At 68.8% G+C, this 54,906-nt stretch carries 45 protein-coding genes, 1 tRNA gene and 2 pseudogenes (1 of these 48 running past the window's edge); 27 read left to right on the forward strand and 21 right to left on the reverse strand.

Translation table 11 applies throughout. The features are described from left to right. The 3 genes from rpsR to rpsF all read right to left on the reverse strand — a co-directional run. Window positions 1-188, reverse strand: the 5' portion of a protein-coding gene (gene rpsR / locus ABZS54_RS05095; RefSeq protein ID WP_020557174.1) for a 30S ribosomal protein S18. The gene continues 49 nt to the left of window position 1, outside the view; the window shows 188 of its 237 coding nt (coding positions 1-188); the start codon lies at window positions 186-188; its stop codon lies beyond the left edge, outside the window. 66 nt (window positions 189-254) lie between these two features. Continuing rightward, window positions 255-863: a single-stranded DNA-binding protein gene (locus tag ABZS54_RS05100; protein WP_020557173.1), complete on the reverse strand. Its 609-nt coding sequence runs from the start codon at window positions 861-863 to the stop codon at window positions 255-257. Between the two features lie 76 nt (window positions 864-939). Continuing rightward, window positions 940-1,230, reverse strand: a complete 291-nt coding sequence (rpsF, locus tag ABZS54_RS05105) for a 30S ribosomal protein S6 (protein ID WP_020557172.1) — start codon at window positions 1,228-1,230, stop codon at window positions 940-942. Between the two features lie 245 nt (window positions 1,231-1,475). Between rpsF and ABZS54_RS05110 the strand changes: the two genes are divergently transcribed. From ABZS54_RS05110 to ABZS54_RS05120, 3 genes are all read left to right on the forward strand, one after another. Beyond that, complete coding sequence (locus tag ABZS54_RS05110; RefSeq protein ID WP_355531179.1) at window positions 1,476-1,802, forward strand: hypothetical protein; 327 nt, start codon at window positions 1,476-1,478, stop codon at window positions 1,800-1,802. Window positions 1,803-2,023: 221 nt separating this feature from the next. Next, a complete protein-coding gene (locus ABZS54_RS05115; RefSeq protein WP_355531181.1) occupies window positions 2,024-3,142 on the forward strand; it encodes a peptidoglycan bridge formation glycyltransferase FemA/FemB family protein in 1,119 nt (372 codons plus the stop codon). A gap of 132 nt (window positions 3,143-3,274) precedes the next feature. Then, entirely contained in the window at window positions 3,275-4,306 is a 1,032-nt protein-coding gene (locus tag ABZS54_RS05120) for an alanine racemase (protein WP_355531183.1), read from the forward strand. Between the two features lie 67 nt (window positions 4,307-4,373). Here the strand turns inward: ABZS54_RS05120 and ABZS54_RS05125 are convergent, their stop codons facing one another. Both ABZS54_RS05125 and ABZS54_RS05130 read right to left on the reverse strand, forming a co-directional pair. Continuing rightward, window positions 4,374-5,813, reverse strand: a complete 1,440-nt coding sequence (locus ABZS54_RS05125) for a glycosyltransferase 87 family protein (protein WP_355531185.1) — start codon at window positions 5,811-5,813, stop codon at window positions 4,374-4,376. Window positions 5,814-5,927: 114 nt separating this feature from the next. Then, the gene (locus tag ABZS54_RS05130) at window positions 5,928-8,306 is read right to left on the reverse strand and encodes a transglycosylase domain-containing protein (RefSeq protein WP_355531187.1); all 2,379 of its coding nucleotides are present in this window, start codon (window positions 8,304-8,306) and stop codon (window positions 5,928-5,930) included. Window positions 8,307-8,837: 531 nt separating this feature from the next. Between ABZS54_RS05130 and ABZS54_RS05135 the strand changes: the two genes are divergently transcribed. The 5 genes from ABZS54_RS05135 to ABZS54_RS05155 all read left to right on the forward strand — a co-directional run bounded on the left by ABZS54_RS05135 (window position 8,838) and on the right by ABZS54_RS05155 (window position 13,534). Further along, complete coding sequence (locus ABZS54_RS05135; protein ID WP_355531189.1) at window positions 8,838-9,497, forward strand: PadR family transcriptional regulator; 660 nt, start codon at window positions 8,838-8,840, stop codon at window positions 9,495-9,497. Between the two features lie 48 nt (window positions 9,498-9,545). Continuing rightward, window positions 9,546-10,625, forward strand: coding sequence for an inositol-3-phosphate synthase (locus tag ABZS54_RS05140; protein WP_355531191.1), 1,080 nt, complete (start codon window positions 9,546-9,548; stop codon window positions 10,623-10,625). A gap of 144 nt (window positions 10,626-10,769) precedes the next feature. Further along, on the forward strand, window positions 10,770-12,089 hold the full coding sequence (locus tag ABZS54_RS05145) for an MFS transporter (protein ID WP_355531193.1): 1,320 nt from the start codon (window positions 10,770-10,772) through the stop codon (window positions 12,087-12,089). A 134-nt stretch (window positions 12,090-12,223) separates the two neighbouring features. Further along, window positions 12,224-12,733: a hypothetical protein gene (locus tag ABZS54_RS05150; protein ID WP_355531195.1), complete on the forward strand. Its 510-nt coding sequence runs from the start codon at window positions 12,224-12,226 to the stop codon at window positions 12,731-12,733. A gap of 144 nt (window positions 12,734-12,877) precedes the next feature. Then, a complete protein-coding gene (locus ABZS54_RS05155; protein ID WP_355531197.1) occupies window positions 12,878-13,534 on the forward strand; it encodes a hypothetical protein in 657 nt (218 codons plus the stop codon). A 60-nt stretch (window positions 13,535-13,594) separates the two neighbouring features. Here the strand turns inward: ABZS54_RS05155 and ABZS54_RS05160 are convergent, their stop codons facing one another. Next, window positions 13,595-15,079, reverse strand: a complete 1,485-nt coding sequence (locus tag ABZS54_RS05160; RefSeq protein WP_355531199.1) for a CCA tRNA nucleotidyltransferase — start codon at window positions 15,077-15,079, stop codon at window positions 13,595-13,597. A 129-nt stretch (window positions 15,080-15,208) separates the two neighbouring features. On the opposite strand from ABZS54_RS05160, the gene ABZS54_RS05165 reads away from it, so the two are divergent. The 9 genes from ABZS54_RS05165 to ABZS54_RS05205 all read left to right on the forward strand — a co-directional run bounded on the left by ABZS54_RS05165 (window position 15,209) and on the right by ABZS54_RS05205 (window position 27,862). Continuing rightward, on the forward strand, window positions 15,209-15,670 hold the full coding sequence (locus ABZS54_RS05165; protein WP_355531201.1) for an NUDIX hydrolase: 462 nt from the start codon (window positions 15,209-15,211) through the stop codon (window positions 15,668-15,670). Continuing rightward, the gene (locus ABZS54_RS05170; RefSeq protein WP_355531203.1) at window positions 15,667-18,087 is read left to right on the forward strand and encodes a DUF6049 family protein; all 2,421 of its coding nucleotides are present in this window, start codon (window positions 15,667-15,669) and stop codon (window positions 18,085-18,087) included. The genes ABZS54_RS05165 and ABZS54_RS05170 overlap by 4 nt, the downstream gene beginning before the upstream one ends. A gap of 52 nt (window positions 18,088-18,139) precedes the next feature. Beyond that, window positions 18,140-20,797: a murein biosynthesis integral membrane protein MurJ gene (murJ, locus tag ABZS54_RS05175; RefSeq protein ID WP_355531205.1), complete on the forward strand. Its 2,658-nt coding sequence runs from the start codon at window positions 18,140-18,142 to the stop codon at window positions 20,795-20,797. A gap of 535 nt (window positions 20,798-21,332) precedes the next feature. Further along, a complete protein-coding gene (locus ABZS54_RS05180) occupies window positions 21,333-23,252 on the forward strand; it encodes a protein kinase family protein (protein ID WP_355531207.1) in 1,920 nt (639 codons plus the stop codon). An 84-nt stretch (window positions 23,253-23,336) separates the two neighbouring features. Then, entirely contained in the window at window positions 23,337-24,050 is a 714-nt protein-coding gene (gene sigM, locus ABZS54_RS05185) for an RNA polymerase sigma factor SigM (RefSeq protein ID WP_355531209.1), read from the forward strand. Next, entirely contained in the window at window positions 24,047-24,964 is a 918-nt protein-coding gene (locus ABZS54_RS05190) for an anti-sigma factor (RefSeq protein ID WP_355531211.1), read from the forward strand. Before sigM ends, ABZS54_RS05190 begins: the two co-directional genes overlap by 4 nt. Window positions 24,965-25,130: 166 nt before the next feature. After that, window positions 25,131-26,078, forward strand: a complete 948-nt coding sequence (gene trxB / locus ABZS54_RS05195) for a thioredoxin-disulfide reductase (protein ID WP_355531213.1) — start codon at window positions 25,131-25,133, stop codon at window positions 26,076-26,078. Between the two features lie 49 nt (window positions 26,079-26,127). After that, complete coding sequence (gene trxA, locus ABZS54_RS05200) at window positions 26,128-26,454, forward strand: thioredoxin (protein WP_355531215.1); 327 nt, start codon at window positions 26,128-26,130, stop codon at window positions 26,452-26,454. A gap of 229 nt (window positions 26,455-26,683) precedes the next feature. Beyond that, window positions 26,684-27,862, forward strand: a complete 1,179-nt coding sequence (locus ABZS54_RS05205) for an N-acetylmuramoyl-L-alanine amidase (RefSeq protein ID WP_355531217.1) — start codon at window positions 26,684-26,686, stop codon at window positions 27,860-27,862. Here the strand turns inward: ABZS54_RS05205 and ABZS54_RS05210 are convergent. The 9 genes and pseudogenes from ABZS54_RS05210 to rpmH form a co-directional block, all read right to left on the reverse strand. Next, complete coding sequence (locus tag ABZS54_RS05210) at window positions 27,855-28,088, reverse strand: hypothetical protein (protein ID WP_355531219.1); 234 nt, start codon at window positions 28,086-28,088, stop codon at window positions 27,855-27,857. The genes ABZS54_RS05205 and ABZS54_RS05210 overlap by 8 nt on opposite strands. A 145-nt stretch (window positions 28,089-28,233) precedes the next feature. Continuing rightward, window positions 28,234-29,352, reverse strand: coding sequence for a ParB/RepB/Spo0J family partition protein (locus ABZS54_RS05215; protein ID WP_355531221.1), 1,119 nt, complete (start codon window positions 29,350-29,352; stop codon window positions 28,234-28,236). Window positions 29,353-29,372: 20 nt separating this feature from the next. Then, a pseudogene (locus ABZS54_RS05220) lies at window positions 29,373-30,281 on the reverse strand (ParA family protein); the annotation flags it as partial. Between the two features lie 268 nt (window positions 30,282-30,549). Next, entirely contained in the window at window positions 30,550-31,302 is a 753-nt protein-coding gene (gene rsmG / locus ABZS54_RS05225) for a 16S rRNA (guanine(527)-N(7))-methyltransferase RsmG (RefSeq protein ID WP_355531269.1), read from the reverse strand. An 82-nt stretch (window positions 31,303-31,384) separates the two neighbouring features. After that, window positions 31,385-31,885, reverse strand: coding sequence for a R3H domain-containing nucleic acid-binding protein (locus ABZS54_RS05230; RefSeq protein WP_355531271.1), 501 nt, complete (start codon window positions 31,883-31,885; stop codon window positions 31,385-31,387). Between the two features lie 116 nt (window positions 31,886-32,001). Then, window positions 32,002-33,168, reverse strand: a complete 1,167-nt coding sequence (gene yidC, locus ABZS54_RS05235) for a membrane protein insertase YidC (protein WP_355531223.1) — start codon at window positions 33,166-33,168, stop codon at window positions 32,002-32,004. Window positions 33,169-33,170: 2 nt separating this feature from the next. Next, window positions 33,171-33,515 (reverse strand): membrane protein insertion efficiency factor YidD, encoded by a 345-nt coding sequence (gene yidD, locus ABZS54_RS05240; protein WP_355531225.1) that lies wholly within the window; start codon window positions 33,513-33,515, stop codon window positions 33,171-33,173. Next, on the reverse strand, window positions 33,512-34,015 hold the full coding sequence (rnpA, locus tag ABZS54_RS05245; protein ID WP_355531227.1) for a ribonuclease P protein component: 504 nt from the start codon (window positions 34,013-34,015) through the stop codon (window positions 33,512-33,514). Before rnpA ends, yidD begins: the two co-directional genes overlap by 4 nt. A gap of 16 nt (window positions 34,016-34,031) precedes the next feature. Continuing rightward, window positions 34,032-34,169, reverse strand: a complete 138-nt coding sequence (gene rpmH, locus ABZS54_RS05250) for a 50S ribosomal protein L34 (RefSeq protein ID WP_010849920.1) — start codon at window positions 34,167-34,169, stop codon at window positions 34,032-34,034. Between the two features lie 350 nt (window positions 34,170-34,519). Here rpmH and dnaA point away from each other — a divergent pair, with 350 nt between their 5' ends. The 9 genes from dnaA (at window position 34,520) to ABZS54_RS05295 (ending at window position 47,399) form a co-directional block, all read left to right on the forward strand. Then, window positions 34,520-36,511 carry a chromosomal replication initiator protein DnaA gene (gene dnaA / locus ABZS54_RS05255; protein WP_355531229.1) on the forward strand — a complete coding sequence of 664 codons (1,992 nt, stop codon included), beginning with the start codon at window positions 34,520-34,522 and terminating at the stop codon, window positions 36,509-36,511. Window positions 36,512-37,354: 843 nt separating this feature from the next. Then, complete coding sequence (gene dnaN, locus ABZS54_RS05260; protein WP_355531231.1) at window positions 37,355-38,488, forward strand: DNA polymerase III subunit beta; 1,134 nt, start codon at window positions 37,355-37,357, stop codon at window positions 38,486-38,488. A gap of 191 nt (window positions 38,489-38,679) precedes the next feature. Next, window positions 38,680-39,621, forward strand: coding sequence for a phosphogluconate dehydrogenase (NAD(+)-dependent, decarboxylating) (gene gnd / locus ABZS54_RS05265; protein ID WP_355531233.1), 942 nt, complete (start codon window positions 38,680-38,682; stop codon window positions 39,619-39,621). Between the two features lie 19 nt (window positions 39,622-39,640). Continuing rightward, window positions 39,641-40,783, forward strand: coding sequence for a DNA replication/repair protein RecF (recF, locus tag ABZS54_RS05270; protein WP_355531235.1), 1,143 nt, complete (start codon window positions 39,641-39,643; stop codon window positions 40,781-40,783). Continuing rightward, entirely contained in the window at window positions 40,776-41,303 is a 528-nt protein-coding gene (locus ABZS54_RS05275) for a DciA family protein (RefSeq protein ID WP_355531237.1), read from the forward strand. The genes recF and ABZS54_RS05275 overlap by 8 nt, the downstream gene beginning before the upstream one ends. Before the next feature lie 403 nt (window positions 41,304-41,706). After that, on the forward strand, window positions 41,707-43,743 hold the full coding sequence (gene gyrB, locus ABZS54_RS05280; protein ID WP_355531239.1) for a DNA topoisomerase (ATP-hydrolyzing) subunit B: 2,037 nt from the start codon (window positions 41,707-41,709) through the stop codon (window positions 43,741-43,743). Window positions 43,744-43,825: 82 nt separating this feature from the next. Next, window positions 43,826-46,450: a DNA gyrase subunit A gene (gene gyrA / locus ABZS54_RS05285; RefSeq protein WP_355531241.1), complete on the forward strand. Its 2,625-nt coding sequence runs from the start codon at window positions 43,826-43,828 to the stop codon at window positions 46,448-46,450. Window positions 46,451-46,849: 399 nt separating this feature from the next. Beyond that, window positions 46,850-47,275 (forward strand): DUF3566 domain-containing protein, encoded by a 426-nt coding sequence (locus tag ABZS54_RS05290; protein ID WP_355531243.1) that lies wholly within the window; start codon window positions 46,850-46,852, stop codon window positions 47,273-47,275. A 50-nt stretch (window positions 47,276-47,325) separates the two neighbouring features. Further along, window positions 47,326-47,399, forward strand: a tRNA-Ile gene (locus ABZS54_RS05295). A gap of 86 nt (window positions 47,400-47,485) precedes the next feature. On the opposite strand, the gene ABZS54_RS05300 is transcribed toward ABZS54_RS05295, so the two are convergent. The 6 genes and pseudogenes from ABZS54_RS05300 to ABZS54_RS05325 all read right to left on the reverse strand — a co-directional run bounded on the left by ABZS54_RS05300 (window position 47,486) and on the right by ABZS54_RS05325 (window position 53,592). Continuing rightward, window positions 47,486-47,947, reverse strand: coding sequence for a hypothetical protein (locus ABZS54_RS05300; protein ID WP_355531245.1), 462 nt, complete (start codon window positions 47,945-47,947; stop codon window positions 47,486-47,488). Window positions 47,948-48,329: 382 nt separating this feature from the next. Continuing rightward, window positions 48,330-49,444, reverse strand: a pseudogene (locus ABZS54_RS05305) (replication initiator). 422 nt (window positions 49,445-49,866) lie between these two features. Further along, window positions 49,867-50,079 (reverse strand): hypothetical protein, encoded by a 213-nt coding sequence (locus tag ABZS54_RS05310; protein WP_355531247.1) that lies wholly within the window; start codon window positions 50,077-50,079, stop codon window positions 49,867-49,869. Between the two features lie 408 nt (window positions 50,080-50,487). Further along, window positions 50,488-51,165 (reverse strand): hypothetical protein, encoded by a 678-nt coding sequence (locus tag ABZS54_RS05315; protein ID WP_355531249.1) that lies wholly within the window; start codon window positions 51,163-51,165, stop codon window positions 50,488-50,490. A gap of 790 nt (window positions 51,166-51,955) precedes the next feature. Next, entirely contained in the window at window positions 51,956-52,321 is a 366-nt protein-coding gene (locus tag ABZS54_RS05320) for a hypothetical protein (RefSeq protein WP_355531251.1), read from the reverse strand. 14 nt (window positions 52,322-52,335) lie between these two features. Then, window positions 52,336-53,592: a helix-turn-helix transcriptional regulator gene (locus ABZS54_RS05325; protein ID WP_355531253.1), complete on the reverse strand. Its 1,257-nt coding sequence runs from the start codon at window positions 53,590-53,592 to the stop codon at window positions 52,336-52,338. Window positions 53,593-54,252: 660 nt separating this feature from the next. Between ABZS54_RS05325 and ABZS54_RS05330 the strand changes: the two genes are divergently transcribed. Continuing rightward, window positions 54,253-54,894 (forward strand): phosphotransferase, encoded by a 642-nt coding sequence (locus ABZS54_RS05330; RefSeq protein ID WP_355531255.1) that lies wholly within the window; start codon window positions 54,253-54,255, stop codon window positions 54,892-54,894. Window positions 54,895-54,906 lie beyond the last annotated feature (12 nt).

The raw sequence follows: 54,906 nt of genomic DNA on the forward strand, positions 1-54,906 counted from the left end.
TTGACAGCCACGGCGACGTCACGCTGGTGCTGCGTGCAGTTACCGGTCACGCGACGAGCGCGGATCTTCCCGCGGTCGGAGATGAACTTCCGCAGCAGGTTGGTGTCCTTGTAGTCCACATAGGAGATCTTCTCCTTGCAGAACACGCAGACCTTCTTCTTAGGCTTGCGCGCAGGCGCCTTCGCCATTGTGCTCTCCAGATCGTTTCAGAAGTCTTCAGCTCGGGGTGCGAACCGTTCCCTCGGCCTTGCGGCCTAGAAGGGGGGTTCGTCCGAGTAGCCGCCCGGCGGGGGACCCCAGCCCCCCGCGCCGCCGCCGCCCTGCTGCTGGCCGCCCCCCGCGGGAGTGGCCCACGGGTCGTCGGCGGGTGCGCCACCGCCCTGCTGGGGACGGCCGCCGTAGCCACCGCCACCCTGCTGTCCGCCGCCCTGTTGGCCGCCGTAACCGCCACCGCCCTGCTGCTGACCGCCGCCGTACCCACCCTGACCGCCGCCTCCGCGGCTGGTCTTGGTGATCTTGGCGGTGGCCCACTTCAGGGTCGGGCCGATCTCGTCGACCTCGAGCTCCACGACGGTGCGCTTCTCGCCCTCTTTGGTCTCGTAGGACCGCTGCTTCAGCCGACCCTGGACGATGACGCCCGTGCCGCGCTGGAGGGATTCCGCGACGTTCTCCGCCAGTTGCTTCCAGGCCGAACACCGGAGGAACAGCGCTTCGCCGTCCTTCCATTCGTTCGTCTGACGGTCGAACGTGCGCGGCGTGGACGCCACGGTGAAGTTCGCGACAGCGGCACCGCTGGGCGTGAAGCGCAGTTCCGGGTCGGCAGTCAGGTTCCCGACAACAGTGATGATGGTCTCGCCTGCCATGCTGACCCCTTCGCTGATTTCAGCGCAGTGCTGCGTTTCGACGTGCGGTGCGGTTGGTGGTGCGCGCGAGCTCGGACTAGCGCTGGTCGGGGCGCAGGACCTTGGTCCGCAGCACCGACTCGTTGAGGTTCATCTGACGGTCGAGTTCCTTGACGGTCGCGGGCTCCGCGGCCAGGTCCACGACGGCGTAGATGCCCTCGGACTTCTTCTTGATCTCGTACGAGAGCCGGCGACGGCCCCACGTGTCGATCTTCTCGACCTTGCCACCGTCGTTGCGGATGACATTGAGGAACTGCTCGAGCAGCGGCGTGACCGCGCGCTCTTCGAGGTCCGCGTCGAGGATGACCATGAGTTCGTAGCTACGCATGTGAACACCCACCTCCTGTGGACTGATCGGCCACGGAATCTCCGTGGCAGGAGGGCTTGCGTAATGCCGCCACGCCAAGGCGGCCCCCGATATGTGAACACACGGGGGTGCCGAGAGTGCAGCGGACGGTACAGCCTACCCGGACCCGGTCACAGTCTTGAAATCCGAGCATGAGGCCGGTCACCCTGGGGGATGGGATATACGGACAAAACGTCCGCCCCGTAGTCACTCGCCGGAGGTGCGCGATGGCACATACGATCCGCCGTACGGGAACCGTGGCAACCGCGGAAGCGCATCGACCACGCCTGACCCTCAACTCCGACGGCCGTGCCCATCCGCGCGAGAACGCGCTGGTGGCCACGGTGGTGCTGTTCGCGCTGGTGGGGGGCATCTGCGCGTTCTTCGAGGGCATGCACATCCTGGGCGCGTGGACCGCGCTCGCGGGCGTGGTGACCGGTCTGGTCAGTCAGATGTTCTCCGCGACCACGGGGGAACGGGTCATCACCGTGCTCGCGCTCGGCGTGTCCGCCGTCTCCCTGTTCATGAACATGTTCCACGGCGGACTGTACTGACCCGCGCACTCACCCCGACCGACTCGGCCCGCCGGACAAGAATCCGGCGGGCCGAGTCGGGTACGGACCGGGTCGGATGCGGGCCGGAAAGAGCACCCGTTTCGACAGGTGAGTTCCGCCTCGTCCTCGTACGGTGCGACTCGGGCCACCAGGCACGATCCATAGCGCCCAAAGGCGCAGTAACCTCTGTCACGGCCGAACCGATCCCGAGGAGCTCTTACATGTCTTTGCGCCTGAGGACGCTCACCGCCGAGGAACATCTCGCCTTCATCAAGGGCAGGCCCTCCGTGAGCTTTCTTCAGTGCCCTTCGTGGGGCGCGGTGAAGAGTGAGTGGCGATCCGAGAGCATCGGTTGGATCGACGAGTCGGGCGCCGTCGTGGGCGCGGCACTCGTGCTGTACCGGCAACTGCCGAAGATAAAGCGCTATCTCGCGTACATGCCGGAGGGCCCGGTCATCGACTGGTTCGACGGCGACCTGCGCAAGTGGCTCGACCCGATGCTCGCGCACCTCAAGAGCCGCGGCTCGTTCTCGGTCAAGATGGGCCCGCCGGTGGTGATCGCCCGCTGGGAGGCGGACACGATCAAGAAGGCGATCGCGGCCAAGTCGGCGAACCGGCTGCGCGATCTGACCCCGGACTGGACCGACGACCGGGGTGCCGAGCTGGAGCAGCAGTTGCGCGGCCTGGGTTGGCAGCAGGACGCGTCGGGCGGGGCCGGCTTCGGCGACGTGCAGCCGCGCTACGTGTTCCAGGTGCCGCTGGTCCGGCGCAGCCTGGACGACGTGCACGCCGGCTTCAACCAGCTGTGGCGACGCAACATCAAGAAGGCCACGAAGGCCGGCGTGGACGTGGTCCAGGGCGGCTACGACGACCTGCCCGTCTTCCACGAGGTCTACAAGGTCACCGCGGTTCGCGACCACTTCACCCCGCGGCCGCTGGCCTACTTCCAGGGCATGTGGAAGGCGCTCAACGCCGAGGACCCCGAGCGCATGCGGCTGTATCTGGCCAAGCACGAGGGCGAGGTGCTCGCCTCCACCACGATGGTCACCGTGGGCGACCACGTCTGGTACTCGTACGGCGCGTCCGCCAACCACAAGCGTGAGGTCCGCCCCTCGAACGCGATCCAGTGGCGGATGTTGCGGGACGCGTACGCACTCGGCGCCTCCGCCTACGACCTGCGCGGCATCAGCGACACCCTGGACGAGAACGACCACCTCTTCGGGCTCATCCAGTTCAAGCTCGGCACCGGCGGCCAGGCCGTCGAGTATCTGGGCGAGTGGGACTTCCCGCTCAACAAGATGCTGCACAAGGCACTGGACATGTACATGTCACGCCGCTGACGCAACGCCGGCGACACCTGTGTCGTCGGCTTGTCACGTGATCACCGCGACGCAGCCGCCGTCGCGTGTTCCCCGCCTCCGCCCTGCGTTCCCCAAGGGCAAGTCCCGCACACGGAAGGCCCCGAAACGCCCATGTCGCTCACGCTCTACGTCGATGCCGCCCGCTGGCGCAAGCACCAGGACGGGGTACGCGACAGGTTCCCCGGTCTCGTACCGGTGATGAAGGGCAACGGGTACGGATTCACCAACCCCAGGCTGGCCGCGGAGGCCGCCCGGATGTGCGTGGACACCGTGGCCGTGGGGACCACGTACGAGGCCGCGGTGGTCAAGGACCACTTCGACGGCAAGGTCCTGGTGCTCACCCCGTACCTGCGCGGCGAGGAGGCGGTCCCGCTGCCGGATCGCACCATCCGTACCGTCTCCTCGGTGCAGGCCGCCCGGGATCTGGTGGGCTGCCGGGTGGTGGTCGCGTGCATGACCACGATGAAGCGCGACGGGGTCACCGAGGAGGAGCTGGTCAAGCTCCGCACCGGGATGGACGACGTGCGGTTGGAGGGCTTCTCGCTGCACCTGCCGCTCGACCACCCGGACGGGTACGACCCGGTGGCCGAGGTGGTGGGCTGGGTCGAGCGGCTGCGCGCGGCCCGGCTGCCGGTGCGCACGATGTACGTCAGCCATCTCACCGCGTCCGAGCTCGCGGTGCTGCGCGAGCGGCACCCGGACACCGAGTTCCGGCCGCGAATCGGCACCGACCTGTGGCTGGGCGACCACGACGCGCTGGCCAGCCGGGGCACCGTGCTGGACGTGGTGCGAATCGCGCGCGGCGAGCGGTTCGGCTACCGCCAGCGCAAGGCGCCCAGTGACGGGCACCTGGTGGTGGTCAGCGGCGGCACCGCCCAGGGTGTGGGCCTGGAGGCGCCCAAGACCGTGCGCGGGGTGATGCCGCGCGCCAAGGGCGTCGCTCGGGCCGGCCTGGCCACCGTCAACCGCTCGTTGTCCCCGTTCACCTGGGCGGGCAAGCAGCGCTGGTTCGCCGAGCCGCCGCACATGCAGGTCAGCCTGCTGTTCCTGGCCAACGACGTGGCCCCGCCCAAGCCCGGCGACGAGTTGGAGGCCGCGCTGCGGCACACCACGACGCACTTCGACCGGATCGCCATTCGCTGACCCGGACGACGCAAGCGGCCTCGGCCGCGGCGGGCGAACCGCCGTGACCGAGGCCGCTTTCGCGTGTTCAGCCCTGCGCGCGGGCCAGGACCGAGTTCGGCACGAATACGTCCGGCGCCCGGTCGAGCACGCCGCCCGAAGGGTCGTCGCCACCGTCCGCGCGCACCGGGTCCCGGTCCGGGCGCAGGATGTCGCGCACCACCACCAGGCAGATGTACGCGGTACCGAGCAGGTGCAGCAGGATCACCACGTGGTACGCGTTCTGCGACAGGCCCTTGCCGGAGAACGAGGCAATGTACATCCACACGCCGATGAAGTACGTCACCTCGCACGCCTGCCAGATCAGGAAGTCCCGCCAGCGCGGCCGGGCCAGCACCGCCAGCGGGATCAACCACAGCACGTACTGCGGCGAGTAGACCTTGTTGGTCAGGATGAAGGCCGCCACGATCAGGAACACCAGTTGGGCGAACCGCGGTCGGCGCGGCGCGTACATGCTCAGCGCGGCGATCGCCAGGCAGCACAGCACCAGGCCGAGCGTGACGTAGGTGTTCAGGTGCTCCAGGGGTCGGCCGTCGCGCTGCTGGATGATCAACCAGATCGACCCGTAGTCGGCGGGCCGGTCCTGGCTGAACGTGTAGAAGAGTTTCCAGCCCTCGCGGATGTGCAATCCGCCGTCGAAGTCCAGCATCACCGGCAGGTTCACCACCAGCCAGGACGCCGTCGCCGCCGCCGCGGTCTTGGCGAACGCCACCATCCGGCCCGAGCGCAGACACAGCAGGAACAGCGGTGCCAGCAACAGCACCGGATACAGCTTGGCCGCGGTCGCCAGGCCGATCAGCACGCCGGCGACCACCACGTTGCGCCGCGCCCACGACCACATCGCCACCGCCGTCAGCGCGACCGCGACCAGGTCCCAGTTGATCAGCCCGTTCAGCGCCAACGCGGGTGCACAGGCCACCATCGCGGCATCCCAGGGACGTCGCCCGGACGTGCCCTTGACCGCGATCACGGTCACCACGGCACAGGCCATCATGATCAACGCGTTGATCATCACGAACCACAACTGCTCGTCCTGCAGATCACCCCCGGTGATGTCCCCGGCCGCCCGCGACAGGGTCGCGGCGAAGGTCATCACCCCGCCGGTGATGACCGGGTACTCCAGGAACTTCATGTCCTTGTCGCCGGTCTCCTGGAAGTACGGGATCTTCCCGTCCGCGAGACCACGATTGATGTACAGGTGCGGCATGTCGCTGTAGCACGCGTGCGAGTACTGCGTGGTGCCGGAGAACCAACCGCCGTCGTAGCAGGGCTTCTTCTGCATGATGCCGAGCGCGAAGCAGACCACCGCGAGCAGCACGAGCACCCGGACGGGGGTCCACCACCGGTTCGGCACGAACCGGATCCGGCGGCCGGCCGGTCCGCCGACGAGCTCGCTGCCCGCCCGGACCACGGGGTCGTCCCGAGTGGGCAGGACGGGTTCGGTCGATGTCGGCGTCATGGCGCCCATCCTCTCGCGCTCCCCGAGGAGGCTGCCCTCGCCGGCCGGATACGACAACGCGTGCCCCACCGCCGAGGCGATGGGGCACGCGTAAGGCTAGTGCGGGTGCGGCCCCGCCACCGGTCAGCCGCCCCGGCCGCCGATGATGAAGCCGTTCGCTCCGCCACCGCCTCGGGGGCCGCCCTGTGAGCCTCCGGGCGGATCCGAGCTCGGTGGCCTGCTGCTGCTCGGCGGCTTGGTGCTGTGCCCGCCGCCGGGGTCACCGGTGCCGCCCTGCGGGCCGCCCCCGGGCGTGGTGGACGTCGGCGGCGCCGACGTGGTCGGCGGCGCACTGGACGTCGGCGGCGGCGACGGCGCGCGCGACGTCGGCGGCGCGCTCGACGGCGGGAGCGTCGCGTTGTCCTTCTTGTCGTACTTCTCGCCCGGCTGGGCGAAGTCCGTGGTCGGCAGGCCGTCCATGGCCTTCTTCATGTACTCGGTCCACACCATCGTCGGCATCGCACCACCGTGCACCGATCCACCGCCGCCCAGACCTTCCAGCGACAACCGGACGTGCGTGTTGGGATCCTCCCGGAACAGCGCGACCGAGGTCGCCAGTTGCGGTGTGTAACCCACGAACCACGCCGACTTGTTCTCGTCGGTGGTACCGGTCTTGCCGGCCACCGGGCGGTTCAGCTTCTTCGCTTCCCGGCCGGTGCCGTCATTCAGCGGCGGGTTGTCCACGACCCGCATCATGACCTGGTTGACAGTGTCCGCAACGTTCTTCTCGAAGAGCGGCTTGGGCTCGTGCTTGGGCAGATCCCGCTTCGAGCCGTTGTAGGTGACTTCCTTGATGTAGTACGGATCGGCGTGTATACCCCGGGCCGCGAAGGTGGCGTAGGCCTCGGCCATGTCCAGCGCGCTGGGCGGGGCCACACCGAGGGCTATCACCGGCTCGGGAGCGAAGTCGCCGAGGTTCTCCGGCAGACCCGCGTCGATCGCGGCCTTCTTCACCTTGTCCGCGCCGACGTTGGCGGCGAGTTGGAGGAAGACGGTGTTGACCGATTTCTCCATGGCTCTGGTGATGGTGACCGGACCGTAGTCCTGGTCGCCCTCGTTCGGCGCCAGATAATCGCCGCCGGTCTTGTTGTTCTTGTAGGTCGAACCGTTCGGCAGCCTGATCGGGATCTTGCTGTCGCCGTTGTAGATGCTCTCCGGACCGATCGGTTTCCCGTCCTGTCCGCCGCTGCGCAATGCCGCGGCGAGCACAAACAGCTTGAACGTCGAACCGGCCTGGATATCTCGCCTTATCGCGTCGTTGAACTCCTGCTGGACGAAGTCCTTGCCGCCGTACAACGCGACCACCGCGCCATCGCCGGGGACCACCGAGGCCAGGCCCGTACGCACGTACTTGTCCGCGCTGTTCTTCTCGGGCTTGAGGGTGTCCGTCAGCTGGCTCTGCACCGCCGCGACCGCCGCGTCCTGCTTGGCCTTGTCGAACGTCGTGACGATCTTGAAGCCGCCGCGCGCGAGTTCGGCCTCCGGGATCACGTTGTTGGCCTTGAGGTACTGGTCGGTCACCTTCATCAGGTATCCGGCCTGCCCGGCCTTGTTCGCGGCCGGCTTGGGCTTGATCGGCATCGGGAACTGGAGCGTGTCCCGTTCCGCCTTGGACAGCCAGCCCTCCTTGACCATGCCGTCCAGCGCGTAGGCCCAGCGCCCCTTGACCTTGTCGATCTGGCCGGGGAACTCGATCACGTCGTAGATGCTCGGCGCGTTGAGCAGGGTCGCCAGATAGGCGCCCTCCGCCACGTTCAGGTCGCCGACGTTCTTGCCGTAGTAGGCCTGCGAGGCGGCCTGGATGCCGTACGCGGTGCGGCCGTAGAAGGCGGTGTTGAGGTAACCGACGAGGATGTCGTCCTTGCGCATCTGCCGGTCGACCTTCAGCGCGATGAAGATCTCGCTGAACTTGCGCTTGAAGGTCCGTTCCTGGGTCAGATAGGTGTTCTTGACGTACTGCTGGGTGATGGTCGAACCACCCTGCGTGTCGCCACCCTTGACCATGGTGATCCCGGCCCGCAGCAAGCCCTTGGGCGAGACGCCCGAGTCGCTGTAGAACGACCGGTTCTCCGCCGCGATCACGGCCTGCTGTACGTGCTTGGGGATCTGGTCCACCGTCACGTTCTGCCGGTTGACCTGCCCGGTCCGACCGATCTCGGTCTTCCCGTCGGCGTAGTAGTAGATGTTCGACTGGTAGGTCGTGTTCGCGTTCGGGTCAGGCACCTTGACCATCGCGTACGCCAGGGCCGCCAGGCCCATGACCGACGCGAGGAAGAACAGGATCATCGCCAGGATCTGCTTGAGGGACGGCAACCAGCGGCGCACGCCGGTCTTGCCGTACCTCGGGTAGTCGATGAACCGCTTCTTCCGGGGCGGACCGGCCTCCGCGCGCGATCGGCCGCCGGAGGCGGCGCCGTTTGCGGCTCGCCGACCACCCGAACGGGCGGCCTGTCGAGCCTCCACGCGCGAGAGCGGGCGCTCCTCGTCGCCTCCTCCGGGTCCGGCGGGCAGCGACGAGCCACCGGGTGGCGTCCCGCCCCCGGCATCACCCGCGCCCCCCGAATACGAGTCACCGCGCCCCTCGGGGCGCGGCTGCTGTGATCTACGGCGATGTTCACTCATGCGTTCGCTACTCCTCGGCCGTACGACGCGGAGGTCGGACGCACGGGTCGTGGCTCTCCGCTCCCCAGGACGCACGCGCGCGGGGGGCGGTTCCGCAGGAAGCGGGGCTTGAGGTACCACACGGCGGAACAGACTACGCGGAACCGCTTTCGCGACCTCACTGTGACCTGCCTGTGACCCGAGTCACCGGCGGCCGCCTTGCCACCACACGGCAAGGAGACCTATCGTCTCGATGTATCGGTTCGATACATCGGGCCGGTACATCGAGCCGGGGACACAGGAGCCCCGGCCGGACGAAGGTCGGCTGCGACCGTATCCCACGGTTGCAAAGGGTCCACGTCCGGTCCGGTCCGCAGTGGATGGAGGAAGGCGATGAGCAGGCGCGGTGGCGTCCTCGAATTCGCGATCCTCGGCCTGCTGCACGACTCCCCCATGCACGGTTACGAACTGCGCAAGCGGCTCAACACCGTGCTCGGCTCGTTCCGTGCCATCGCCTACGGCACCCTCTACCCCTGCCTGAAGTCCCTGCTGGAACGGGGCTGGCTCGCGGAAGAGATTCCGGAGGTGACGGCACTCGCCGGCAGCAAGCGGTCCCGGATCGTCTACCAGCTGACGGCACAGGGCAAGGAGCACTTCCAAGAACTGCTGTCCGAGTCCGGGCCCTCGGCCTGGGAGGACGAGAACTTCGGCGTGCACTTCGCCTTCTTCGGTCGAACCGACCACGAGGTGCGCATGCGTATCCTCGAGGGTCGGCGCAGCCGGCTCGAGGAACGCCTCGACCGGGTGCGCGGGTCGCTGACCCGGACGCGGGAGAAGCTCGACGGGTACACCCTCGAGTTGCAGCGACACGGCTTGGAGTCGGTCGAGCGCGAAGTGCGCTGGCTGAACGAGCTCATCACCGCCGAGCGGCATGCCGGAGCCACTCCGGACGCCACCGGCCCCGAGGCACCGGTCGACGCGTCGCAGGACGCCGACCGGCTTCGGACCCCCACCCAGGACGTGGCCTCGGACCCGTCCGCATCCAATAACTGAGGTCGCCGGTTCATGGCGGCTTCGTCGAGATCACAGGGAGCAACCGGAATGGGTTCGGTTCGCGTAGCCATCGTCGGCGTGGGCAACTGCGCCGCTTCGCTGGTGCAGGGCGTCGAGTACTACAAGGATGCCGACCCGAACAGCCGCGTCCCCGGCCTGATGCACGTGCAGTTCGGCGAGTATCACGTGCGTGACGTCGAGTTCGTGGCCGCTTTCGATGTGGACGCCAAGAAGGTCGGCTTCGACCTCACGGACGCCATCGGTGCCAGCGAGAACAACACGATCAAGATCTGTGACGTGCCGCCGTCGGGCGTCACCGTGCAGCGTGGTCACACCCTGGACGGTCTCGGCAAGTACTACCGCGAGACCATCGAAGAGTCGCCCGAGGCCCCCGTCGACGTGGTCAAGGTCCTCAAGGACCAGGCCGTCGACGTCCTCGTCTGCTACCTCCCGGTGGGCTCCGAGGACGCGGCGAAGTTCTACGCCCAGTGCGCCATCGACGCCAAGGTCGCGTTCGTCAACGCTCTCCCGGTCTTCATCGCCGGCACCAAGGAGTGGGCGGACAAGTTCACCGAGGCGGGCGTGCCGATCGTCGGCGACGACATCAAGTCTCAGGTGGGCGCCACGATCACGCACCGCGTGATGGCGAAGCTCTTCGAGGACCGCGGTGTCCTGCTCGAGCGCACCATGCAGCTCAACGTCGGCGGCAACATGGACTTCAAGAACATGTTGGAGCGCGACCGCCTGGAGTCGAAGAAGATCTCCAAGACGCAGTCGGTCACCTCGCAGGTCGACCGTGACCTGGGCGCGGACAACGTGCACATCGGCCCGTCGGACTACGTCGCGTGGCTCGACGACCGCAAGTGGGCGTACGTGCGCCTGGAGGGTCGCGCCTTCGGTGACGTCCCGCTGAACCTGGAGTACAAGCTCGAGGTCTGGGACTCGCCGAACTCGGCCGGTGTCATCATCGACGCCGTGCGCGCCGCGAAGATCGCCAAGGACCGCGGCGTCGGTGGCCCGATCCTGTCGGCGTCCTCGTACTTCATGAAGTCCCCGCCGGTGCAGTACTTCGACGACGAGGCCCGCGACGCCGTCGAGTCCTTCATCAAGGGCGACATCGAGCGCTGATCCGCTCCGCTCGACGCGCGCCCTCGCGGTGCGCACGAGTAACCGAAGGCCCGGCTCCCCGTCCAGGAGCCGGGCCTTCGGCGTACCCGCCCGGGACGGGTGCGGTTTCCGGCCCCCGGCCGCCGGCCGGCTACGGTGGGCGCCGTGGCCCTCATCCGTGATCTGCGCTCGCTGCTGAAGCTGCGCGACTTCCGTCGGCTCTTCGCCACCCGGCTGACCTCACAGCTGTCCGACGGGGCCTTCCAGGTCGCCATCGCGGGCCAGGCGTTCTTCTCGCCGGAGAAGCAGACCTCGGCGGCGGACATCGCGACCGCGTTCGCGGTACTGCTGCTGCCCTACTCGCTGGTCGGACCGTTCACCGGGGTGCTGCTCGACCGGTGGCGGCGACGGCAGGTGCTGGTGTTGTGCAACCTGCTGCGGGCGGTGCTGGTCGCGGCGACCGCGAGCCTGGTGCTGATCGGGGTGCCCGACCCGGTCTTCTACACGGCGGCGCTCGTGGTGCTCTCGGTGAACCGGTTCGTGCTCGCCGGGCTGTCCGCGTCGCTGCCGCGCGTGGTGCCGGCCGAGCGGCTGGTGACCGCGAACTCGGTGTCGCCCACGGCCGGCACCGTCGCCGCGGCGATCGGCGGCGGGGCTGCGGTGCTCGTGCACACGTTCCTGGCCGAGGGCTCCGGGGCGACCGCGCTGGTGATCGTGGTGTCCGGGCTGCTGTACCTGGGCTCGGCGGCGGTCGCGGCGACGATGCCGGCCGATCTGCTCGGGCCCGATCCGGACCGGGTGTTGCCCGGAGTGGGCGAGGCGCTGCGTTCGGTGGCGCGTGGGCTGCGCGAGGGCGCGACGCATGTGTGGCGCCGGCGGGCCCCCGCGCACGCGTTGGCGGCGATCACCGCGATGCGGTTCTGCTACGGCGTGCTCACCGTGATGACCGTGTTGCTCTGCCGCAACACGTTCAACGATCCGAGCGACACCGACGGGGGATTGGCCACCTTCGGGATCACGGTCAGCGTGTCCGCGCTCGGCTTCTTCGCCGCGGCCGTGGCCACGCCCGCGATCACCACCCGGATCGGCGTCGCGGCCTGGATCGGCACATGCGCGCTGGCGGGGGCGGTGTGCCAGACCGCGCTCGGCCTGCCGTTCGCGTTCGCGCCGCTCATGGTGGGCGCGTTCCTGCTCGGGCTGACCTCGCAGGGCGCCAAGATCGGCGTGGACACGATCGTGCAGACCACCGTCGACGACGCGTACCGGGGTCGGGTGTTCTCCGTGTACGACGTGCTGTTCAACGTCGCGTTCGTCGGCGCGGCCGCCGTGGCGGCGCTCGGGCTGCCCGACGACGGCCGCTCGCCGGCGGTGCTGATCGGGGTGGCCGCGGTGTACGCGTCGACCGGCGTCCTGTACACACTGGCAGCACGCCGCCACCCTCCGGTGATCATCACGGCCCTTCCGTCCGACAGTCGCCGGCCCTGATATCCCTTTTGACACCTGCCGAGGCTTATTTTCCTCGGCTACATGTCCAGGAAATTACCTGTGGGTAGTGCAATGGCGAGGGTGAAGTTCTAACCTGCACATCCAGCCATTTTCGGCACCTCTGGAGATACTCCATGTCCAATAACGCCGGTTCGGGTGAAAACGATCCTCTGCCGTACATACCGGCCTGGACCGAGAACACCCTGCCGCACGGGCACCCGCTTCCGTCGCGGGAAGCGACGCTGCCGCACGTGCCCGTGGTGGTCCGCCGGGCACAGGCCGACGGACGCGCGGCGCGCCGGGCGGCGGCCGCGCCGAGCGGGCCGAATCGGCGCGGGCGCGGAGTGCTGGTCGCGGTGGTGGCCGTGCTGCTGGTCGGCGGCACCGCCGCCGGGGGTTGGTGGTACGTGCACAAGGAGAACGGCGGGCCGCAGATCCACGAGGGCGACTGTCTGCGGGACAAGGCACCGGTCGACCAGAAGCCGGTGAGGTGCGACGACCCGGAGGCGCGGTTCATCGTGGTCGAGCGGGTTCAGGGGACCACGTTCTCGGGGATCTGCGATTCGGTGCCGGGCGATCCCATCGCGTTGACCTCGGACCCCACCGTGGAGAGCTTCGTCCTGTGTCTCGCCGCACGGAAATGATTCGACGCACATACGAATAGCGCCTCTTTGCCCGTTATTCCGCTCACATTCGACCGGTGCAAGGGGAATCCCCGCAGCGCGTGTCCGGCCGGACCCCTAGTGTTCCGGACTGTCTCACCATCCCCTGCAACGGAGATCGTCCCCATGTCCAATCCCTTCCCGCCCGGGCCGAACGGCCCCCAGCAGCCGAACCAGGGCTGGAACCAGCAGCCGGGGCAGCCCCAGCAGCCTCAGCAGGGTTGGGGTCAGCAGCCGGGCCAGCCGCAGCCGCCGCAGGGCGGCTTCCCGCCGCCCGCCGGCTTCCCGCAGGGTGGTCAGCCGGGCTTCTACGGCGGCCCGCCGCCGCCCCCGCCGCGCAGCAGCAAGATCAAGAAGATCGTCATCCCGCTCGTGGTCCTGGCCGGCCTGGTCATCGCCGGCACCGTGGCCAAGAACGCGTTCAGCAAGGACGATGTCACCGGTGCCAAGGCGGGCAGCTGCTTCGGCACGATGAAGGGTGGCCTCGTCAGTTCCAAGGAGTCGCCCAAGATCGTCGACTGCACTTCGGCCGGCGCCAAGTGGAAGACGCTGCACAAGTACAGCGACGCCTCGGCCAGTGAGAAGTGTGAATCGGTCAACGGCTACGTCGCGAGCTACGAGTGGACCGGGAAGGGCAAGGGCACGCTCTGCCTCGGATTCACCGCCAACACGACCTTGGCGGACGTCAAGGCGTTCGATCCGACCGCGACCATCATGCTGAAGCAGGACGACTTCGAGGCCCTGAAGAAGAAGAAGGGCGTCGACGTCGCTCCGACGCCGTAAGCCGGAACGACCATCGGGCCGGTCGGTGCCCCACGCCCACCGACCGGCTTCCCGATACCGTCAGGCTCCGTTCGCGGCCCACCACTCGCGCAGCGCCGAAACCGCCGCGTCGTGGTCCATCGGGCCGTGTTCGAGCCGCATCTCCAGCATGTGCCGGTAGGCCCGGCCCACCAGCGGGCCCGGCGGCACCTCCAGCAGCTTCATGATCTCGTTGCCGTCCAGGTCCGGCCGGATCGAATCCAGCTCCTCCTGCTCGGCGAGCTGCGTGATCCGCTCCTCCAGCGAGTCGTAGGCACGCGCGAGTGTGACGGCCTTGCGCTTGTTGCGCGTCGTGCAGTCCGACCGGGTCAGCTTGTGCAGCCGATCCAGCAGCGGCCCCGCGTCGCGCACGTACCGGCGCACCGCCGAGTCGGTCCACTCGCCCGTGCCGTAGCCGTGGAAGCGCAGGTGCAGCTCGACCAGGCGGGTGATGTCGTCCGTGACGTCCTTCGGGTACTTCAGCGCCTTCAGCCGCTTGCGCGTCATGTGCGCGCCGACCATCTCGTGGTGGTGGAACGAGACCCGCCCGTCCGGCTCGAAGCGCCGCGTGCGCGGCTTCCCGATGTCGTGCAGCAGCGCGGCAAGCCGCAGGATCAGGTCCGGCTCGCCCGGCGTCTCCAGCGCCATCGCCTGTTCGAGCACGGTGAGCGTGTGCTCGTAGACATCCTTGTGCCGGTGGTGCTCGTCCACCTCCAGGCGCAACGTCGGCAACTCGGGCAGCACCCGCGCGGCCAGCCCGGTGGAGACCAGCAGCTCCAGGCCCTTGCGCGGGTGCTCGGAGCAGATCAGCTTGTTGAGCTCGTCCCGGACCCGCTCGGCCGACACGATGTCGATCCGCTCGGCCATGTCCGTCATCGCCGCGACCACCTCGGGCGCGACCTCGAAGTCCAGCTGCGCGGCGAAGCGCGCGGCCCGCATCATCCGCAGCGGGTCGTCACCGAAGGAGTCCTCGGGGGTACCCGGCGTGCGCAGCACCCGCGCGGCCAGATCCTCCAGCCCACCGTGCGGGTCGACGAAGGTGATGCCGGGCAGCGCGACCGCCATCGCGTTGACCGTGAAGTCGCGACGGACCAGGTCGTCGTCGATCGAGTCGCCGTAGGAGACCTCGGGCTTGCGCGAGGTGCGGTCGTACGCCTCGGAGCGGTACGTGGTGATCTCGATCTGGTAGTCCGGCGAGTCCGCGAGCTTCTTGCGACATCCCACCGTGCCGAAGGCGATCCCCACGTCCCACACCGCGTCCGCCCAGGGGCGGACGATCGCCAGCACCTGTTCGGGGCGCGCGTCGGTGGTGAAGTCGAGGTCGTTGCCGAGCCGACCGAGCAGGGCGTCCCGTACCGAGCCGCCGACCAGCGCGAGCGTGTGCCCGGCCGCGTCGAAGCGGCGGGCGAGGTCGTCGGCGACAGGGGCGACGCGCAACAGTTCGGTGACGGCGCGGCGCTGTACGGCGCTCAGTTCGCCGCCGGCCGGCGGGTCGTCCGGGTGGGGTGTGTTCTTGGCGTTCGGCACGGGAGACAAGGTTACGGGTCGAGGCCGCAGGTCTCGCGCGCATTACTGCGGGACCGCGTCCGCGAACGGGCCGTGCGATGGGGTGATCATGGCGTGATGGCGTGGCGCATGTCGCACTAAGCTTGGCGGATGCCTTCCGAGACCACGCCGCCGCGCCGTCGGCTGCAGGTGGTCGAGGAGATCTCGGCAGGTGGTCTGGTGGTCGATCGACTCACCCTGCGCGCGGCGTTGATCGCGCGTCGGGATCGCCGCGGCCGGTTGTTGTGGTCGCTGCCCAAGGGACACATCGAGAACGGCGAGAGCGTGGTCGACGCCGCGCTGCGCGAGGTCGAGGAGGAGACCGGCATCGTGGGTCGGGTGCTGGCCCCGCTCGGGGTGATCGACTATTGGTTCACCGCGCCGGATCGGCGGGTGCACAAGACCGTCCACCACTACCTCATGGAGGCGGCGGGCGGGGATCTGTCGGACGACGACATCGAGGTCGAAGCGGTGGCTTGGGTTCCGCTCGGCGCGCTCTCGGCGCGCCTCGCCTACCCCGACGAGCGGCGGTTGGTCACGCTCGCCCCGGAACTGTTGGCGGACAGCGCGTGAGCAATCGCCGATCCCGGCCCGGAACCGGGGGCATCGTGCTTCGCGGCCGGATGCTCGCCGTGCTGATACTGGCCCTGGTGCTCGCCGCCGGCCTGCTCGGGATGCTCCCGCCGACCGCCGCGCGCGCCGCCGACGGCGACGGGATCCAGGTCCTGATCACCAAGATGACCCCGGTGGCCAAGGCCGGCGGCAGCATCACCATCGAGGGCCGGGTGCTCAACACCGGCACCAGGGCGATCGACTCGATGGAGGTCGCGGTGCGCGTGCGCACCTCCGAGCCACTCTTCCGCAGCGGCATCAGCTCTCCCGAGGACGCCCAGTCGAACGGCACCCTGCTGCGCGATTCCAAGCCGGTCGTGCTGCACAACCTGGATCCGGGAGCGGGCGCGGCCCAGCCGTGGACGTTCACCTTCCCCGCCGACACGCTGGGCCTGGGCGTAGCCGGCGCCTACCCGCTGGGGATCGAGGCCAGGATCGGCGGCAGGACGGCCGGCGCGGCCCGCACGTTCCTGCCGTGGATTCCCAGGAACGGCCTCAAGAACGTGCAGAACCTGCGAGTCGCCACGGTCTGGCCGCTCGTCGATCGGCCCCATCGGGACGGCACCACGCTCGGCGACGAGGGCCAGACGCCGGTGTTCCGCGACGACGACCTCGCCGCGCAGTTCGCCCCGGGCGGGCGGCTGTACGACCTGGTGAATATCGGTACCGGGATGAAGGTGGATTGGGCGATCGATCCCGAACTGCTGGACTCCGCCGCCGAGATGGCCGGCGGCTATCGGGTCGCGCCGCCCGGCAGCCTGGATCCCGACAAGCCGAGGAAGTCCCGGAACGGCAAGGCCCCGAGCGACGAGGACACGGCCAAGGCGACGCCGAACCAGACCACGAATACGCTCGCCGGCGGGGGCGGCCAGGTCGCCACCGGATGGCTGGACCGGCTCAAGACCGGCATCGGCACCCAGCCGGTGATCGCCCTGCCGTACGCGGACACCGATCTGGCCGCGGTGGCACACGCCCTGGAGGCCGGCAAGGCGGACCTGCGCCCGCAGCTGAGCGAGGCCCTCGCCGAATCCGCCACCGTCATGCAGCGCACCCTGGCCCGCCCGGTGCGCACCGACGTGGCATGGCCCGCCGGCGGCGCGCTGGACCCCTCGATCGTCCGGCTCGCGAACGGCACCGGCGCAAGCACCGTGATCGCCTCCGGCGCGTCGCTGCCGCCGACCAAGGAACTCAAGGTCACCCCGTCGGCCACGGCGGCCCTGCCGGGGACCGACAAGGGCACCGCGCTGGTCACCGACCCGGACATCGACAGGATCCTGGCCGCGGACACCAAGGCGCCGGGACAGAGCGTGCTGACCACCCAGCAGCTGTTGGCCGAACTGCTGACCATCGTGCTCCAGGAGCCCTCGGCCTCCCGCAGCCTGTTGATCGCCCCGCCGCGCACCATGGACGCCTCGCTGGCCAACGTGCTCAAGGACGTGCTCAACGCCTCGGCCGACTGGACCCGCAGCGCGACCCTCGCCAACCTCGCCGCCGAGCCCGCCCCGCTGCCCGCGCGCAAGCTCGCCGGCTACCCCAAGGCGGTCTCCGCGAGCGAGCCGTCCATGCAGTACCTCACCGAGACCGACAACCTGGTCCGCTCGATGCAGAGCTTCGCCTCGATCCTGACCCGACCCGAGCGGGTGACCGGCCCGTTCAACCCCGCGCTGCTGCGCCTGCTGTCCACCGAGTGGCGCGGCGACCCGCAGGGAATGGACCGCTATCGGCTCGGCGTCACCCGCAGCCTGCGCGAGCTGCAATCGCTGGTCTACATCATCCGCAGAACCGGTGTGACGCTGTCCGGCGACGAGGGCAACATCCCGGTCACCGTGGTGAACAACCTCCAGCAGCCGGTCATCGTGCGGATCGCGGCGGACTCGCATCAGCCCAATCGGCTCAAACTCGGCGATCCGATCACCGTGACGGTGCCCGACGGGCGCCGGCGGGAGGTGCCGATATCGGCGAAGTCGGCCGCGAACGGCAAGGTCATGGTTGACGTCCGGCTGCTCACCCCGGACGGGCGGGCGGTCAGGCCGCCCGAGTCGTTCTTCGTCAACACCACCACGATCGACGTGCTGACCCGCTGGATCATCGGCGGCCTCGCCTTCCTGCTCGCGGTGTTCTCGCTGCGGGCCTTCCTGCGCAAACGTCGGGAAGCGGCCCTTGCCGGGGACACGAACGACGAGGATGGTGAAGACGGCGACGACACGCCGTCCGATAACGACCCCTCGGAGGAGGTCGGCCCGGATCCGATCCGACCGGCATCCGGGTGGCCGCCGGCCCACTCCGCGGCCCCCTACGCCGGCGGGAACGGACCGCCGGATCCGGCCGACCCGCACGGACACACACCGTCGGGATCCACGCCCGACCGCCCCGAATGAGAAAGTGGGCACCGGACACTCAACCTGACCGAGAAGACGAGGGCCCGCCCGCATGAGCGACCGGAGCGACGAACGTCAGCCGTACACCGGCGGCTCCGCCGAGCCGGACGACGGCGCGCACGACGATCCCTACCGGGGTCGGCCGCCCGCCGACCCGTACCTACAGCAGTACGTCGATCCGTACGGACAGCCGGCCGATCCCTACGCCGCGCAGCCGCCGGACCCGTACGCGCTGCCGGGCGAGCCGGGGTATGCCGACCCGAACGCACCGCAGCCTGGGTACGGCGAGCCGGCGGCGTATCCGCAGCAGGGCTACTCCGGGCAGGGCGGCTACGGCTCCGGGCCCGAACCGGTCTACGGGGATCCGTACGGCTCCGCACCGAACGTGGGCGGCTACGACCCGTACGCGCAGCAGCAGCCTCAGCAGCAGCCCGACCAGGGCGGCGGCGCGTGGTTCCGGGACGAGTTGAGCGACCCGCCGGCGAACGACCCGTACGTGGGCGTGGACGAGATCTTCACGCCGGAGGCGCCGGCCGCGTACGACGACGCCGGCCGGCGATACGACCCATCTCCGCAGTACGACCCGCCCGCCCAGGCACAGCAGTACGGCGGCGGCGGATACGGCTCGGGTGATCCGTACCAGCAGCAGCACCAGGCCCCGCCGGCACAGCACTACCAGCAGCAGCCACAGCATCAACAGCACCAGCAGCCACACCAGGAGCAGGTGCATCAGCAGGCGTACGTCCCGCAGCAGCCGAGCCCGCAGCAGGGACAGGGCGGCTGGGGCGACTACGACCGGCCCGGCGGCTGGCTGATGGACCAGACGCTGACCGGCATCAACCTCGGCCTGGCCGGCGACGTCGCGGGCATGCCCTCCTACACCGAGGCATACCAGCGCTACGAGACCCAGCACCGAGCCGAGGCCGCGGCCGCGTCGATGTCCGCGAGCGCGGTCCTGGACGCCCCGCCGGTGCCGCTGAATCCGTCCACGTCGCCCGTCTACCGGATGCCCGGCTCGGGCGCCGAGGAGCGGATGGCCGGCATCCCGGTCGGCGGCGAGGGCAAGAAGGGCAGCAAGCTCGGCGGGATAATGCGATCCTCCGCCGTAATGGCGGCGGGCACGATCGTGTCCCGGATGACCGGCTTCGTGCGCAACCTGGTCGCCGCGGCGGCCCTGGGCACGGCGATCCTGGCGAACACCTACAACGTCGCCAACACGATGCCGACGCTGCTGTACATCCTGGTCGGCGGCGGCGCGCTGAACGCGGTCTTCGTCCCGCAGCTGGTGCGCGCGATGCGCCAGGACGACGACGGCGGCGAGGCGTACGCGAACCGCCTGCTCACGCTGGTCATGACGGTGCTGGCGGGGCTGGTGCTGATCGCCTGGTTCGGGGCACCGCTGCTGATCCGGGCGTTCGCGAACTCGCTGGCGAAACACCATCAGGACTACGAGCTGGCGATCACCTTCGCCCGCTACTGCCTGCCGATCATCTTCTTCATGGGTCTGCACGTGCTGTTCGGGCAGATCCTCAACGCGCGCGAACGCTACGGCCCGATGATGTGGACCCCGGTCCTGAACAACATCGTCATCATCGCCACGTTCGGCCTGTACATCTGGGTGGCCGGCACCGCGAAGAACACCGGGCAGAACTCGGACACCATCACACCGGACGAGATCCGGCTGCTCGGCCTGGGCACGCTGCTGGGGATGGTCGTGCAGTCGATGGCGATGATCCCGTACCTGAAGGCGGCCCGGTTCCGCTTCCGACCACGCTTCGACTGGCGCGGCTCGGGGATGGGCAAGGCGCTCGGGCTGGCCAAGTGGACGTTCCTGTTCGTGCTCGCGAACCAGGCCGGCTACCTGGTGGTGACCCAGTTGGCCACCGCGATCGACGTCGACGCGCGGGACCAGAACATCCAGTTCGGCGTCGGCTTCACCGCGTACAGCAGCGCGCTGCTGATCTGGCAATTGCCCCAGGCGGTGATCACCGTGTCGGTGATGACCGCGATGTTGCCCCGGATGAGTCGGGCCGCCGCCGACGGCGACCTGGCCAGCGTGCGCGGCGACATCTCCTCCGGGCTGCGCCTGTCGGCGGTGGCGATGATCCCGTGTGCGGCGATCTTCGTGGCGCTGGGCCGGGACATCGGCGGCTTCATCTTCGCCCCGACGGGCGAACAGAGCGCGCACTGGATCGGCTACATGCTGATGGCGCTCGGCCTGGGGCTGATCCCGTACTCGGCGCAATACGTGCTGCTGCGCGGGTTCTACGTGTACGAGGACACCCGAACACCGTTCCTGAACACGGTATGGATCGCGGGCGCCCAGGCGGCCTTCGCGGGTCTCGCCTACGTCGCGCTGCCCACCAAGTGGGCCGGTGTGGGCATCGCGGGCGGCTACAGCCTCGCCTACCTGGTGGGCGTGGCGCTGGCCGCACAGCGGCTCAAGAAACGGCTCGGCGACCTGGACGGCCGACGGGTGACCCGGACCTACACCCGGCTGTCGATCGCGGCCGGGATCGGCGGCGCCGCGGCGTTCTTCGTGGCCCGGGTGTGCACGGGCCACTTCGGCTCGGCCATGGGCGGCTCGGCGATCGCGGTGGGCGCGGGGATCGTGACGATGTTCGTCGTGTTCTTCATCGCGGCCAACCGGATGCGGGTCGAGGAGATGACCGCGATGACCGGGATGATCAAGGGCAGGCTCGGCCGCTGACCGCCGGCTCGACCGCAAACGCGCATCCGCCCGCCGAATCCCGCACCGGGAATTCGGCGGGCGGATCGGTGTGGGATGTACCACCATGGGCGAGTGAGGGTGTGCCGCGCGCCGGAACCGGGGTAAAGCTCCCGATACGCCGGTCTCGGTTTCCTTACGGATCTTGCGACGAGGCAACCCGAAGTGGGGTCCGAGAGTCTCATGGTGTGTAGAGGTTGTCCCTGACCAACGGCCCGAGATGCCTCACCTCTACGATGGATATGCCGACGAGGAGGATGAGGCCGAGGTGACGGACCGAACCGCAGGATCCGTCGACCTAGCGACGGACGAGGCAAACCCCGTACCGACAAAGGTTTCTGATACATCGTCGGACAATCCGGTCGGTTCGGACGACAAGGTCCCCGGCGGCAACGTCTCAGGAAGTACCACCACGGTTCTGCCCGTCGGCACCGAGCCCGAACCCGACGCGGGTGAAGAAGTCGAATCCGAAGTCGCCGCAGCCGGCGAAGCCGACGGACCCGCGACCGGCCGGGCCTTGACCGGCGACGCTGCGAACAACGGCTCTGCGAACGGCGATTCGGCCGAGGTCGCGGCTGCCGCACCCGCAGGGGTCCGCGTTGCCGAGGCGCTGCCCGCCGAGTCCGCGTCCACCGAGCCCGCGCCTGCCGAAGCCGCGTCCACCGCGTCCGCATCCGCCGAATCCGCGTCCGCGGAGGACGAACCGGTAACGCACCAGCGGGCGAAGCGGAACAAGCCCGCCGACGCCACCGCCCCGGCCGGCAACGCGAGCGAGCCCGAGTCGGCCGCGCCGAAGGCCGCCGAGTCCGAGCCGGTCGAGCCGGCGCCGGCCGCGGAACCCGCGCCGCCGCGGGTCAACCGCGGCACCCGATTGGCCGACCGCTACCGGCTCGAACACCGCCTGTCGCAGAACGGCCGCAGCGAGACCTGGCGCGCCGTCGACGAGAAGCTCCGGCGCGCCGTGGGTGTGCACATCGTGCCCGCCGGCGGGGAGCACGGCCGGGCCGTGATCGCCGCCGCCCGCGCCGCGGCGCTGATGGGCGACCCGCGCTTCGTCCAAGTGCTCGACTGTGCCGAACAGGACGGCCTGATCTACGTGGTGAAGGAGTGGCTGCCCGACGCGGACAACCTCACCAAGGTCTTCGAGAGCGCGCCGCTGCCACCGCACGAGGTGTACGAACTCTCCCGCGCGGTCGCCCAGGCGATGTCCGTCGCGCACCGGGCGGGCCTGTCGCACCTGCGCCTGACGCCGGAGAACGTGCTGCGCATGCACACCGGCCAGTACAAGATCGTCGGCCTCGCCGTCGAGGCGGCCCTGTACGGACACGACACCACCGACGCGGCTCGCGACGACACGCACGCGGTCGGCAGGCTGATGTACGCGGCGCTGACCCGGCGTTGGGTCGACGGCACCGAATACGGCCTACCGGCCGCGCCGTTGACCGGCGGCAAGCTGTGCGCGCCCGGCCAGATCCGGGCCGGTGTGGACGACACGCTGGCCGCGCTGGCGATGCGCGCGCTGGGCCACGAGGTCAAGCACGAACCGGCGTTCGGAACGCCGGGCGAACTGTCCGCGGCGATCGGCGCGATCCCGGAGATCCATCCGCCCGAGCAGGGCGAGATCGTCGGCGGCCCGGAGCAGGACGAGTACCCCGTCTACACGCCGACGCCCACCCGGACGGTCTACACCACGGCCGGCTACACCGGCGGCGGCTCGAACCGCCCCGTCCGCCCACCGGTCGTACCGCCGCCGCTGGGCGGCCGGTTCGGCGCCACGGTCAAGGGCGCGGTCGCGGTGCTCGTGGTCCTCGCGATCGTGCTGGTGACGTGGCAGGTGGCCAGCCATGTGGGTGATGGGGAGGAGAAGGAAAGCCCGTTGAAGCGGCAGGGGGGCACGTCGAGCACGCCGACCCAGCCTCAGGCCGCACCGGCGACCACCCGCGAGGTCCCCCCGAAGACCGGTACGGAGATCTCGATCGGCGCGGCACCCACCAACCCGGAAGACGTGGCGAAGACCTACGACGGCAAGCGTGAGACCTACTGGCACACGAACATGATGGTCGACGGCCCGCCGATCAACTTCAATGGCCGCAAGGGATACGGGATCGTCTACGACCTCGGCGAACCGATGGACGTGCGGGGCGTCAACATCACGCTCGGCGCCGGTGGGTCCACCACTGCCATCACGCTCAAGGCCGCGCCCGGCGCCGGATCGACGATGCCAACGAGTCAGGAAGCCTACGACGTCACCATCGGCGACAAGTCGACCGACGACAGCCAGTTGAGTGTGACCGGCAACAAGGCGATCAAGACCCGCTACGTGCTGGTGCTGATGACCGCGATGCCCAAGGTCCTGCAGGACGTCGGCAACTACAACATCTACACCCCGGGCCATCAGAACGCCTGGCGCGAGGTCACCTTCACCATCAACAACTGACCCCGTCCGGGCAGTCGAGGCGGACCCCTCTCCAACCGCCCCGCGGCCCATGCCAGGATGACCCCGGGCCAGGGGAGGTAGGCGGTGAGTACCGAGCAGACCGGATCGGCGTACGCGGACGTCACCGACGCCGATCTGCTCACCCGGCACACCGCCGGCGACCGCGACGCGTTCGGCGAACTCGTCCGGCGGCACCGCGACCGGCTGTGGGCGGTGGCCCTGCGCACCCTGGGGGACCGCGAGGAAGCCGCTGACGCCCTCCAGGACGCCCTGGTATCCGCCTACCGGGCGGCGGGTAGGTTCGAGGGCCGCGCGGCCGTCACGACGTGGCTGCACCGAATCGTGGTGAACGCCTGCCTGGATCGGGCCCGGCGTCGGGCCGCCCGGCCGGCCGTACCGCTGCCCGAGGATCTCGACCAGCGACTGCCCGCGCCGGTCCACGAGGACCCGGCGATTCGCGGCGAGACCCGTGCGGCGGTGCTCGCCGCGCTGGCCACGCTGCCGGCCGAGCAGCGGGCCGCGCTGGTGCTGGTGGACATGGAGGGCTACCCCGTCGACGAGGCGGCCCGGATCCTCCAGGTCGCCTCGGGCACCATCAAGAGCCGCTGTGCCCGCGGTCGCGCCAAGCTGTTGCCACTGGTGCGACACCTGCGCGAGGCGGGGCCGCCCGGACCGTCCCGGGTGTCCGGGAACCCTGGAGCCGGACAATCCGTCCCATCGACGGACGACCGACCGAGAGCCGGCGGTCCGACCCCCGACGCGGGCGGCACGAGCATGGAGGGAGGGGGCACACGATGAGCGAACACATCGACGTCGAGGTGCTGTCCGACCTCGTCGAAGGACTGCTCGCTCCGGAGCAGGCGACCGCCGTGCACGCCCACCTCGCCGAGTGCGCCGAGTGTCTCGACACCCGGGACGCGCTCGCCGAGGTCCGCGAGTTGCTCGGCGGACAGCCCGTCGAACCGATGCCGGCCGACGTGATCGCGCGGATCGACGACGCGCTCGCGCTGGCCGCGCTCCCGCCGCCGCGACCCGCCGAGGCGCCGTCGGTGGGAATCCCCACCGCGGAGCTCTTCGCCCTGCCGAACCCGGCCCCCCCGGTCTCTGCCGCCGACGCGGCCGATCACCATGTCGTGCGACTCGACTCCGCCCGCCGCCGGCGTCGGCGCGGTCCGCTGCTGCTCGTGGCCGCAGCCGTCGCCGCGGTGGCCCTCGGCGTCACGGTCGTGGTCGGCACCGGCGGCGACCACGACTCGTCCGGGCATCCCTCCGCCGCCAACGACAAGTCCGCCGTGTCCCAACCCCAAGGCGCGGCCAAGCCGTCCGGCACGGCGGACGACCAACCGCGCGCGAACGCCGAGGAGCAGGCACCGGGCGCCACGAAGCCGTCCATCGCCGCGCCCAGGGAGTACACCGCTGCCGGACTGCCGCAGCAGATCGCGCAACTGCTCCGCCTCAGCACCACGCAGTCCACCCGGGAACTGCCCGGGTGTGTCGCGACCGCGGTCGGCCCGGACGCCGCCCGGGCGCTGGCCGTCGACACCGGCACCTATGCCGGCACCCCGGCGTGGGTGGTGGTCCTGAACGGCTCGAACGCCGGCCGGGTCAAGGTCGTCGTCGTGGATTCGTCCTGCGCCACGAAGCTCTCGGCGACGTCTTCGAGCGACATCGGGGGCGCCGTACTGCTCAGCACCGAGGTCCCCCGAGGGTGATCCCCGGCACGCCGCGCTCGCGGCGTTGGGACCCGGGAATGGTGCGCACCTAGGATCCGTTGTCGAACGAGACACCGCATCTCATCGGGGCGCGGGGCTCGCAGACCCGCACAGCCGACGCCGGCCACCGGCACGAGGCTCGACAAGGAACCAGGAAAGGCTCAGCGTGAGCGACGTCCGCAACGTGATCATCATCGGATCGGGTCCGACCGGGTACACGGCCGCCGTCTACGCAGCACGCGCGGACCTCAAGCCGCTGGTCTTCGAAGGCGCCGTCACTGCGGGCGGCGCGCTGATGAACACCACCGAGGTCGAGAACTTCCCCGGCTGGCCGGACGGCATCATGGGTCCGGATCTGATGGACAACATGCGCAAGCAGGCCGAGCGCTTCGGCGCCGAGCTGATTCCGGACGACGTCGTGGCCGTCGACCTCACGGGCGACGTCAAGACCGTCACCGACGGCGCGGGCACCGTACACAAGGCGCACGCGGTGATCCTGGCGACCGGGTCCGCGTACCGCAAGCTCAACCTTCCGAACGAGGACGCACTTTCCGGCCGGGGCGTCTCCTGGTGTGCCACCTGCGACGGCTTCTTCTTCCGGGACCAGGACATCGCGGTGGTCGGCGGTGGCGACTCGGCGATCGAGGAGGCCACGTTCCTGTCCCGCTTCGCCCGCTCGGTGACCGTCATCCACCGTCGGGACGAGCTGCGCGCGAGCAAGGCGATGCAACATCGTGCGTTCGCCGACGAGAAGATCTCGTTCGCGTGGAACAGCGAAGTCGCCGAGATCGTGGGCGACGGCAAGCTCACCGGCGTCAAGCTGCGTGACACCGTCACCGGCGAACTGCGCGACCTGGCGGTGACCGGCCTGTTCATCGCGGTCGGCCACGACCCGCGCACCGAGCTGCTCGGGGACCAGATCGAGCTGGACGCCGAGGGCTACATCAAGGTCGCCGCCCCGACCACGCACACCAACCTCACCGGCGTCTTCGCGGCGGGCGATGTCGTGGACCACACCTACCGCCAGGCGATCACCGCGGCCGGCACCGGTTGCGCCGCGGCACTCGACGCCGAGCGCTACCTCGCCTCGCTCGCCGACGGCACCGGCGCCTGACCCACACTCGTCCCTACTTCCTTCCACCCGAGCACACCGAGGAGCAACCATGGCCGGGGCCACCGTCACCGTCACCGACAAGACCTTCGACACCGACGTCCTGATGAGCGACAAGGCAGTGCTCGTCGACTTCTGGGCCGAGTGGTGCGGCCCGTGCCGCCAGATCGCCCCGGCACTCGAGCAGATCGCGGACGAGAACGGTGACAAGCTCACGGTCGCGAAGCTCAACATCGACCAGAACCCGGAGATCACCACCCGCTACGGCGTGCTGTCGATCCCGACCCTGCACGTCTTCAAGGGCGGCGAGATCGTCAAGACGATCGTCGGTGCGAAGCCGAAGTCGATGCTCCTCAAGGAGCTCGCCGAGTACGTCTGAGTCGACGCGTTCGACGCGGCGTCCCACGGGCACTCGAAGGGCGCTTCCCGGAACCGGGGAGCGCCCTTCGCGCGTATCAGGGCGTACCGACGACCGGTGGGCGGCCCAGGACGGCGGATCGCCCCCTCGGGCCGGAATCCGGGCCCCGAGAGCCCCGCTCCGGTACGGCAACGACCGAATGCGCGCGTACGATCGAGTGTTGCGTCAAAACTCGGGAGGACTTCTTTCCATGACCATGCAGCGGCGGTACCGACGCGGTGACACCGGCCCCGCAGTGGCCGAGATCAGGTCCAAGCTGGTGCTGCTCGGCCTCCTGCCCGCCGGTGCCCATACGGTCGCCGGCAGCGGCGACGGGGACGGCCTCGGCGGCTACGCGGACGCGGTGTTCGACGACTCCGTGGACCTCGCCGTCCGGCATTTCCAGCAGCAGCGCGCGATGACCGTGGACGGCATCGTCGGCCCGGAGACCTACCGTCACCTCGACGAGGCACGATGGCGCCTCGGCGACCGCATGCTGTCCTACTCGATCGGTCACCCGACGGTCGGGGACGACGTGGCCACCCTCCAGCAGCGACTGCTCGACATGGGCTTCGACTGCGGCCGGGTGGACGGCATCCTGGGCCCGGCCACCGAGCGCGCGCTGCGCGAATTCCAGCGCAACTACGGACTCGGCGCGGACGGCACGTGTGGACCGGCCACGTTCCGAGCCCTCGACCGGCTCGCGCGCACGGTCGTCGGCGGCCAGCCGCACGCGATGCGCGAATCCGAACTGCTGCACCGCTCCGGCCCCTCGCTGGCCGGCAAGACCGTGGTGATCGACCCGGGCCACGGCGGCACGGACCAGGGCGTGGTGGCACACGGGCTGACCGAGGCCGAGGTGGTGTGGGACCTCGCCCGGCGGCTGGAGGGCCGGCTGTCCGCCCTGGGCGTCCAGGCGTACCTCACCCGCGGTCTGGACTCCGACGGCATCGGCGAGGAGGACCGCGCGGCCTTCGCCAATGCCACCGATGCGGACCTGGTGATATCGCTGCACGCGGACCGCAACGAAAGCCCGCTGGCGAGCGGCGTCTCCTGCTACTACTACGGCAGCGGCAGCGACCGGTACGGGCGTCGCTCGCCGACCGGAGAGCACTTCGCGAGCCTGGTCCAGCGCGAACTCGTGGCGCGCACCGGCCTGGTCGACGGCCGCACCCACGGCAAGGCGTGGACGCTGCTCCGGCGTACTCGCATGCCCGCCGTGCGGATCGAGCTGGGCTACCTCACCAACGCCGAGGACGCGGCGCGACTGGCCGGCTCGGAATTCCGCGACCACGCCGCCGAGTCGATCGTGGTGGCCTTGCAGCGGCTCTATCTGCCGCCGGACGAGGACGTGCCCACGGGCATGTTGCGGCTGCCCGTCTTCACCTGAGCCGATCGGCCCTCGCCCGAGCGAGCGCCGACTCGTCGAGTACGACCCGATCCACCGGCCGGCGTGAGTCCCGCGGCAGCGCATGGACCGGAATCGCGGGCCCATGGGGCATCCACGGCGCAGGGCTCGGCACCCGGGAACGCGGCGACTCGCCGAGCAACCCGCCGACGAAGCCGCCGACGGCACCCACGCCCAGACCCGCGACGATCCAACGCATCGACCTCATCGGCCCTCCAGGGACGCCACGTTTCACGTGAAACGTGTGCGAGCAACGCCGCCGCACTGCGGCGGCACGTTTCACGTGAAACACAAGCAAGGAAGGGGCCCGCGGTCAACGACCGCGGGCCCCTTCCTGCGTGTCGGCATGCCGACTACGGAACCAGCACCGAGGACTCCGCGTCGTCCACGGACGCCTCTTCCGCCGAAGCCACACCGTCTCGACCGGGTCCGGTCTGACCGGGCACCTCGGGCTCGGTCAGCCGCTTGGCGAAGTGGTCGCCCTCGCCGGGCGCCATCGACGCCAGAATCCGCTCCAGATCCTCGATCGACGCGAATTCGACGACGATCTTGCCCTTCTTCTGCCCGAGGACGACCTTGACCTCGGTCTCGAAGCGGTTCTTGAGTCGATCCGCGAGCTGGTTCAGCGCGGGCGCGACGATCCGACCGGCGCGCGGCTTGTGTGCCTTGGACTTGGCCGGCTTCTCGTTGTTGATCGCGCGGGCGATCTCCTCGACCGTCCGCACGGTCATGCCCTCGGCGTTGATCCGCTTGGCCAGCTTGATCAGCTCGTCGGGCCGTTCCTCCAGCGCCAGCAACGCTCGCCCGTGTCCGGCGAGCAGCGTGCCCGCCGCCACCCGGTTACGGACCTCCATCGGCAACTTCAGCAGCCGCATCGTATTGGTCAGGTGCGGACGCGAACGACCGATGCGATCGGCGAGCTCCTCCTGCTTGCAGCCGAACTCCTCCAGCAACTGCTGGTAGGCCAGCGCCTCTTCTAGCGGATTGAGTTCGGAGCGGTGCAGGTTCTCCAAAAGCGCGTCGAGCAGCAGCTTGTCGTCGTTGGTCACCCGCACGATCGCCGGAATGTGGGTCAGCCCGGCCATCCGGGAAGCCCGCAACCGCCGCTCGCCCATCACCAGTTCGTAGGTACCCTCGTTCGTGGAGCGGACCACGACCGGCTGGAGCACACCCACTTCCCGAATCGACTGGACCAGCTCGCCCAACGCCTCCTCGTCGAAGACCTCACGCGGCTGGCGCGGGTTCGGCACGATGAGGTCGACCAGGAGTTCGGCGTACAGCGCGGCCGGGGGGGCCGGTTCGGCCTTGGGCGAGTCCTGCACCGGCACCGAGGTGGGCGACAGCGCCGACTCGTCCGTCGCTATCTCGGCCATCTTGCGCAGGGTCGCCGCCGCAGGGGACGACGGCTTCAGCGGCCGAGTGGGGATGATCGATTCGAGCCCCTTGCCCAAACCCCTGCGTGGTCCGCTCATACTTCCTCCTTCGCCTTCGCCACACCGCGCAGCGCCATCTCCCGAGCCGCTTCAAGATACGACAACGCCCCAGTGGAGCCCGGGTCGTAGGTCATCACGGTCTGCCCGTAGCTGGGCGCCTCGGAGATCCGCACCGAGCGCGGGATCGCGGTGGGCAGCACTTCGTCCGGGAAGTGGTTGCGCACCTCCTGGGCCACCTGCGAGGCCAGCCGGGTGCGGGCGTCGTACATGGTGAGCAGGATGGTGCTCACGGCCAGGTCCGGATTCAGATGCGCGCGCACCAGTTCGACGTTGCGCAACAACTGACCGAGCCCCTCCAGCGCGTAATACTCGCACTGGATCGGGATGACCACCTCGGCGCCCGCCACGAGCGCGTTGACGGTCAACAGACCGAGCGAGGGCGGACAGTCGATCAGGATGTAGTCCAACGGCTGCTCGTAGGACGAGATGGCGCGCTGGAGCCGGCTCTCCCGAGCGACCAGGGAGACGAGTTCGATCTCGGCCCCGGCCAGGTCGATCGTGGCCGGCGCACAGAACAGACCCTCGACGTCGCGCACCGGCTGGACGACCTCGGCCAGATCGCGGCCCTCGACGAGCACCTCGTAGATCGACGGCGTGCCGGTGTGATGGTCCACCCCGAGCGCCGTGGAGGCATTGCCCTGCGGGTCGAGGTCTATCACCAACACACGGGCGCCGTGCATCGCCAACGCCGCCGCGAGGTTCACGGTCGACGTGGTCTTGCCGACGCCACCCTTCTGGTTCGCGACCACCATCACCCGGGTGCGCTCCGGGCGCGGTAGCCCCTCCGAAGCGCGGCCCATCGTCTCGACGGCCTGTCTGGCCGCTCGGGCGATGGGCGTGTCTTCGATACCGGGTGCCTCTGTTTCACGTGAAACGTCGACAGCGGCGCCCACTCGGGGCGCCGGCATCGAGGCTGTCGGATACTCGGACGGCAACGGTCCACTCTCCTCTCCTGCCGCGGCGACATGGGAACTCGGGCCGACGGAATGACCACGCACTGCGGCGGCACCCTCAGAGGGTGTCACGTTCCGGTGCGCCTCAGGTGAGTAGAAGCGTTTCCACGGAGGGCGTTTCACGTGAAACACGATCCCGGGTGCGGCGATCACACGGCGCTCACGACACACCCCGAGCGGGCAGGAACGGCGTTTCAGCCGTCCGGCCCAACCCGGATGCGTGCTACTTCGTGGGACGCCGCCTGGTCGCCTTCGCGGCCCGACGCGCCTTCGCCGCCTTGGACTCCTTGGCCACGACCGTGCCGATCCGTACCCGAACGACGGTCGTCAACGGGTCCACGATCCCGGCGCCCGCATGAGCGACCGTCCAGGACACCGCGCCGAGCTTGCGCAAGTCCGCCTCGGACTCCAGCAGTTCCTCGGCCGCCGAGTCGCCCTTGAGCGCGAGCATCTCGCCACCCGAGCCGAGCAGTGGCAGGCCCCACCCGGCCAGCTTGGCCAACGGCGCCACCGCACGTGCGGTGACCACGTCAGCGGAGGTACGGCCGCGCAGTTCCTCGGCGCGCCCGCGCAGCACCTCGACGTTGTCGAGGCCGAGCTCCTGGACCACCTCGTCGAGGAACGTGGTGCGCCGCAGCAACGGCTCGACGAGGGTGATCCGCAGATCCGGTCGGACCAGCGCGAGCGGGATACCCGGCAGGCCACCACCCGAACCGACGTCGTGCACGATCGCGTTCTCCGCGATCAATTCGGCGACCACCCCGCAGTTGAGCAGGTGCCGCTCCCAGAGCCGGCCGACTTCGCGTGGGCCGACCATGCCCCGGCGTACACCGGGCCCGGCCAGCAGATCGGCATAACGGATCGCGCGGTCCAGGTTGGCACCGAAGAGGCGGCTTGCCGCCTCCGGCGCCTCGGGCGCGCGCTCGTCCGCCGGCGGGTCGGGGGTCGTGTCGTCCTGACGTTTCACGTGGAACATCATCCCAGGAACGGCGCCGGCCCCACCCGTGATGCAGGTGGGGCCGGCGCGACGGTTTGCGGAAACGGATCCTTGGATCCGATCAGGCGGGCAGGACAACGACGCAGCGATTGGGCTCCTCGCCCTCCGACTCGCTGCGCAGTCCGGCCTCCGCGACGGTGTCGTGCACGACCTTGCGCTCGAACGGGGTCATCGGCTTCAGCTTGAGGGAGGTACCCGCCGCCTTGACCTCTTCCACCGCCTCGGTGGCGATCTCCGCCAGGTTCGCCCGCTTGGCGGCACGGAAGCCGTCCACGTCGAGCATCAGCCGGCTGCGTTCGCCGGTCTCGCGGTGCACGGCCAGCCGGGTCAGCTCCTGGAGTGCTTCCAGGACCTCGCCGTCGCGACCGACGAGCCGCTTGAGGTCGGCACCGGAGGATTCGCTTTCGTCGCCGGCGATCACCGAGACCGACGCGCGCCCGCCTTCCACGTCCATGTCGATGTCGCCGTCGAGGTCGGCGATGTCGAGCAGGGCCTCCAGGTAGTCCGCGGCGATCTCACCCTCCTGCTCCAGACGGCTGATCTCCTCCGCGGTGAGCGTGATCCGACGCGAGGCGGCGGGTGAGTCGACGGCGGGGGTCGTGCCTTCCGTCACAGGGGAACTCCTTTGTGGACGAGTGAGCGAGTCGGTGGAGTGGGCGGCCGGCCCGTCGAGGGTGGTCACTTCTTCCTCGGGTGCTTCCGGCTCTGGGTCTGCTTGCGCGGGCCGGCGTTGCGCGCACCGGAGTGCGGTGTCCGCGCGGTCGAGCCCTTCACCGAGCCGTTCGAGCGGGCGCCGCCGGACGTGCCGTTGCTCGCCGCCGTGCCGCTCTCCACGGCCTCCTCGGCGTCCCCGCCGGTCGCGTCCGCGTCCTCCCGGGCGCGGGCCTTGCGCTGCGACTTGGTGAGCCTGGTGGGCTGCTGGCGCCGTGCGGCCTGGGCCTTCAGCTCGGCCTGCTGGGCCTCGTACTCCGCGGCGTCCATCAGCTTGCCGTCGGGAAGCAGCACCTTGCCCTCCTTGCGCGCCTTCTCCGAGAGCTTCTCCTGCCGCACCTTGAACGCCGGGCTGCCGGGCGTGGGGTTGCGGTTGATCACGAAGAGCTGCTGACCCATCGTCCACACGTTGGTGGTGAGCCAGTAGAGGAGCACACCGACGGGGAAGTTGATGCCGAAGACCGCGAACATGATCGGGAACGCGTACATCATCAGCTTCTGCTGCTTCGCGAACGGGTTGCCCACGAGCGAAGCGGGGTCGGTGTTCTTCGTCATCAGCTGGCGCTGCGTGAAGAACTGCGACCCGGACATCAGGATGATCATCACGACGGTGACGACCCGCACGGTGGTCACGTCGGCCCCGAGGCTGGCGATCTTGGCCGCCGAGTCGGTGAACTTCGCGGCGATCGGCGCGCCGAAGATGTGCGCCTGCTGGGCGCTGTTCACCAGGTCGCGGTCGATCACGCCGACCGTCTTGTTCTGCGAGACCCGCTGCAGTACATGGAACAGGGCGAAGAAGAAGGGCGACTGGACCAGGATCGGAAGGCAGCTCGAGAGCGGGTTGGTACCCGTCTCCTTGTAGAGCTTCATCATTTCTTGGGACTGACGCTCACGGTCGTCCTTGTACCGCTTCTGGACCTCCTTGATCCGCGGCTGCAGCGCCTGGAGTCCACGGGTCGCCTTGATCTGCTTCACGAAGAGCGGGATCAGGCAGATCCGGATGACGACCACGAGGCAGACGATGGACAGGCCCCAGGACCAACCGCTGTTCTTGCCGAAGATCGGGGTGAACAACGAGTGGAACTGGACGATGATCCACGAGACGGCGGTATATAGGGGGTTAAGAATCCCCACGGTCAAGCTCCTCGGGCGGTGGTGTTCGCACCGGGCGCGGGCTCGGTACGGCCGGTGCTGGACGTCTGCTGCCGCTCGTGCGGCTCCGACTCCGAGCGCGACTTCCGCTCGGGGAGTCGCCACGGTCGGCGTGTGCGCGGCGGCACAGGATCGACACCGCCAGAGTTCCAGGGGTTGCAGCGCAGGATGCGCCACACGGTGAGGTAGGTGCCTTTGACGGCGCCATGCACGGACATCGCCTCGTACCCATAATGCGAGCACGACGGGTAGAAGCGACACACCGGCCCCAGCATCGGGCTGATCGTCCACTGATAGACCCGAATGAACCCCATGAACAGGTACTTCACGCCGTCGCTCCCGGCTTGGCCGCGGGCCCATCCGCTCGAACCGCGGCAGTGCGCCCGGCCCGGCCCAGAAGCCGGTCGAACGCTGCGTCCAGATCCCGTGCCAGGGCGGAATGGTCCGCCTGGGCTGCGGGTGGCAATGCCCGTACCACGACCAGGCTACCTGCCGGAAGCAGGGCCATCCGATCGTGTATGAGGTGGCGTAGCCGACGCTTGACGACGTTACGGACAACCGCGGGGCCGACAGCCTTGCTCACGACGAAACCCGCACGCGGCGGTGGAGCGTGCTCCACATCCGCGTGCGGGTCCTCTGCCACAGATTGGCGCAGGGTGTCCGGCTCGGACGGCTGCGCGGTCGCCGGGGTGCGTTCGGACGTCACGAGTCCGCTCGTCTCCTGGCGATGCAGGTGGACGACCAGATTCGGACGGCCGGCTCGACGCCCGCGGCGAACCGCGATCGCGAAGTCCTCGCGCCGCCTCAGCCGGTTATCGGCAGGCAGCACGGAGAGATCCGCGAACTCAGGCGGAAAGCTCCGCGCGGCCCTTGCGGCGGCGGGCAGCAAGGATGGCGCGACCGGCACGGGTGCGCATGCGCAGCCGGAACCCGTGGGTCTTCGCCCGGCGACGGTTGTTCGGCTGGAAGGTGCGCTTGCTCACTCGGGGGCTCCAGGATTTGAATCGTGGGCCGGCAGAAAAGACCGCCGGCCACCACCGTACGTCCGCATCGACATGATCTCGGACATGCGGCAGCGGTCGTCAGACAACTAGACCGGCCCACGGTACGTACCAACAGGCGACGGGGTCAAATGGGGGATCCGGGGCACGTCGCCCACCTGCGCAAACGTGGTCTCGGACAGGCTATACACAGCCTGTGGACAACGGGTTGAGCAGGCCACCGTGCGCCACTACCGTGAACAGGTGGGTCGGACCGGAGCGCTCGCTCCCGGGGTCCGGGACACTGGGAGCCCTCCCGAGACCTGCGTCGATGCAATGAAAGAGCGTGCACTGTGGCTGACATCACCAGCGACCTCGCCGCAGTCTGGGCACGGTTCCTGGAACGACTGGCCACCGACGACTCGGTCACGGCCAAGGACAAGGGATGGCTCCAGCGGACACAGCCGCTGACCCTCTTCTCCGACACCGCGCTGCTCGCGGTGCCGAACGAGTTCGCCAAGGAAGTCCTGGAGACCCGGCTCCGCCAAGTGGTGACGGACGCGTTGAGCCACGGTTTCGGGCGGCCGATCCGGTTCGCGGTCAGTGTCGAGCCGGGTGCGGGGGAACCGGAGCCGGTGCCCGAGCGGCACGACCGTTCGGCCCGGCACGACGACTACAACCCCGGCCCCTACGGTCGCTCCTCCTATGGCGGCGACCGCTACGGCCGCGACGGCTATCCCCAGGAGCCGTACGGCCAGCAGCCGTACCGCCAGGACCGCGATCCCTACGCCGAGCCGCCGTATCAGCAGGACTACCCGCACGAACGCTACGCGCCCGGACCGTACCGGGATCAGCGCGACCCGCGCGACCCGCGTGAGCAGCGCGACCCCAGGGACCCCCGGGATGCGCGCGACGCCCGTGAGCAGCGCGATCTGCGTGATCCTCGGGAACCGCGCGAGTCCCGGGACGCCCGCGATCCGCGGGATCCGCGCGATTCTCGTGATCAATACGGCTACGGGGGTAATCCGGGGTCGTCGGATCACCCGGGAATTCCACCCTCCGACGGGACCCTTTTTGCGGATCGCGAGGACTTGTTCGGGCCGCCCGGCTTTTCCACACCTTCCGTCCACAGCTTTGTGGATAATTCGACACATCAACCCGGCGACAGAGACCAGTCGCCGGGTGCCTCGCAACCCCCACAGCAGGCTCCGCCGCCGCACCAGTCCCCGCCGGCGCCACCTGCCGACGTACCCGGTGGGCGACCGCTGCGGCTGGCCCGGCCTGGCACCGGGCGCGAGCACGGCGTGGTGGAGCACGAGCCGGCCGCCCGACTGAATCCCAAGTACCTCTTCGAGACGTTCGTCATCGGCTCCAGCAACCGGTTCGCGCACGCGGCCGCGGTGGCGGTCGCCGAGGCGCCCGCGAAGGCGTACAACCCGCTGTTCATCTACGGCGAGTCGGGGCTGGGCAAGACGCACCTGCTGCACGCGATCGGGCACTACGCGAAGAGCCTTTATCCGGGCACCCGAGTGCGCTACGTGAGCTCGGAGGAGTTCACCAACGAATTCATCAACTCGATCCGCGACGGCAAGGCCGACGGTTTCCGGCGGCGTTATCGAGATGTCGATGTTCTGCTCGTGGACGACATCCAGTTCCTGGAGACCAAGGAGCAGACGCAGGAGGAGTTCTTCCACACCTTCAATACGCTGCACAACGCGAACAAGCAGATCGTCATCTCCTCCGACCGGCCGCCCAAGCAGCTGGTGACGCTGGAGGACCGACTGCGCAACCGCTTCGAGTGGGGCCTGTTGACCGACGTCCAGCCGCCCGAGTTGGAGACCCGGATCGCGATCCTGCGCAAGAAGGCGATCCAGGAGGGGCTCAACGCGCCGCCGGACGTGCTGGAGTACATCGCCAGCAAGATCTCCCGCAACATCCGCGAGCTTGAGGGCGCGCTGATCCGGGTGACCGCGTTCGCCAGCCTGAATCGCCAGCCGGTGGACCTGCAGCTCACCGAGATCGTGCTCAAGGACCTGATCCCGGACAGCGCGGGACCCGAGATCACGGCGACCACGATCATGGCGCACACCGCCGCCTACTTCGGCCTGTCGGTCGAGGACCTGTGCGGCACCTCGCGCAGTCGGGTGTTGGTCACCGCGCGCCAGATCGCAATGTATCTGTGCCGCGAGCTGACCGATCTGTCGCTGCCCAAGATCGGCGCCCAGTTCGGCGGGCGCGACCACACGACGGTGATGCACGCGGACCGCAAGATCCGCTCGTTGATGGCCGAACGGCGCTCGATCTACAACCAGGTGACCGAGTTGACGAACCGCATCAAGAGCTGAAACGGCACCCGATCACCGCTGAGAGCCGGCCGGCGTTCCCCTTTGGGGCCGCCGGCCTTCGTATGTTCGATGTGACCTTCGACACATCGACCGAATCGAGGCCTGGTTATCCACCGAGTGACGCCGACTCGGACATCCACACCATGGGGATGACGCGCCGGCCGCCGAGTTCCCCACAATGGCTTGAGGAACTTGGGGAAAAAGCCGGCGAGCCGGCAGGTCAGGTTCCTGTGGTGATGTGGAGTTGATTCCTCCACAGACTGTGGATAACTTTTCCGTCGCATCCCGTCCACCACCGTGTTGTCTGGTTGTCCACGTCCCGTCCACCGAAATCCCGAGCTTGTCCCCAGGTTGTCCACGGATCTGTCCACAGTCGGGCCGGTTTCACCCCTTACGGTGAATCCCGAGCCGAGTGACGTCCGCAGAGGGTGGGGACAAGTGGCCATCTACCTGGGGATTGACTGGGGACAAGTACGGGTACCCCTGGGGACGGTCTGTGGAGCCGATTTGGGCATCCACAGACACAGGGGGTTTATCCACGGGTTCACCCACACCTCGAAGTGGACAAAAAACCGGCCCTGACCTGCGCAGATATCGGTTATCCACGGTATCCACACCCCCTACTACTACGACCACACGTAGTTCAAGAGAGATCCACGGAAAATGGTCGGGTCGGCCCGAATCTGTGGACTGCGGGTTTGCCGGGGGCTGCGCGGGCTGTCGGCGCGGTGCGTCAGACTGTGTCCCGGTGGTAGGCCCCGACGGCCCGCCACCGATGCCGAACGAACGAACGGCAGACACACGACAGACAGACGGCCGGCAACGGCAGGAGGCGGTGAACCGGTGAAGTTCCGGGTCGAGCGTGACGTTCTCGCTGATGCGGTGGCGTGGACCGCGCGCAGTCTCCCGGCGCGGCCGGCGGTTCCCGTCCTCGCCGGACTGCTCCTGGAAGCCGCGGACCAGCGACTGACGCTGTCCAGCTTCGACTACGAGGTCTCTGCCCGCGGCGGCGTCGAGGCCGAGATCGACGAGCCGGGCCGGGTGCTGGTGTCCGGGCGACTGCTCGCCGACATCTCCAAGAGCCTGCCGAACCGCCCCGTCGAGGTGTCCACCGACGGCGCCAAGGTGACCGTGGTCTGCGGCAGCGCGCGGTTCACCCTGCCCACCCTCCCGGTGGAGGACTACCCGGCACTGCCGGACATGCCCACCGCCGCGGGATCCGTGGAGGGCGACGTCTTCGCGGCCGCCGTGGCCCAGGTGGCCATCGCGGCCGGCCGCGACGACACGCTGCCGATGCTGACCGGTGTCCGGGTCGAGATCGAGGGCGACCTGGTCACCCTCGCCGCCACCGACCGATACCGGCTCGCCGTCCGTCAGTTCCACTGGAAGCCCGAGGCCGACGGCCTCTCCTCGGCGGTGGCCCTGGTGCCCGCCAAGACCCTCAACGACACCGCCAAGTCGCTGACCCAGGGCGACAGCGTGCAGATCGCGCTGTCCGGGGACAAGCTCGGCGAGGGCATGATCGGCTTCGAGGGTGCCGGCCGGCGCACCACCACCCGCCTACTCGAAGGCGAATTCCCCAAGTACCGCGCGCTGTTCCCGGAGCAGTCGGAGACCGTCGCGACGGTGGAGACCGCGCCGTTCGTGGACGCGGTCAAGCGCGTGTCCCTGGTCGCCGAGCGGAACACCCCGGTGCGGCTGTCCTTCTCCGACGGTCGACTGGTGCTCGAAGCCGGTTCCGGCGACGAGGCGCAGGCCTCCGAGGCGATCGACGCGACGCTGGAGGGCGAGGAGATCTCGATCGCCTTCAACCCGACGTTCCTGCTCGAAGGGCTCAGCGCGATCGGTTCCCCGGTCGCCCAGATCTCCTTCACCACGTCCACGAAGCCGGCCGTGATGACCGGCAAGCCGGATGTCGAGGCCGAGGCCACCGACGAGTACCGCTACCTGATCATGCCGGTGCGCCTCTCCGGCTGAACCGGGCTCGCGGCCGAACCGGGCCGAATCCGTACTCGGGTTCGAAGGCGTCCGCCACGCATGACCCCGCAGCAGCACGGGCAACCGCTACCCGCGTACCGTCGACGCGGTGAAAAGCCCCCACAAGGGGTGCGGAAGCGGCCTCGGCGGTGCCCCACCCGGCATCGCAGCAGCGAACGAAGGATTTCAGGATGCAGCTCGGACTCGTCGGCCTCGGCAAGATGGGTGGCAACATGCGCGAGCGTCTGCGGCGCGCGGGCCACACGGTGGTGGGCTACGACCGCAACGCGGAGATCGCGGATGTGCACAGCCTCAAGGAACTTGTGGACGCACTCCCGACGCCGCGGGTGGTGTGGGTGATGGTGCCCGCGGGCGCGCCGACCCAGGCCACCGTCGACGAGCTCGGCGAACTGCTGTCTCCCGGTGACGTGCTCGTCGACGGCGGCAACTCGCGCTGGACGGACGACATCAAGCACGCCGAGGCGCTGGCCGAGAAGAACATCGGCTTCGTCGACTGCGGTGTCTCCGGCGGCGTTTGGGGTCGCGACAACGGCTATGCGCTGATGTGCGGCGGCGACGCCGCGAACATCGAGAAGGTCCAGCCGATCTTCGACGCCCTCAAGCCCGAGGGCCCGGCGGGCTTCGTGCACGCGGGCCGGGTCGGCGCCGGGCACTTCGCGAAGATGGTGCACAACGGCATCGAGTACGCGCTCATGCAGGCCTACGCCGAGGGCTGGGAACTGCTGGAGGCCGCCGACGTGGTCACCGACGTCCGCGAGGTGTTCCGCAGCTGGCAGGAGGGCACCGTCATCCGCTCGTGGCTGCTCGACCTGGCCGTGCGCGCGATGGACGACGACGAGCACTTGGAGAGCCTGCGCGGCTACGCGGAGGACTCCGGCGAGGGTCGTTGGACCGTGGAGGCGGCGATCGACCACGCCGTCCCGCTGCCCGCGATCACCGCGTCGCTGTTCGCCCGCTTCGCGTCCCGTCAGGACGACTCGCCGCAGATGAAGATGATCGCCGCGCTGCGCAACCAGTTCGGCGGGCACGCGGTCACCGCCGCGTCGACGCACAAGGGGGCCGACGCCCCGGGCGCCGACACCACGCCGCCGAAGGAGGCCGACGCGGGCTGAGCAATCGGCCCGCCCGCCCATGCATGTAGCGCACCTGTCACTCGTCGACTATCGGTCGTACGCCCGGGTCGAGGTCCCCCTCGAACCGGGCGTGACCGCGTTCGTGGGACCCAACGGCCAGGGCAAGACCAACCTCGTCGAGGCGATCGGCTATCTGGCCACGCTCGGCAGCCACCGGGTCGCCTCGGACGCACCCCTGGTCCGGCTCGGCGCCGAGCGGGCGTACGTTCGCGCGAGCATCGTCCGCGAGGACGGCCGCAGCGCGCTGGCCGAGTTGGAGATCAACCCCGGCAAGGCCAATCGGGCCCGGATCAACCGCTCGCCCGCGACCCGGCCGCGCGACCTGCTCGGCCTGCTGCGCACCGTTTTGTTCGCGCCGGAGGACCTGGCCCTGGTCAAGGGCGACCCGGGCGAACGCCGCAGGTTCCTGGACGAGTTGCTGACCGCGCGCACCCCGCGCCTGCTCGGCGTGCGCCAGGACTACGACCGGGTGCTCAAGCAGCGCAACACGCTGCTGCGCACCGCGGCGCTGGCCCGGCGGGCGGGCGGCGGGCGCAGCGGTGCGCTGAGCACGCTGGACGTGTGGGATGAGCATCTGGCCGCCGCGGGTGCCGAACTCACCTTCGCCCGGCTCGATTTGGTCGCCGCGCTGCAACCGCTGGTGGACAAGGCCTACGACGCGTTGTCCACAGGCGGTGGACCGATCGTGCTGGACTACCGCAGTTCGATGTCGGAGGACCCGCTGCCCACCGACCGGGCCGGCATCCACGCGGTGCTCACGTCGGCGATCGCGGCCGGTCGGGCGGCCGAGGTCGAGCGCGGTCAGACGCTGGTCGGCCCGCACCGCGACGATCTCGTGCTGCGTCTGGGCCCGTTGCCCGCCAAGGGCTACGCCAGCCACGGCGAGTCCTGGTCGTACGCGCTGGCGCTGCGGCTGGGCTCCTACGAACTGCTGCGCGCGGACGGCGGCGAGCCGGTGCTGGTGCTCGACGACGTGTTCGCCGAACTCGACGTCACGCGCCGCGCGCGGCTCGCCGAGATGGTCGCGCACGGCGAACAGGTGCTGGTCACGGCTGCGGTGGCCGAGGATGTGCCGCCCGCGCTCGCGGGTGCGCGCTACGACGTCGCCGCGGGTGAGGTGCGGAGGGTCGAGCATGAGTGACGAGGCCCACACCCCGCCCGCCGGCGGCCCCGGGCGGGCCGGGCAGCCGCCCGTCGAGCCGACCCGCGGGATCGATCTGGCCCGCGCGGCGCTGACCCAGGCCCGCGCCCAGGCCCGGACCCGCCAAGATCTTCGGCAGGACCAGACTCAGGCCCGCCGTGGCTTGAAACGCAGTGGTTCGGGACCCGACGACCGCGACCCCCAGCCGCTGCGGCAGATCATGGGACGCCTGGTCACCGAGCGCGGCTGGCAGACCCCGACGGCGGTGCACGGCGTGCTTCAGCGCTGGCCGGAAATCGTCGGCCCGGCGATGGCGGCCAACTGTCGCCCGGAGCGCTTCGAGGACGGCGAACTGGTGGTCCGCGCCGAATCCGACAACTACGCGACTCACGTGCGCTGGCTCGCGCCGAAACTGCTCGCCCGCCTCAATCAGGAGCTGGGCGACGGCACCGTCACCTTCATTCGGGTCGTCGGCCCGGCGCAGGAGCGCCGCCGGGGCCAGTGGCGCGCGCGGCCGTAGCCGGTTTTCGGCCACGCTCGGTGCGGCCCGGGTGTGCCCCCGGGTGGCCTTTCGGATGCGCGTCGGCTCCGATCGGCCGGACCGCGGGGGCGATGTGTCCGGTGTCATACCGGTCTGACACGCTGTTACCGTCCGAGTCGCCCGCGCCGCGTGGACAGCCATGAGAGCGATTCGGGACCCGGGGGCAAGTAGGGGGACATGCGACAGGGCACATCAGGGCGCCACACGCGGACACAGGGCCCTTGGGAACCCATCTTTGTGTCGCCCCGACCGGTAGACTGAACCAGCAATACCGCTCATGCGGATCCTGTTTCGACTTCCGCGGCTCCGTGCCCGGGGGCGTGTCGGGCCGGCTGCCTGCCGTTCGACACACCCTGCCGATCCTGCTCCTGGGCAGGGAGCCGTGCTGTGCCAGAAAGGGCGCTTCGTGGCCGATTCCGGCAACCCCAAGGAGAATGACGTGGCCGGCTCGCCGGAAACCCCTGCCGCGCTCGACTCGTCGTCGTACGGCGCGAGTGACATCCAGGTCCTGGAGGGCCTCGACGCGGTCCGGAAGCGCCCGGGCATGTACATCGGTTCCACCGGTGAGCGCGGCCTGCACCACCTCGTCCAGGAGGTCGTCGACAACTCGGTCGACGAGGCACTCGCCGGATACGCGACGCACATCGAGGCGACGATCCTCGCCGACGGCGGCGTGCGCGTGGTCGACAACGGGCGTGGCATCCCGGTCGACATGCACCCGGTGGAGAAGAAGCCCGCCGTCGAGGTCGTGCTGACCATCCTGCACGCGGGCGGCAAGTTCGGTGGCGGCGGCTACGCGGTCTCCGGCGGTCTGCACGGCGTCGGCGTCTCCGTGGTCAACGCGCTGTCCTCGCGCCTGGCGGTGGACATCCGCCGCGACGGCTACCGCTGGACGCAGGACTACAAGCTGGGCGCGCCCACCGCCCCGCTGGAGCGGCACGAGGCGACCACCGAGACGGGCACCACGGTCACCTTCTGGGCCGACCCGGACATCTTCGAGACCACGGTCTACTCGTTCGAGACGCTCTCCCGGCGCTTCCAGGAGATGGCCTTCCTCAACAGGGGCCTGACCATCTCGCTCAACGACGAGCGCCCGGACCACGTGGACGAGAAGGGCGAGCAGCTCACGGTCACGTACCACTACGAGGGTGGCATCGCCGACTTCGTGCGATACCTCAACTCGCGCAAGGGCGAGCTGGTGCACCCGTCGGTGATCGACATCGAGGCCGAGGACAAGACCCGGTCCATCGCCGTGGAAGTCGCGATGCAGTGGAACTCGCAGTACACCGAGGGCGTGCACAGCTACGCGAACACGATCCACACGCACGGCGGCGGCACCCACGAAGAGGGCTTCCGGTCCGCGCTGACCGCGTTGATCAACCGCTACGCGCGCGAGAAGAAGCTGCTCAAGGAGAAGGACGAGAACCTCGCCGGCGAGGACATCCGCGAGGGTCTGACCGCGATCATCTCGGTCAAGCTCGGCGACCCCCAGTTCGAGGGTCAGACCAAGGACAAGCTGGGCAACACCGAGGCCAAGACCTTCGTGCAGCGGGTCGTGCACGAGCACCTCACCGACTGGCTCGACCGCAACCCCAGTGAGGCCGCGGACATCATCCGCAAGTCGATCCAGGCCGCGACCGCGCGGATGGCCGCCCGCAAGGCGCGCGACCTGACCCGGCGCAAGGGCCTGCTGGAGACCGCGTCGCTGCCCGGCAAGCTGAGCGACTGCCAGAGCAACGACCCGTCCAAGTGCGAGATCTTCATCGTCGAGGGCGACTCGGCCGGTGGCTCGGCCAAGTCCGGCCGCGACCCGATGTACCAGGCGATCCTGCCCATTCGCGGCAAGATCCTGAACGTCGAGAAGGCCAGGATCGACAAGATCCTGCAGAACACCGAGGTCCAGGCGCTCATCTCGGCCTTCGGCACCGGTGTGCACGAGGACTTCGACATCGAGAAGCTCCGCTATCACAAGATCATCTTGATGGCGGACGCCGACGTCGACGGCCAGCACATCAACACCCTGCTGCTGACCTTCCTGTTCCGCTTCATGCGTCCGCTGGTCGAGGCGGGTCACGTGTACCTGTCCCGGCCGCCGCTCTACAAGATCAAGTGGAGCCGGGACGACTTCGAGTACGCGTACTCGGACCGCGAGCGCGACGCGCTGCTCGAACTCGGGCGGCAGGCCGGCAAGCGCGCGAAGGACGACTCGATCCAGCGCTTCAAGGGCCTCGGCGAGATGAACGCCGAGGAGCTTCGGGTGACCACGATGGACATCGACCACCGGGTCCTGGGCCAGGTCACGCTCGACGACGCGGCCCAGGCCGACGAACTGTTCTCGGTGCTCATGGGCGAGGACGTCGAGGCCCGCCGCTCCTTCATCCAGCGAAACGCCAAGGACGTCAGGTTCCTGGACATCTGACCAGCCGGGGGACTTCGCGGCAGCGCGGATGTCCACCTCCGAGTCGGCCCCACGCCACACCTCGAAAGGACTTTGACCAGCAATGGCCGAAGAGAACACCCCGGCGCCCGCAGGCGACCCGGCGGACGCGGTGAACAGCACCGGCGGTCTGCGGATCGAGCCCGTCGGGCTCGAAACCGAGATGCAGCGCAGCTACCTCGACTACGCGATGAGCGTGATCGTCTCGCGCGCCCTGCCCGACGTGCGCGACGGCCTCAAGCCGGTGCACCGTCGCGTGCTCTACGCGATGTACGACGGCGGCTACCGGCCCGAGAAGGGCTTCTACAAGTGCGCCCGCGTCGTCGGCGACGTGATGGGCACCTACCACCCGCACGGCGACACCTCGATCTACGACGCGCTGGTCCGGTTGGCCCAGCCGTGGTCGATGCGGATGCCGCTGGTGGACAGCAACGGCAACTTCGGCTCGCCGGGCAACGACCCCGCCGCGGCCATGCGGTACACCGAGTGCAAGCTCAAGTGGCTGTCCATGGAGATGCTCCGGGACATCGACGAGGACACCGTCGATCTCCAGGACAACTACGACGGCCGCAACCAGGAGCCGACGGTCCTGCCGGCCCGCTTCCCGAACCTGCTCGTCAACGGCTCCGCGGGTATCGCGGTCGGCATGGCGACCAACATCCCGCCGCACAACCTGCGCGAGGTCGCGTCGGGCGCGCAGTGGTTCCTGCAGAACCCGGACGTCACGGCGGAAGAACTCCAGGACGCCCTGATCGAGCGGATCAAGGGCCCGGACTTCCCCAGCGGTGCGCTCGTCGTCGGCCGTCGCGGGATCGAGGACGCGTACCGCACCGGCCGCGGCTCGATCACCATGCGCGCGGTGGTCGAGGTCGAGGAGATCCAGAACCGGCAGTGCCTGGTGGTCACCGAACTGCCCTACCAGGTCAACCCGGACAACCTCGCGCAGAAGATCGCCGACCTGGTCAAGGACGGCAAGATCGGCGGCATCGCCGACGTCCGCGACGAGACCTCATCGCGTACCGGCCAGCGCCTGGTGATCGTGCTCAAGCGCGACGCGGTGGCCAAGGTCGTGCTGAACAACCTGTACAAGCACACCCAGCTGCAGGACACCTTCGGCGCGAACATGCTCGCGCTGGTGGACGGCGTCCCGCGCACGCTCTCGATCGACCTCTTCATCCGCAACTGGGTGGAGCACCAGATCGAGGTGATCGTCCGGCGGACCCGCTTCCGGCTGCGCAAGGCCGAGGAGCGCGCCCACATTCTGCGTGGTCTACTCAAGGCCCTGGACGCGATCGAGGAGGTCATCGCGCTGATCCGGGCCTCGAACACGGTCGACGAGGCGCGTACGGGCCTGATCGGGCTCCTGGAGATCGACGAGATCCAGGCCAACGCGATCCTGGAGATGCAGCTTCGCCGGCTGGCCGCTCTGGAGCACCAGAAGATCACCGCCGAGCACGACGAGCTGATGGCGAAGATCACCGACTACCAGGCGATCCTGGCCTCGCCGGACCGGCAGCGCCAGATCATCAGCGAAGAACTGGCCGCGATCGTCGACAAGTTCGGCGACGACCGGCGCAGCGCGCTGGTGCCCTTCGACGGTGACATGTCCATCGAGGACCTGATCGCCGAAGAGGACATCGTCATCACCATCACGCGCGGCGGCTACGTCAAGCGCACCCGGACCGACCTGTACCGCTCGCAAAAGCGCGGCGGCAAGGGGGTGCGCGGTGCGCAGCTGAAGCAGGACGACATCGTCGACCACTTCTTCGTGACCACCACGCACCACTGGATCCTGTTCTTCACCAACAAGGGCCGGGTCTATCGGGCGAAGGCGTACGAACTGCCTGACACCGGTCGCGACGCGCGTGGACAACACGTGGCGAACCTGCTCGCGTTCCAGCCGGACGAGAAGATCGCCCAGGTGCTCGACCTGCGCGACTACGAGGTCGCGCCGTACCTGGTGCTGGCGACCAAGGCCGGTCTGGTGAAGAAGACCGCGCTCAAGGAGTACGACACCAACCGCGCGGCCGGCGTGATCGCGATCAACCTGCGCTCGGACGAGGCCGGTGACGACGATGAGGTGATCGGCGCCGAACTGGTCTCCGCCGACGACGACCTGCTGCTCGTGAGCAAGAAGGCGCAGTCGATCCGGTTCACCGCCACGGACGAGACGCTGCGGCCGATGGGTCGGGCGACGTCCGGGGTAAAGGGGATGAGCTTCCGCGAAGGTGACGAACTGCTGTCGATGAACGTGGTGCGCGAGGGTACTTTCGTGTTCACCGCCACCGATGGGGGCTTCGCGAAGCGAACCAGTGTGGACGAGTATCGCGTCCAGGGACGTGGGGGCCTCGGTATCAAGGCCGCCAAGATCGTCGAGGACCGAGGTTCACTCGTCGGGGCGCTCGTCGTGGACGACACGGATGAAATCCTCGCCATCACGCTCGGCGGTGGAGTGATCCGCACCCGCGCCGCGGGTGTCCGGCACACCGGACGTGACACGATGGGTGTGCAGCTGATCAACCTGGGTAAGGGCGACGCCGTTGTCGGCATCGCACGTAACGCCGAACCTGAGCCCGAGGCCGAGATCGACCCTGAGGTCGACGGGGCCGAAGCCGGTGCGGCCGATGGCACGCACGAGCCGACCTCCACCGTCGAAGGGGAGGTCGTGCCCGGCGGGCAGGAAGGGTGACGCGTGAGCACAGACCGGAAGTCGGCCGGCGGGAGAGGCGAGCGCGCCGACCGGGGTCGGGCCGGCGGGCGCGCTGACAGCACGAGCCGCAGCGAGGCGGCACCACCCCCCACGGGGCCGGTGCCGCCGAAGCCGGCAGCCCCACCCCCCGCGCACGGAGCCGGGTCCACCGGGGACGCGGCGGCTCGCCCGCCGCGTCCTTCGGCGCCCACTCCGTTCGCGTCCCCCTTCCCGCCCGCGGCAGCGGCGGGCGAGGGTACGGAGCGGCCGCCGGCCGCGGTCAACGGCAGCAAGGCCGCCGCCCGCCCGACGGGCGGCGGCACGATCACCTCGCCGCGCCCGACCCGGGGCACCCCGGCCGGCGGAGTCCCGTCGACCGCTCACCGAGTGGGGCAGCCCATGGCGCAGCAAGGGCGGACCGGGCCGGAGGCGCAGGTCCGACCACCGATCGCGCGCAGCCGGCGGGCCCGGCTGCGGGCGGCGCGGGTGGACCCGTGGTCGGTGATGAAGGTCGGGTTCCTGCTGTCCCTGGCACTGGGTGTGGTGCTGATGGTCGCGGTGAGCGTGTTGTGGCTGGTGCTGGACGGCTTGGGCGTGTTCACCTCGGTCGGTGACACGGTCAAGGAGGCGACCCAGTCGGAGAACAACGGCGGCTTCGACCTCCAGCACTTCCTGTCCCTGAAGAACACCCTCTTCTTCAGCGGCATCGTGGCCATCGTCGACGTCATCCTGGTGACCGCGCTGGCCACGCTCGGAGCATTCCTCTACAACCTCACCGCGTCGTTCACGGGTGGCATCGAGGTCACGCTGGCCGAGGAGGACTAACGATTTTGGAGGCGGGCAAGCGGTGCGGTACGCTCTCTGAGCACGCACGCGGGCCTATAGCTCAGACGGTTAGAGCGCTTCCCTGATAAGGAAGAGGCCACAGGTTCAAGTCCTGTTAGGCCCACTCTCATAAGTGCAGATCAAGGGCCCTTCCCCGTGTCTTGGGGAAGGGCCCTTGATCAACTTAGGGGAGATTCAGGGGAATCCGGATCAGGCCGCTTGGTTCTCCTCCAGGTCGGCAATCACCGGCCCCAGGTGCGGAAGCAGACCGACGAGCGTTTCCCGTTCGTTCGCGTCGAGCGCCAGGAGCGAGCCGTCCCAGCGAGCTTCAAGGACGTCGGATACGCGCTGCTCCATTTCCGGCGTCACGTGTTCGTAGACCCGCGCTATGCCCGGCATCTTGTGACCGAGGCGAGCCCGCCGGGCGACTTCCGGCACGTCATCGTCGGCAAGCCACGTCGACTGCGTGTGTCGCCCTTCGTGGAACGTGAACCACTGAAGGATGGGCAGTCGATGAGCCGGTGAATCGGGATCGTCCGCATCGACGCCGTCCCAGGCCGGGCGCCAGAACCGTTCGCGGAAGTGGCCCCGGTAGAGCCCGCCGCCTTCCGGCGCGGTGAAGACAAACTCATGGTCGTGGCTGTCGAGCAGCAGTTCATAGAGCACGGCCATGCTCGGGGGCAGCGTTACCCACCGTTCCGAGGAAGCCGTCTACTGGCCATGTCTCGGAGGGTGCGAGCAGGGATCCTGAATCGATCGCTCAGTTCGTCGGCGGTCAGGAGCGCACCCACGGGTGCGGTGCCGGAGGAGGCGATGAGGGCGGACAGAATCCGCGTTAGGTCTTCGATGCGGGCGGTCAGTTCGTCAGCGCTCAAGCTGCACGCTCCGCAGCGATCTCCTCTTTCGCCGTCCGACGATTGAGGTCGAGATCTCGGCGCACGCCGGCGGCCAGGAGCGTCTCTCCGGGCGCATGTCCGGACCCGGCGCAGGTCCAGCGGCCAACAACGAGCGTGGAGCCGTCCCAGGGGTCCGGAAGGCCGTGAAGACTGCGGACTTATTCGGCCCGCCAGTCGGTGCGCACCGATGTGCGAGAGCCTCGATCGGTTGCGCGAGGCCCCGACCCGTCGCAGCTGTGGCACGGGGGCGCTCCGTCGGCACGGACCAGCGACCCGACGCCCGAGCACCGACGACAGCAGAGTGAGCGGTCGATGGTTCCGGCGACCTCAGCGCCTTTGGTGGCGTACTTGGCTACATATCCGGCCACGGCTCGATCAGTGAGTTCGCCGGAGCCGAGTTCCGAGATGGGGCGGATGTCGAGCTGTTCGCCCCAGCGATATTCACGGGGTCCGACGCCTTCGAACGGCGATCGCAGACGCGCCCCGCGGGCAGCTGTGCGGACAGCATCGGCGAGCACGTCAGCAGTTGCCCACGATGGTGGTTCGGTCACGACCGCCGAGCCCGTCAAGGGGCCGTCCAAGCGAATCACGGCGTGGAAGTGGATCGAACCGCGCCGCTGATACTCGCCGACTTTGGCGAAAGACACTCGCACGACAGCGGGGAGTTCGCGTTGGGTCAGGCCTCCCATTGCCGCGAGTCAACGACGCACCAGGGTCGTGAAGCGGGCCCAGAGCTTGTCGGAGTGGGCATTCCAGAGGACCGCGCTCAGGTAGTCGTACGTGCCGGAGTGGAGAGGCGCCCCAAGCGCGGGGTCGTCATCGGGATGGTGCTTGCCGCACCGGCAGGCGAGTTGATTGCCCGCAGGGGTTTTGGCGCGGTTGTGGACGGGGCCGAACGAGGGTGCCGTCAGGGTCACAAAGGCCCTGGTGTGGGAGCGCACCGACTCCGGCACCGACTTGCCGCCTGTCAGCCCGGCGCGGATCAGCTGGAAGGTGTCCGCGCGGTAGGTCTCGGAGCACGAGGGGCAGCGCGACGATTTCCGCAGGCGACCAGGAGGCTTCCCGTTGGCTGTTCGTCGGTCGAGAAGCGGTGGAGCGTCGCCCCCGCGTTATCCACAGTTGTGGACTCACCTGTGAGTCGGATCGGGTGAGCGCATCCGCCGGTGCGCTCGACTTGGGCCAGCCAGGTCGGGAACGACGCCGAGCCGGCCCGTGAAATCAGTGTCTGGAGTGTGGCATCGAGAGGGGGGACAACGGGGCGAGGCGCTGTCATCGGTGGATGTTTCCTTCCCGAACGAAGAGGGTGCGGGCGCGTTGACCTGGGGTGTGGCGCGCCCGACCGGAACGAGGCATGGAGCCGGTAGGGACTTGGCGTGAAGTGGTCACACCGGCCGGAGTGGAGAGGGTCAGCCCATGGGGAGGCTTGTGGCCTTGTCGCCGTCGAGCCGCGCTTGCACGGCGAGGACCAGGGCCACGGGAAGACCGAGCTTCTGCCTCAGCGTGGCCGTGTCGATCGGGTCGCCGGTGCGTGCGTGATGGTCTTGGGCCCGTCGCCGCGCAGCTTGGACGAGCGCCGGAGGAGGTTCGATTTCACTGCCCGACGGGGGCACCACAGGCTTCGAGGTCGGCAGGACGACCGGCGGAGTGGTGGGCGGGTCGGGAGTCTCTTGCCGGGGAGGCTCGGGTAGCACCGGCTCATCCTTCGATGGATGCCCCGTGGAGCCAGACACCGCACATGTCCCACGTTGCGGCGGCCACGAGGTCGGGGGCGCCGACCCGCTGAGCGGCGACCAGTTCGCGCTGTACGGCAGTCCAGCCGAGATCGTGATGCCCGAGCAGGTTCGCTGTCACCCGGGCCATGTGGCAGGCCCGCAACATAAGGGCTTCGAGGCGATCGACAGTGATCACGAGACTATGAGCCGTCATCCGGCTCACTGGCAAAAAACTGCCAGTCAACGCACAGCACGGCCTCAACGCCAGTATTGCGGGTGGACTTGTCCGCCTTTGCCGCCGGTCTGTTGGCTCGAAATTCATTGAGAAACCTGAAGCTCAGGTTCCGGCTGCCGATTCATTATCGAGTGGCCTACGGTACTTCGCGCAGGTCAGACGACATGATCCAATATCAGGCAAGTTAGGCAAGTACTGCTTGAGGGCCCAGGAAGGTGTTTCGGTCGAAACACTTCGTGGACTCCCGTTCGGCGAGGACGGGCAGCGTCTCGATCGAGCCGGCGCCGCTGCCGGGGCGCGGGTGCGCTGAGGCCGGGGCCGGGCGTGATATTGGGGTTACTCGAAACGGCCCGGGATTTCTTTGCCTGGTCAGGAGATGCCTGCGAGCAGGTAGCCGCCGAATGTCAGGACGAACGCCAGCACGAGGTACACCGGCATCGACAGCAGCGCCGCGAAGCAGATGAGCAGGAACGGGATGCGGCGACCGGCCTTGAACCTGCCGTGCTGGCGCAGCACTTCCGTTTCCATGTTGAGACGCTCCGCAGCGCGTCCGGAAACGGTCACGCCTGCATTGGCGGGCATGCGTAGCAGTACCTTGCGCACGGCGGCGTCAACGGTGTCACGGCCGCCTTTGAGTCTGTTGAGGATGACCCGCACGCCGTGGGCGTCGGTGAGGATCAGCTGGTCGTCGGTGCCCTGGCCGACCACCTCGACCCGGCCGACTTTGGTAAGCCGAGCGAGGTCGACAGTGCGCCGCCCGGTGAGGGTGCGCACGGACATCAGGGTGCCGTCGTGGAGCCGCGCGTGCCAGCCCACGTGTGCGGCGTAGAAGGTCAGAGCGCTGAGGGCGGGCGAGACCATGTTGAGAACTACGAAGTCGTCATCGATTAGTCGGGCTCGCACCAACAGACCCGTCACCACCAGGATCGCGGGTGGAAGTAGGGCTGCCACGAGGTCGGCAACCCTGCGGCCGGTGCGGCCCTGGCCGACGAATATCGGGCTGCTGTCGGAGAAATGGGGAGTGTTCTCCGCAGAGTTGACTGTCACAGCGATGCAACTTATCGCGCACTGCGCTGCGGACAACGACCGGGTTCATAGCACGGTATCTCCGCGTACCTGTCCGCGGGGAGCGCCACCTGCCCGATTTGTGACCTCGTTTCGGTCGAAACGAGGTCACCGATTTCTTTCGGATCTGAAAGAAGTTGGAGAGGCCGAGACGTCACGTACCTGCTCAACTTGCCTGAACAGCCCTCGGATATCCGTCAGGCATGTGGGTCGAGGGGTACTTGCCTGACATGGCTGACGCTCAATCGGCACCCGAGATAAAGCGGCATGCGTTCAAACTTTCTCTACGTGTTCAAGGCGGCCCCGCACGCGGGGCCGCGCGGTACTAAGCCGTCGGCGCACCTCCCGCCTCCAGGCTTCGCCCCAGCGGGAGCCGCGCCGACGGCCAAGAACCGCGAAACCACGATGAGGACCAGGAGCACCGGCTGGTGGTGAAGCTGACTTCCGCAGGACAGGTTCGCAGCTTCGCTGCGAGTCGCCTGGGGGCGACCCGTGGCCTTCGGCCACACCGGGGGCGCGCTCGTTGCGTAGGACTCGAGTTGTCCTCGGCCAAGACAAGGACCCTGCGGTTTCGTAGGACACACCTTGATGCTCGGGTTGCGTGACCCGCGCGCCGAAACCCCGGTGTGCCACCCCGGGCCCCGGCACACCGGGGCCCGGGGCCGTGGGTCGTCTTCCGTAGGGGGCCCAAGCCGGGCGGGACGTCAGCCTTCAGGCTGCGGAGTTCGCGGGAATCGCCCTTGAGGTCATCAGAGAGGGCGACGGGCTCTGACTAGCTCTGGGAACCTTCGATTGCTTCGAAGATGTCGGAGTCGGTCTCCTGCTGCCACTCCGGCAGATCCGACCAGTCCGCGACGTAGCCCGGCTTCGGGTCCTCGAAGTGCTTGAACATCTGAGCCGTCCAGCAGGTCGCGACGAAGCGTCCCTTCTGTTCACGCGTCAGCCTGGTCGCGTGACCGGCACTGACTTCCAGGAACTGACGGACCTGGTCGAAGACGGCGCCTGCGGCTTCGCGCTCCCACTCCGGGGTGTCGTCCCAAGGAGTCACGTATCCCGGCTTCGGTTCGCCGGGGAAGTACTTGTGAACGCTTGAGATCCACGTCTCGCGGAACAGTCGTGCCCCGTGGTGCTTCGACATGTCTACCCCTCTCGTCACGCCATGTTCAGTGCGATGATCTCGGCTTGCAGGTCGGCAATGCGACCGTCGTGAGCCGGTTGACCGAACTCTCCCAACAGCCCTTGGAGCCTACGGGCGACGTATCCGGACGAGGACTCACGGGCGAGCTGAAGAGCTTCCCGACCGTAGGTCACCACTTGGTCCGGGTCTCGACGCTTCGCACCGATTGCTGCAAGGTCCGTCAGTACGGCCGCGCGTCGCCGAAAGGATTGCCCCGGTGCGAGCGCGCCTTGAGCCAAGGCGCCGACCAGGACGTTCTCTGCCCGGTCCAGGTGCCCGAGTTGTACGTAGCGGGCACCGCGTTCTTCTGCGAGCCGGGAGCCATCGAACCGAAGCCAACCGCCGTTGTGGCCGGGGCCGTCGAGTTCGGCTACTTGCTCCGCGTTGTCGAGCGCACGTTCGCAAGCTGCCATCTCGCCGAGACCGGCGTAGGCCTCAGCCTGGACACAGGCAACCCAATGCCGTGTCGAGAGGGAACTGTCCCCGCGGCGTGCGACTTGCTCAGCGCCCGACAGCGTTCGGGCCGCTTGCCCGTAGCGGTGCTGGTACAGCTCGACATAAGCGTGTCGCACCAGCGCACACGCCCACAGGTCGAAGGACCCCGCTTCCCTGCTGGCGACCGCAGCCAGGGTGTAGGAGGCCGCAGCATCGGCGTAGCGATCTCCGTCGAAGGCGAGTTCGCCGGCCAGTTGGAAGAGATCACCCGCAGCCCCACACAGTCCCTGGAGTTCGGCGGTCGACCCACCGTCCAGCGAACTGTTCAGCGTGGAGAGCTGATCCCGCACGATCGGGCGCACCGATCCCTTGGCTCGGGCGCGCAGGTACACCTGCCACAGATGATCGTTCATCTGTAAGAAGTCAGTAGTGCGGCCCCGCTGGGCCACCTCTGTGAGTGCTTCGGCGTTCTGAACGGGGAGGCCTACGAGGGCACTTGTCACGGCTATCGCGCGCAGGAAGTCGCGTCGAATCATGTCCTCAATGCTCTCCAGGCCGGGGCGGTCGCCTGCCGGCGACCCGGTGGGTCTCTCGGAACCGGCCTGTAAGGGGATCACCAGAGCATCGAGTCCGGCAAGATCCACTTGCAGCAATTTGGCTGCTTTGGGCCGAAGTTGAGGTTGGGGTGCGGTTTCCCCCCGTTCCCAGCGCCCCACCGTTGTGCGGTCGACACCGAGTGCATGTGCGAATGATTCCTGACTGTAGCCCAGGACTTTGCGGCGATCTGAAAGGCCCACGCGGGCCTCCTTCCCCTGTCTCACCGTGAACTACCAGGTGGCACAGCCTGTGCATCCGATGTGCATCAAGAGTGCCGCTTCGATGCGGTGGAGAAGCCCAACTCCAGACGGTTCGCTGAAGCCATGACGGTTGTTCACAATGTGGGACCGATGGTGCTGCCCGTGGGACACGAGATGTCTCTCCTCGTCTATCGACTGACGCCCGACGGAAACCGAAGCGACGAACGTGCTCCTGAGACCTTCACGAGCTACGCCATGCCTTGGGGTGGTACTCCCGAGCCTCCATGCCGATGTCCTCTCGCGAGCTGCCCCCTGCCGCGCGGAACCTGAGCTGCGCCGGAGCGGGCCCGCGGTTGAGCAACCTCCTGGCTGCGTCGGTCCTATGACGCGGCTCCTTTGATTGGACCCGCTCGACTCCTGCGGGTTGTCGGGCGGATCCCGCGCCACACCAATTGAAGTCTGGCGAAGGGTGGAACGAGCATGACAAGCACGCTGTCACCGAAGGCTGCGACAGGGGTACTCGTCCCTGCCGCGGTTCGCGCAAGGCTTACAGCACGCATCCGAGCGGACCGTCCCGAGATCGACGCCGATCTCGCCGACCGGATTGTCACCGGGACCGCCGAGTTCCTTACGGTCAGCGCGGCCGACCCCAGGGCGCGCATGGTTCCGTCGGCCCTCATCGACGTCGGTTGGCACGCGTGGGTGCTCCACACGGTCGACTACGCCGAGTACTGCGACCGGATCGGCCGGTTCGTTCATCGGGTGTTCTGCAAGGGGGTCCGTGCGGACCGCCCGTACGCGTGGACACACCGCAACGAAGCCGCGGTCGCGCCGTTCCTGCCCGCCTCGCTTGCCCCGGCGCTGCTGTGGAGTTTCGTGCAGGACGGGTGGCACATGCTCGGGTTCGAGTACGTGCCCGGACGCTACCCGTCGCTGTCGCCGACGTCCGGCGACTTGGACGTGATCGGCGACCTGGTCGTCACGATGGCTGAGGCGTTGACGCCGTGTCCCTCCGCCGCACTGCACTCGATCGCCGACCGATGGGGCGCCGCTCCCGGTTGGGCTGCCGTCTATGCGAAGTTGCCCACCGATCTTGATCCCTGGGCGCGCGCGCACATAGGGGTGCTCGCGATGCTCGAACGGGGCGCGTTCCTTGACGGGGACACCCTCGTTCATTCCGATCTGCACCCGGCGAACATGCTCACCCGGGACGACCGGGTGAGCTTGCTCCGCTTTGACGGACACCTTCGTTGTGGTGGTCAGGCTGCGAGTGCGGCTTCGTATTCGACGGGCGTGCGGTAGCCGAGGCTGCTG

It is taken from the genome of Embleya sp. NPDC005575, from assembly GCF_040605455.1.
In the GTDB taxonomy this organism is placed as follows: domain Bacteria; phylum Actinomycetota; class Actinomycetes; order Streptomycetales; family Streptomycetaceae; genus Embleya.

Excerpts from the sequence above, each read along its gene's own strand:
- ABZS54_RS05320 (WP_355531251.1), bottom strand. The coding sequence starts at position 52,321 with ATGTCGAAGCACCACGGGGCACGACTGTTCCGCGAGACGTGGATCTCA.
- murJ (WP_355531205.1), top strand. The coding sequence starts at position 18,140 with ATGAGCGACCGGAGCGACGAACGTCAGCCGTACACCGGCGGCTCCGCC.
- rpsF (WP_020557172.1), bottom strand. The coding sequence starts at position 1,230 with ATGCGTAGCTACGAACTCATGGTCATCCTCGACGCGGACCTCGAAGAG.
- ABZS54_RS05165 (WP_355531201.1), top strand. The coding sequence starts at position 15,209 with ATGCCTTCCGAGACCACGCCGCCGCGCCGTCGGCTGCAGGTGGTCGAG.
- ABZS54_RS05100 (WP_020557173.1), bottom strand. The coding sequence starts at position 863 with ATGGCAGGCGAGACCATCATCACTGTTGTCGGGAACCTGACTGCCGAC.
- ABZS54_RS05215 (WP_355531221.1), bottom strand. The coding sequence starts at position 29,352 with ATGAGCGGACCACGCAGGGGTTTGGGCAAGGGGCTCGAATCGATCATC.
- ABZS54_RS05115 (WP_355531181.1), top strand. The coding sequence starts at position 2,024 with ATGTCTTTGCGCCTGAGGACGCTCACCGCCGAGGAACATCTCGCCTTC.
- ABZS54_RS05140 (WP_355531191.1), top strand. The coding sequence starts at position 9,546 with ATGGGTTCGGTTCGCGTAGCCATCGTCGGCGTGGGCAACTGCGCCGCT.
- ABZS54_RS05150 (WP_355531195.1), top strand. The coding sequence starts at position 12,224 with ATGTCCAATAACGCCGGTTCGGGTGAAAACGATCCTCTGCCGTACATA.
- ABZS54_RS05300 (WP_355531245.1), bottom strand. The coding sequence starts at position 47,947 with ATGGCCGTGCTCTATGAACTGCTGCTCGACAGCCACGACCATGAGTTT.
- ABZS54_RS05190 (WP_355531211.1), top strand. The coding sequence starts at position 24,047 with ATGAGCGAACACATCGACGTCGAGGTGCTGTCCGACCTCGTCGAAGGA.
- trxA (WP_355531215.1), top strand. The coding sequence starts at position 26,128 with ATGGCCGGGGCCACCGTCACCGTCACCGACAAGACCTTCGACACCGAC.
- ABZS54_RS05155 (WP_355531197.1), top strand. The coding sequence starts at position 12,878 with ATGTCCAATCCCTTCCCGCCCGGGCCGAACGGCCCCCAGCAGCCGAAC.
- gnd (WP_355531233.1), top strand. The coding sequence starts at position 38,680 with ATGCAGCTCGGACTCGTCGGCCTCGGCAAGATGGGTGGCAACATGCGC.
- ABZS54_RS05120 (WP_355531183.1), top strand. The coding sequence starts at position 3,275 with ATGTCGCTCACGCTCTACGTCGATGCCGCCCGCTGGCGCAAGCACCAG.
- ABZS54_RS05275 (WP_355531237.1), top strand. The coding sequence starts at position 40,776 with ATGAGTGACGAGGCCCACACCCCGCCCGCCGGCGGCCCCGGGCGGGCC.
- rsmG (WP_355531269.1), bottom strand. The coding sequence starts at position 31,302 with ATGTTCCACGTGAAACGTCAGGACGACACGACCCCCGACCCGCCGGCG.
- ABZS54_RS05125 (WP_355531185.1), bottom strand. The coding sequence starts at position 5,813 with ATGGGCGCCATGACGCCGACATCGACCGAACCCGTCCTGCCCACTCGG.
- recF (WP_355531235.1), top strand. The coding sequence starts at position 39,641 with ATGCATGTAGCGCACCTGTCACTCGTCGACTATCGGTCGTACGCCCGG.
- ABZS54_RS05290 (WP_355531243.1), top strand. The coding sequence starts at position 46,850 with ATGGCGCAGCAAGGGCGGACCGGGCCGGAGGCGCAGGTCCGACCACCG.
- gyrA (WP_355531241.1), top strand. The coding sequence starts at position 43,826 with ATGGCCGAAGAGAACACCCCGGCGCCCGCAGGCGACCCGGCGGACGCG.
- ABZS54_RS05210 (WP_355531219.1), bottom strand. The coding sequence starts at position 28,088 with ATGAGGTCGATGCGTTGGATCGTCGCGGGTCTGGGCGTGGGTGCCGTC.
- ABZS54_RS05110 (WP_355531179.1), top strand. The coding sequence starts at position 1,476 with ATGGCACATACGATCCGCCGTACGGGAACCGTGGCAACCGCGGAAGCG.
- ABZS54_RS05135 (WP_355531189.1), top strand. The coding sequence starts at position 8,838 with ATGAGCAGGCGCGGTGGCGTCCTCGAATTCGCGATCCTCGGCCTGCTG.
- ABZS54_RS05205 (WP_355531217.1), top strand. The coding sequence starts at position 26,684 with ATGACCATGCAGCGGCGGTACCGACGCGGTGACACCGGCCCCGCAGTG.
- ABZS54_RS05330 (WP_355531255.1), top strand. The coding sequence starts at position 54,253 with ATGGTTCCGTCGGCCCTCATCGACGTCGGTTGGCACGCGTGGGTGCTC.